The 55118-nt window shown below is 65.8% G+C and carries 57 protein-coding genes (2 of these 57 running past the window's edge); 21 read left to right on the top strand and 36 right to left on the bottom strand.

What is annotated here, in order from left to right:
* Together QYL93_RS18325 and QYL93_RS18330 are read left to right on the top strand one after the other, a co-directional pair.
* Positions 1-795, top strand: the 3' portion of a protein-coding gene (locus QYL93_RS18325; protein ID WP_305744985.1) for an oxidoreductase. Its footprint begins 102 nt before the window's first position; 795 of the gene's 897 nt are visible here — the last part of the coding sequence; its start codon lies off the left edge, out of view; its stop codon occupies positions 793-795.
* Between the two features lie 679 nt (positions 796-1474).
* Complete coding sequence (locus QYL93_RS18330; RefSeq protein WP_305744986.1) at positions 1475-2932, top strand: NAD(P)H-hydrate dehydratase; 1458 nt, start codon at positions 1475-1477, stop codon at positions 2930-2932.
* Positions 2933-3082: 150 nt separating this feature from the next.
* On the opposite strand, the gene QYL93_RS18335 is transcribed toward QYL93_RS18330, so the two are convergent.
* The 3 genes from QYL93_RS18335 to QYL93_RS18345 all read right to left on the bottom strand — a co-directional run bounded on the left by QYL93_RS18335 (position 3083) and on the right by QYL93_RS18345 (position 5069).
* The gene (locus tag QYL93_RS18335) at positions 3083-3736 is read right to left on the bottom strand and encodes a BON domain-containing protein (protein WP_305744987.1); all 654 of its coding nucleotides are present in this window, start codon (positions 3734-3736) and stop codon (positions 3083-3085) included.
* 160 nt (positions 3737-3896) lie between these two features.
* Positions 3897-4400, bottom strand: a complete 504-nt coding sequence (locus QYL93_RS18340; protein ID WP_305744988.1) for a DUF1269 domain-containing protein — start codon at positions 4398-4400, stop codon at positions 3897-3899.
* 12 nt (positions 4401-4412) lie between these two features.
* Entirely contained in the window at positions 4413-5069 is a 657-nt protein-coding gene (locus tag QYL93_RS18345; protein WP_305744989.1) for a BON domain-containing protein, read from the bottom strand.
* 350 nt (positions 5070-5419) lie between these two features.
* Between QYL93_RS18345 and QYL93_RS18350 the strand changes: the two genes are divergently transcribed.
* Together QYL93_RS18350 and dnaK are read left to right on the top strand one after the other, a co-directional pair.
* Entirely contained in the window at positions 5420-5857 is a 438-nt protein-coding gene (locus tag QYL93_RS18350; protein ID WP_305744990.1) for a hypothetical protein, read from the top strand.
* A gap of 163 nt (positions 5858-6020) precedes the next feature.
* On the top strand, positions 6021-7967 hold the full coding sequence (gene dnaK / locus QYL93_RS18355) for a molecular chaperone DnaK (RefSeq protein WP_305744991.1): 1947 nt from the start codon (positions 6021-6023) through the stop codon (positions 7965-7967).
* Between the two features lie 156 nt (positions 7968-8123).
* On the opposite strand, the gene QYL93_RS18360 is transcribed toward dnaK, so the two are convergent.
* From QYL93_RS18360 to QYL93_RS18385, 6 genes are all read right to left on the bottom strand, one after another.
* Positions 8124-8750 carry an HAD family hydrolase gene (locus tag QYL93_RS18360; protein WP_305744992.1) on the bottom strand — a complete coding sequence of 209 codons (627 nt, stop codon included), beginning with the start codon at positions 8748-8750 and terminating at the stop codon, positions 8124-8126.
* Between the two features lie 382 nt (positions 8751-9132).
* Complete coding sequence (locus QYL93_RS18365) at positions 9133-9474, bottom strand: hypothetical protein (RefSeq protein WP_305744993.1); 342 nt, start codon at positions 9472-9474, stop codon at positions 9133-9135.
* A gap of 202 nt (positions 9475-9676) precedes the next feature.
* The gene (gene tnpB, locus QYL93_RS18370; RefSeq protein WP_305744994.1) at positions 9677-9865 is read right to left on the bottom strand and encodes an IS66 family insertion sequence element accessory protein TnpB; all 189 of its coding nucleotides are present in this window, start codon (positions 9863-9865) and stop codon (positions 9677-9679) included.
* A complete protein-coding gene (locus QYL93_RS18375) occupies positions 9862-10365 on the bottom strand; it encodes a transposase (protein WP_305744995.1) in 504 nt (167 codons plus the stop codon). Before QYL93_RS18375 ends, tnpB begins: the two co-directional genes overlap by 4 nt.
* 630 nt (positions 10366-10995) lie before the next feature.
* Positions 10996-11373, bottom strand: coding sequence for a dihydroneopterin aldolase (locus QYL93_RS18380; protein ID WP_305744996.1), 378 nt, complete (start codon positions 11371-11373; stop codon positions 10996-10998).
* A gap of 26 nt (positions 11374-11399) precedes the next feature.
* The gene (locus QYL93_RS18385) at positions 11400-12188 is read right to left on the bottom strand and encodes an SDR family oxidoreductase (RefSeq protein ID WP_305744997.1); all 789 of its coding nucleotides are present in this window, start codon (positions 12186-12188) and stop codon (positions 11400-11402) included.
* An 8-nt stretch (positions 12189-12196) separates the two neighbouring features.
* On the opposite strand from QYL93_RS18385, the gene QYL93_RS18390 reads away from it, so the two are divergent.
* Positions 12197-13312 carry a class I SAM-dependent methyltransferase gene (locus tag QYL93_RS18390; protein ID WP_305744998.1) on the top strand — a complete coding sequence of 372 codons (1116 nt, stop codon included), beginning with the start codon at positions 12197-12199 and terminating at the stop codon, positions 13310-13312.
* Between the two features lie 3 nt (positions 13313-13315).
* Here the strand turns inward: QYL93_RS18390 and eutC are convergent, their stop codons facing one another.
* Positions 13316-14134 carry an ethanolamine ammonia-lyase subunit EutC gene (eutC, locus tag QYL93_RS18395; RefSeq protein ID WP_305744999.1) on the bottom strand — a complete coding sequence of 273 codons (819 nt, stop codon included), beginning with the start codon at positions 14132-14134 and terminating at the stop codon, positions 13316-13318.
* On the bottom strand, positions 14131-15525 hold the full coding sequence (locus tag QYL93_RS18400; protein ID WP_305745000.1) for an ethanolamine ammonia-lyase subunit EutB: 1395 nt from the start codon (positions 15523-15525) through the stop codon (positions 14131-14133). The genes eutC and QYL93_RS18400 overlap by 4 nt, the downstream gene beginning before the upstream one ends.
* Positions 15526-15715: 190 nt before the next feature.
* Here QYL93_RS18400 and QYL93_RS18405 point away from each other — a divergent pair, with 190 nt between their 5' ends.
* The 5 genes from QYL93_RS18405 to QYL93_RS18425 are packed head-to-tail and all read left to right on the top strand — an operon-like array spanning position 15716 to position 19878.
* Positions 15716-16651 carry a TauD/TfdA family dioxygenase gene (locus tag QYL93_RS18405; RefSeq protein ID WP_305745001.1) on the top strand — a complete coding sequence of 312 codons (936 nt, stop codon included), beginning with the start codon at positions 15716-15718 and terminating at the stop codon, positions 16649-16651.
* 58 nt (positions 16652-16709) lie between these two features.
* Entirely contained in the window at positions 16710-17750 is a 1041-nt protein-coding gene (locus QYL93_RS18410; protein WP_305745002.1) for an ABC transporter substrate-binding protein, read from the top strand.
* A gap of 8 nt (positions 17751-17758) precedes the next feature.
* Entirely contained in the window at positions 17759-18781 is a 1023-nt protein-coding gene (locus QYL93_RS18415) for an ABC transporter ATP-binding protein (RefSeq protein WP_305745003.1), read from the top strand.
* A complete protein-coding gene (locus tag QYL93_RS18420) occupies positions 18778-19653 on the top strand; it encodes an ABC transporter permease (protein ID WP_305745004.1) in 876 nt (291 codons plus the stop codon). The genes QYL93_RS18415 and QYL93_RS18420 overlap by 4 nt, the downstream gene beginning before the upstream one ends.
* A gap of 30 nt (positions 19654-19683) precedes the next feature.
* On the top strand, positions 19684-19878 hold the full coding sequence (locus QYL93_RS18425) for a DUF2905 domain-containing protein (protein WP_305745005.1): 195 nt from the start codon (positions 19684-19686) through the stop codon (positions 19876-19878).
* Between the two features lie 6 nt (positions 19879-19884).
* On the opposite strand, the gene otsA is transcribed toward QYL93_RS18425, so the two are convergent.
* From otsA to otsB, 3 genes are all read right to left on the bottom strand, one after another.
* Entirely contained in the window at positions 19885-21264 is a 1380-nt protein-coding gene (gene otsA, locus QYL93_RS18430) for an alpha,alpha-trehalose-phosphate synthase (UDP-forming) (protein ID WP_305745006.1), read from the bottom strand.
* 61 nt (positions 21265-21325) lie between these two features.
* Positions 21326-23146, bottom strand: a complete 1821-nt coding sequence (locus QYL93_RS18435) for a glycoside hydrolase family 15 protein (protein WP_305745007.1) — start codon at positions 23144-23146, stop codon at positions 21326-21328.
* Entirely contained in the window at positions 23143-23880 is a 738-nt protein-coding gene (gene otsB, locus QYL93_RS18440; protein ID WP_305745008.1) for a trehalose-phosphatase, read from the bottom strand. Before otsB ends, QYL93_RS18435 begins: the two co-directional genes overlap by 4 nt.
* A 236-nt stretch (positions 23881-24116) precedes the next feature.
* Between otsB and trxC the strand changes: the two genes are divergently transcribed.
* Entirely contained in the window at positions 24117-24554 is a 438-nt protein-coding gene (gene trxC, locus QYL93_RS18445) for a thioredoxin TrxC (protein ID WP_305745009.1), read from the top strand.
* Between the two features lie 24 nt (positions 24555-24578).
* On the opposite strand, the gene QYL93_RS18450 is transcribed toward trxC, so the two are convergent.
* Genes QYL93_RS18450 through QYL93_RS18465 form a run of 4 tightly spaced genes read right to left on the bottom strand, consistent with a single transcriptional unit; the run spans position 24579 to position 26984 of the window.
* Positions 24579-25061: a DoxX family protein gene (locus tag QYL93_RS18450; protein WP_370876998.1), complete on the bottom strand. Its 483-nt coding sequence runs from the start codon at positions 25059-25061 to the stop codon at positions 24579-24581.
* Positions 25058-25840 (bottom strand): DNA-binding domain-containing protein, encoded by a 783-nt coding sequence (locus QYL93_RS18455; protein ID WP_305745010.1) that lies wholly within the window; start codon positions 25838-25840, stop codon positions 25058-25060. The genes QYL93_RS18450 and QYL93_RS18455 overlap by 4 nt, the downstream gene beginning before the upstream one ends.
* Positions 25831-26670 carry a DUF692 domain-containing protein gene (locus tag QYL93_RS18460; protein ID WP_305745011.1) on the bottom strand — a complete coding sequence of 280 codons (840 nt, stop codon included), beginning with the start codon at positions 26668-26670 and terminating at the stop codon, positions 25831-25833. The genes QYL93_RS18455 and QYL93_RS18460 overlap by 10 nt, the downstream gene beginning before the upstream one ends.
* A 26-nt stretch (positions 26671-26696) precedes the next feature.
* Positions 26697-26984 (bottom strand): DUF2282 domain-containing protein, encoded by a 288-nt coding sequence (locus tag QYL93_RS18465; RefSeq protein ID WP_057199983.1) that lies wholly within the window; start codon positions 26982-26984, stop codon positions 26697-26699.
* Between the two features lie 205 nt (positions 26985-27189).
* On the opposite strand from QYL93_RS18465, the gene QYL93_RS18470 reads away from it, so the two are divergent.
* Both QYL93_RS18470 and QYL93_RS18475 read left to right on the top strand, forming a co-directional pair.
* On the top strand, positions 27190-27735 hold the full coding sequence (locus QYL93_RS18470; RefSeq protein WP_305745012.1) for a sigma-70 family RNA polymerase sigma factor: 546 nt from the start codon (positions 27190-27192) through the stop codon (positions 27733-27735).
* Positions 27732-28373, top strand: a complete 642-nt coding sequence (locus tag QYL93_RS18475) for a DUF1109 domain-containing protein (protein WP_305745013.1) — start codon at positions 27732-27734, stop codon at positions 28371-28373. The genes QYL93_RS18470 and QYL93_RS18475 overlap by 4 nt, the downstream gene beginning before the upstream one ends.
* Before the next feature lie 4 nt (positions 28374-28377).
* Here the strand turns inward: QYL93_RS18475 and QYL93_RS18480 are convergent, their stop codons facing one another.
* Entirely contained in the window at positions 28378-29619 is a 1242-nt protein-coding gene (locus QYL93_RS18480) for a multifunctional CCA addition/repair protein (protein ID WP_305745014.1), read from the bottom strand.
* Between the two features lie 81 nt (positions 29620-29700).
* Between QYL93_RS18480 and QYL93_RS18485 the strand changes: the two genes are divergently transcribed.
* On the top strand, positions 29701-30156 hold the full coding sequence (locus QYL93_RS18485) for a hypothetical protein (RefSeq protein ID WP_305745015.1): 456 nt from the start codon (positions 29701-29703) through the stop codon (positions 30154-30156).
* Here QYL93_RS18485 and QYL93_RS18490 read toward each other — a convergent pair.
* The 3 genes from QYL93_RS18490 to QYL93_RS18500 form a co-directional block, all read right to left on the bottom strand.
* A complete protein-coding gene (locus QYL93_RS18490) occupies positions 30153-30461 on the bottom strand; it encodes an NIPSNAP family protein (protein WP_305745016.1) in 309 nt (102 codons plus the stop codon). The two genes, QYL93_RS18485 and QYL93_RS18490, sit on opposite strands and share 4 nt — an antisense overlap.
* Positions 30462-30471: 10 nt before the next feature.
* Positions 30472-31158 carry a glutathione S-transferase family protein gene (locus QYL93_RS18495; RefSeq protein ID WP_305745017.1) on the bottom strand — a complete coding sequence of 229 codons (687 nt, stop codon included), beginning with the start codon at positions 31156-31158 and terminating at the stop codon, positions 30472-30474.
* A 280-nt stretch (positions 31159-31438) separates the two neighbouring features.
* Positions 31439-32011, bottom strand: coding sequence for a 5-formyltetrahydrofolate cyclo-ligase (locus tag QYL93_RS18500; RefSeq protein WP_305745018.1), 573 nt, complete (start codon positions 32009-32011; stop codon positions 31439-31441).
* Positions 32012-32025: 14 nt separating this feature from the next.
* On the opposite strand from QYL93_RS18500, the gene QYL93_RS18505 reads away from it, so the two are divergent.
* Positions 32026-34008, top strand: a complete 1983-nt coding sequence (locus tag QYL93_RS18505; protein ID WP_305745019.1) for a lytic transglycosylase domain-containing protein — start codon at positions 32026-32028, stop codon at positions 34006-34008.
* Between the two features lie 30 nt (positions 34009-34038).
* Here QYL93_RS18505 and QYL93_RS18510 read toward each other — a convergent pair whose 3' ends face one another.
* The 11 genes from QYL93_RS18510 to QYL93_RS18560 form a co-directional block, all read right to left on the bottom strand.
* Positions 34039-34716 carry a Fe2+-dependent dioxygenase gene (locus QYL93_RS18510; protein ID WP_305745020.1) on the bottom strand — a complete coding sequence of 226 codons (678 nt, stop codon included), beginning with the start codon at positions 34714-34716 and terminating at the stop codon, positions 34039-34041.
* Positions 34717-34803: 87 nt separating this feature from the next.
* Positions 34804-37143, bottom strand: a complete 2340-nt coding sequence (locus QYL93_RS18515) for a catecholate siderophore receptor Fiu (protein ID WP_305745021.1) — start codon at positions 37141-37143, stop codon at positions 34804-34806.
* A gap of 330 nt (positions 37144-37473) precedes the next feature.
* The gene (locus tag QYL93_RS18520; RefSeq protein ID WP_305745022.1) at positions 37474-38409 is read right to left on the bottom strand and encodes an MBL fold metallo-hydrolase; all 936 of its coding nucleotides are present in this window, start codon (positions 38407-38409) and stop codon (positions 37474-37476) included.
* Between the two features lie 121 nt (positions 38410-38530).
* The gene (gene rbsD, locus QYL93_RS18525; RefSeq protein ID WP_305745023.1) at positions 38531-38920 is read right to left on the bottom strand and encodes a D-ribose pyranase; all 390 of its coding nucleotides are present in this window, start codon (positions 38918-38920) and stop codon (positions 38531-38533) included.
* Positions 38917-39870, bottom strand: coding sequence for a ribokinase (gene rbsK / locus QYL93_RS18530; RefSeq protein ID WP_305745024.1), 954 nt, complete (start codon positions 39868-39870; stop codon positions 38917-38919). The genes rbsD and rbsK overlap by 4 nt, the downstream gene beginning before the upstream one ends.
* Positions 39867-40880, bottom strand: a complete 1014-nt coding sequence (locus tag QYL93_RS18535) for a LacI family DNA-binding transcriptional regulator (RefSeq protein ID WP_305745025.1) — start codon at positions 40878-40880, stop codon at positions 39867-39869. Before QYL93_RS18535 ends, rbsK begins: the two co-directional genes overlap by 4 nt.
* A 43-nt stretch (positions 40881-40923) precedes the next feature.
* A complete protein-coding gene (locus QYL93_RS18540) occupies positions 40924-41913 on the bottom strand; it encodes an ABC transporter permease (protein WP_305745026.1) in 990 nt (329 codons plus the stop codon).
* Positions 41910-43508, bottom strand: coding sequence for a sugar ABC transporter ATP-binding protein (locus QYL93_RS18545; RefSeq protein ID WP_305745027.1), 1599 nt, complete (start codon positions 43506-43508; stop codon positions 41910-41912). The genes QYL93_RS18540 and QYL93_RS18545 overlap by 4 nt, the downstream gene beginning before the upstream one ends.
* Positions 43509-43533: 25 nt before the next feature.
* Positions 43534-44487 carry a sugar ABC transporter substrate-binding protein gene (locus tag QYL93_RS18550; protein ID WP_305745028.1) on the bottom strand — a complete coding sequence of 318 codons (954 nt, stop codon included), beginning with the start codon at positions 44485-44487 and terminating at the stop codon, positions 43534-43536.
* Between the two features lie 283 nt (positions 44488-44770).
* Entirely contained in the window at positions 44771-46459 is a 1689-nt protein-coding gene (locus QYL93_RS18555) for an AMP-binding protein (protein WP_305745029.1), read from the bottom strand.
* 64 nt (positions 46460-46523) lie between these two features.
* A complete protein-coding gene (locus tag QYL93_RS18560) occupies positions 46524-47264 on the bottom strand; it encodes a hypothetical protein (RefSeq protein ID WP_305745030.1) in 741 nt (246 codons plus the stop codon).
* Between the two features lie 100 nt (positions 47265-47364).
* Between QYL93_RS18560 and QYL93_RS18565 the strand changes: the two genes are divergently transcribed.
* Entirely contained in the window at positions 47365-48261 is an 897-nt protein-coding gene (locus QYL93_RS18565) for a triacylglycerol lipase (protein WP_305745031.1), read from the top strand.
* Here QYL93_RS18565 and QYL93_RS18570 read toward each other — a convergent pair whose 3' ends face one another.
* From QYL93_RS18570 to QYL93_RS18580, 3 genes are all read right to left on the bottom strand, one after another.
* Entirely contained in the window at positions 48262-49230 is a 969-nt protein-coding gene (locus tag QYL93_RS18570) for a tripartite tricarboxylate transporter substrate binding protein (RefSeq protein ID WP_305745032.1), read from the bottom strand.
* 106 nt (positions 49231-49336) lie between these two features.
* On the bottom strand, positions 49337-50332 hold the full coding sequence (locus tag QYL93_RS18575) for a lipase secretion chaperone (protein ID WP_305745033.1): 996 nt from the start codon (positions 50330-50332) through the stop codon (positions 49337-49339).
* A gap of 19 nt (positions 50333-50351) precedes the next feature.
* Complete coding sequence (locus QYL93_RS18580) at positions 50352-51293, bottom strand: triacylglycerol lipase (protein WP_305745034.1); 942 nt, start codon at positions 51291-51293, stop codon at positions 50352-50354.
* A 166-nt stretch (positions 51294-51459) separates the two neighbouring features.
* Here QYL93_RS18580 and QYL93_RS18585 point away from each other — a divergent pair, with 166 nt between their 5' ends.
* From QYL93_RS18585 to QYL93_RS18605, 5 genes are all read left to right on the top strand, one after another.
* Positions 51460-51942: an Lrp/AsnC family transcriptional regulator gene (locus QYL93_RS18585; protein WP_057200007.1), complete on the top strand. Its 483-nt coding sequence runs from the start codon at positions 51460-51462 to the stop codon at positions 51940-51942.
* A 49-nt stretch (positions 51943-51991) separates the two neighbouring features.
* Positions 51992-52882 carry an ABC transporter ATP-binding protein gene (locus QYL93_RS18590; RefSeq protein WP_305745035.1) on the top strand — a complete coding sequence of 297 codons (891 nt, stop codon included), beginning with the start codon at positions 51992-51994 and terminating at the stop codon, positions 52880-52882.
* Positions 52879-53721, top strand: a complete 843-nt coding sequence (locus tag QYL93_RS18595) for a hypothetical protein (RefSeq protein ID WP_305745036.1) — start codon at positions 52879-52881, stop codon at positions 53719-53721. Before QYL93_RS18590 ends, QYL93_RS18595 begins: the two co-directional genes overlap by 4 nt.
* Positions 53718-54653 (top strand): hypothetical protein, encoded by a 936-nt coding sequence (locus QYL93_RS18600; RefSeq protein WP_305745037.1) that lies wholly within the window; start codon positions 53718-53720, stop codon positions 54651-54653. Before QYL93_RS18595 ends, QYL93_RS18600 begins: the two co-directional genes overlap by 4 nt.
* Before the next feature lie 279 nt (positions 54654-54932).
* A protein-coding gene (locus tag QYL93_RS18605; protein ID WP_305745038.1) for a GNAT family N-acetyltransferase crosses the window boundary here: on the top strand, positions 54933-55118 show its 5' end (the start). The gene runs 546 nt beyond the window's last position; only the first 186 of its 732 coding nucleotides appear in the window; the start codon lies at positions 54933-54935; the stop codon falls past the right edge of the window.

Below are 55118 nucleotides of genomic sequence, written 5' to 3' on the forward strand. Positions count from 1 at the left end.
GCACAAGGTCATCGCACCGTCATCACTGCACGCGATCCCAGTCAACTGCAGGGCTACGCCTCGGACGACTCCCTCGTGCTACCGCTTGATGTCACTAAGCCGGACCAGGTCGCTGCTGCAATTGCCGCGACTTATGCGCGATTCGGTGAAATTGACGTTCTTGTGAACAACGCTGGTATTGGCTACTTCGCTGCCATCGAGGAAAGCGAGGAGATCGAAGTTCGAAAGATGTTCGACGTCAACGTCTTCGGTCTTGGTCGGATGATCCACGCCGCGCTGCCCGGGATGCGCGCCCGTCGAAGGGGCGTCATCGTGAATTTCTCATCGATCGGAGGGCTGCGGTCATTTCCCGCGCTGGGATACTACAACGCGACGAAATACGCAGTGGAAGGACTTTCGGAAGCACTCTGGCAGGAAGTCGAGCCTCTCGGCATTCGGGTGATGTTGGTCGAACCCAGTGGATTTCGAACCGACTGGGCCGGGCGGTCCGCCAATGAGAGCAAGAAGCACATCGATGACTACGCGGGGACGGCGGGACAGGCAAGAGCGCAATTGCGGGCGATTTCCGGGCGGCAGGCGGGAGACCCTGTCCGGGCTGCAAGGGCCGTTTTCGACGCGGTGACGTCAGGCAAAGCGCCGCATCATCTTTTGCTGGGCAACGATGCCTTTGAAGGTGCAATGGCAAAGCTGGACGAGTTACGCATAGAATTTTCGGCAGGCGAGACTGTCGCCCGCGGAGCGGACTTTCCAATCGCCACTGCGCAGCAAAAGCCGATCCTCACCCAGGTCGAATGAATCTCCTGTCTGGAAAACCGCCATGTACATCAGCATCGCGATTTCACCGAGGCACAGCAGCGTCAGCACCGTGTGGCAATCGTGCCAGCCGGGTTCCCAAGTTGCCGAGCCTCGGCACGCGCTTGCGCATGCGGGCGGGCGGCGGAGGGCGAGGGCACCTGGGTGTGCAGTATGCCAATGCAGTGTGCATGCTCGTCGCCGCTTTTTGGTATTGACGATATCAAGTTGTACCAGGCCATGCTCCTAGGCGTCGACGTCGCATTCAGCGCCCCGCAAGACAAGTCTGAGGACTCAGTTGCTACTGCCACCCATGGAGGCCCGCGCTGCATGCGTGTGGCAGCGCCGGCACTGTCTGCCTTCAAGCAGCCGAGCGGGTATGACATGAACGAAGGGTGCGTGTGTGCTTGTGCGTATTCCTCCGTTGCACTACCCGACTCTACTGTTCAATGTGCTGGGCAACTGTGCTTCCATTCGGAGATCTGTCGCCTGCAACCGGCGCGATGTGGCTGAAGCGCTGGCATTTGGAGTCGGCGGCCAAGTTATGCACCACATCGAACTGGATTCGCTCTCAACCATCACTGAGATTTTTTGACCTTCGGGCCAAAGACGAGGTGCCTATGCGCACAATCCTCGACTTCTGGCTCCGCTGAATGCCCAACATATGTCATTAGACCCAAGTATGGCGCTGCTCACCTCAGCGCAGATGGCGCAAGCCGACAAGCTCACGGTGGCCTCGGGAATCTCCAGTATCGCGTTGATGGAGAATGCGGGCCACCCAGTTGCACTCGCCATATTTCAGCGATGGACGCCGCGGCCCGTGCTTGTTCTGTGCGGTCCGGGTAGCAATGGCGGGGACGGTTTTGTTGTGGCGCGTCTACTGGTTGAGGCTGGCTGGCCGGTACGCGTGGCTTTGCTTGTACCGCTCGACCAGCTTCGCGGTAGCGCTGCATACCACGCGGGGCTGTGGAACGGTCCTGTCGAGGTAATGTCGCCAGCAGTGCTCGACGGTGCGCAATTGGTGGTTGATGCGATCTTCGGTGCCGGCTTGAGCCGCGCGCTCGAAGGAGCAGCGGCACAAACCTTGGGCGCAGCATCTGTTCGTAGGATGACCGTCGTAGCGGTCGACGTGCCCAGCGGTCTGATGGGTGATACCGGTGTTGACCTGGGCGCCATACAAGCCGCTCTCACGGTGACCTGCTTCCGCAAAAAGCCTTGTCATTTGCTACAGCCTGGCCGCGTGCTATGTGGCGAGGTGGTTGTCGCTGACATTGGCACGCCGGCGTCGGTTTTCGAAATGGTCGCACCCGACACATTCGAGAACAATCCTGCGTTGTGGCTTGATGAGTTGCCTGCGATACAGCCGGACAGCAACAAATACACTCGCGGCCATGCGCTGGTCTATGGCGGGTATCCAACCACAGGGGCGGCTCGGATGGCAGCGCGTGCTTCGGCGCGGGCCGGTGCCGGACTCGTCACTATAGCGGTGATACCTGCCGCGCTTCTGGCCTATGCCGCAGCGCTGACTAGTGTGATGGTGACGCCTGTTGCCGATCAATGGGATTTCGAGCGCCTTTTGGATGATTTGCGCTACACAGGGCTGTTGATCGGGCCTGGAAGCGGCTTGGGTGACCCAACACGGGAGCGCGTGCTGGCCATGTTGAAGACTGGTCGCGCCACGGTGCTGGATGCCGATGCGCTCTCTGTCTTCGAGCACGACCCTGCAGTGTTGTTCCACGCCATTGCCGGACCTTGTGTGATGACCCCTCATGAGGGGGAGTTCAAGCGCCTTTTCGATGAAGGAGGCGATAAGCTAGCCCGTGCCCGCGCGGCGGCACGGATCAGCGGTGCGGTAATTGTCCTGAAAGGCAGCGACACCGTGATCGCAGCGCCTGATGGGCGCGCCATTATTAACGCCAATGCTCCACCCACGCTGGCGACGGCCGGCGCTGGCGATGTTCTCGCTGGCATTGTCCTGGGCTTGCTGGCACAAGGTATGGATCCATTCCTGGCGTCAGCCGCTGCTGTGTGGATGCATGGCGCGGCTGCCGCTGTTTTTGGTCCGGGCCTCATTGCGGAGGACTTGCCGGACATGCTGCCTGGGGTGCTGCGAGGACTGCAGATGGTCGGCAAGAGCTGATGCCGCAGGCCCATTGTGCCCGCGGCCGTACCTACAGAGGGAGTAGCCGCACGGGGCAACAACAGGGTCTTGGGTCAGACCCGTCGCCTCGCCCTTGCTGAGCAAAGCCCGTGGCCGGTCGACTGGCGTCAACCGGCCAATGTTGCAGATTCAGTAGGTGACCACGATGTTATCCACCACGCTCTGCACCCCTGGCGCACTCCAGGCAGCATGGCTAGCCATGTCTCGCTCTGCCCAAGTGTGGGCTGTTCCAGACAGGAACACTTCGGAGCCCTTGACATCGACAGTAATCAACTCCGCGTCGCTTTGGGCACGCCTTTTCAAGGCGGCCTCAATGTCGGACTTGACCACTGTTGCAGAAACTCCAGGTTTGATCGTGATTTGATCGCTGACACCAGTGACCCCCATCAGCTTGCGAATGCTGGAGGTCACATCACGTCTTTCGAAGTCCCAGCGAACTTGGCCTGTCAATGTGACCCAGCCCTTTTCAACCATGACCTTTATGCTGTCCTTCGGAAGGAACGACGACCACGTCAACAAGTCCTCCGCAGAACGGGCAATGTCCGCGTCATCTCTCTGGCTTGTTCCAGGGAGCAGGACTTCCATCGCTATCGCAAGTCCAGTAACCCCCGCGACTCGTTGCGCTGCCCGCTCAGCGTTCCACTTCTCGGTGTAGCTGTCGACGTGACCTGCGAGAGTCACAATGCCATCCTTCACTTCGACGCCGATTTGGGAAGCGTTGACTGCGGGCTCCCAATGAAGTTCAGCGGTGACATCCTGTTTGAGTTGAGAGTCGCTTTTCATGGAGTAATTCCTGAGTGAGTTGGAAGTTCAGTGTGATGCTCTCGCGTCCTTCAATCTGTGCGGTGTCGCGCTTTATGGTCAATTCGTTAGACTACAGCGTGACTCAGGAATGTAAGAGTTCGGCGCCGCCTAGCCTGGCTGCCTGGCGGAACTGAACAGCTCAAACAACGATCTCTGACTTCATCTGTCCCAGGACTGTCTGTGCGATCGCTTGGGCAGAGGCGTCGCCGTGAACCAGCAGCAAGTATTTGTCCACCTTCAGGGCCGCCTCGTACTTGATCGCCTGATCTTTCGGCATTCCAATCTGAGTGAGCGCTGCGCCAAGTGCAGAGACCCCGCCGACCACAACGGCACCCTCAAGTGCTGCGATGAGCGCGGCTGCGAAAGGGCCTGCCATGGCAACGACCCCCAAGCCCGGCAGCAGGAATACAGCAGGCGCTAGCAGCATTCCCCAAATGCTTCCCCAGAATGCCCCCGTGCTACCCCAAGATTTGATGCGGTCTCCAACGGTGTAAAAGCCTGTAGGCTTCTCTTCGCTGTGGTACCCCTTTCCGACAAGCGATAGTTGTCTCAGATCGAACCCCGATTTGGCCAATGCACGAATTGCGTCTTCGGCTGCGGCATGCGTGTCGAACAAAAAAACGTTAGGTTTCGGATTGGTCATGATCGAGTCCTATCAATGGATGATGGTTATGTTGTTAATGACACTGCGCACGCCAGGTGCGGCCCAAGCTGTTTCGCTCGCTATCTCACGTTCGGACAAAGAATGTGTTGTTCCAGTGAGCGTTACGTTGGCTCCCTTGACCTCTACCGCGATTGTCTTTGAGCTAGTAGAGGCAATCCGGCTAAGTGCCGAATCGATGTCCGACTTCACCAAAACGGTGAATACGGCGGGTTTGATGGTGATCTTGTTGATTAGTCCCATGACGCCCGGCAAATGTCGTACGCTGTTGGCCGCTGCTTGCCGCTGGAACTGCCATTGAACCTCCCCCGACAGGGTGATCCAGCTGTTTTCAACCATCACCTTGACTGCGTCGGTCGGAATCAAAGTCGTCCAGCGCAAGACATTCGACGCTGAGAAGGCGATATCTGCATCTGTACGCTGACCAAGTTCCGAAATTTTGACGCTCAGATCATTCAGTATCGCAGTGACTCCTTTGACCCGCTCAGTTGCACGCTCGGCGTTCCATTTCTCGAATTGGCTACTAACCTCTCCAACGATTGTCACCAAGCCATCCTTCGCTTCCACCCCGATTTGGGTCGCATGCACTGAAGGTTCCCAGTTCAATTCCGCGATCACATCCTGCTGCAACTCTGAGTCAGTCTTGCGCATTTAGCTCATCCTGTTTGGGGGTGGAGGTGACCACAGAGTGTCTGAGCGTTGAGACTTTGTCTGTGCGGAGCCGAACGAACGATGCTTCTTCGATCACGCCGTTAGTTGCGAGCAGATCGGCACTTGTCGGCAGTAATTGCGGCCCTTGAGTTCTTCAATTTTTGCCTACGCCGCTTCCAAATTGGGGAGTGTGCGCTGGCCCACAGACTGCGGCCGCACCGCCGCGCAGACTGTTGTCTTTCGATGCAGGCAAAGGAATCACAGTGACTCAACCTACGGAAATGATCAGTGGCGTTTTCCGACAGTTTCTATTTGGTCCCAAAGGGGGGGTTGAAGGCGTACTACTGAGCGTGAAGCGAAAGATCGTCCAGGTGTCGATGTCTCCCAAAGAGGGAGTAGCTGTGTCGCACAGTTGCAAGGCTGGAAAGACCTTGCGAATGCTCGGGGCGCGCGACAACTCTCGCAGGACGGCAGCAGTAAGCACACATCCAGTTTATGAATTTGAATCATTGGCTGATGCTTCGGGCGAGCGCATTGAATCGAGGGACGCCGACGCGAATCAGGAAACTATCGTCGGTTCAGTCGCAGCGCTGCATTATGCGAAGCATGGGCAGCCGAATGGAGTTGTGCTTGACACTGGCGAGTTCATTCATATGGGACCTGAGGGAATGGCTCTGGCCGGACTGTGCATTGGCTCGGCGGTAAAAGCGACCGGCCGCCTGGGGCTAACGGTCATAAACACACGCTGGCTAGATGCAGTTCAGATTAACGGCATCGAACTTCGCTGAACACCTGCTGTAGTCAGCGCAGCTCCACGTCGGCGTATCCAAGGTATCGACTACATCTACGCGTTGGGGAGTCAGCTTCACGCCATCTGAAATGCAGTGGACCTGCTCGCATGGTCCACCTGTTCACTGTTACTCAATCATTTATCTTCAGGAGCGATCACTCATGTCCAAAATAATCGGCATCGACCTCGGCACCACCAACTCGTGTGTTTCGGTCATGGAAGGGAACACCACGCGCGTGATCGAGAATTCCGAAGGTGCGCGTACCACACCTTCGATCGTCGCTTATCTCGAAGGTGGCGAAGTCTTGGTGGGCGCTTCTGCTAAGCGGCAAGCTGTCACCAACCCCAAGAACACGATTTACGCCGTGAAGCGCCTGATCGGGCGCAAGTACGACGAGAAGGAAGTGCAGAAGGACATCGCCCTGATGCCTTACAGCATCTGCAAGGCGGACAACGGCGACGCCTGGGTGGATGTGCGTGGCCAGAAGATGGCGCCCCAGCAAGTCAGCGCAGAAATCCTGCGCAAGATGAAGAAGACTGCCGAAGACTACTTGGGCGAGCCCGTGACCGAAGCCGTTATTACGGTACCAGCCTACTTCAATGACAGCCAGCGCCAGGCGACCAAGGACGCTGGCCGGATTGCTGGGTTGGACGTCAAGCGCATCATCAACGAGCCCACCGCCGCGGCACTGGCCTTCGGCCTCGACAAGCAAGACAAGACCGATCGTAAGATCGCCGTGTACGACTTGGGCGGCGGCACTTTCGATGTGTCCATCATCGAAATATCGAATGTTGATAGTGAAAAGCAGTTTGAGGTATTGTCGACCAACGGAGATACCTTCTTGGGAGGCGAAGATTTCGATCAACGCATCATCGACTACATCATTGCCGAGTTCAAGAAAGAGCAAGCCGTCGATCTCGGCAAGGATGCGCTGGCGCTGCAGCGGCTCAAGGATGCTGCGGAAAAGGCCAAGATCGAATTGTCGAGCGCTGCTGCAACCGACATCAACCTTCCGTACGTGACAGCCGACGCGTCGGGCCCCAAGCACCTGAACATCAAGCTCACCCGTGCCAAGCTGGAAAGCCTAGTCGACGAGCTGATCGAACGCACCATTGCTCCGTGCCGTCTGGCCATCACGGATGCTGGCATCAACGTGAGTGACATCAGTGACGTGATTCTCGTCGGCGGCATGACACGCATGCCCAAGGTGCAAGACAAAGTTAAGGAATTTTTCGGCAAGGAGCCGCGCAAGGACGTGAACCCCGATGAGGCAGTTGCCGCTGGTGCCGCTATTCAGGGGCAGGTGCTTTCGGGCGATCGCAAAGACGTGCTGCTGCTCGATGTCACCCCGCTGTCGCTTGGTATCGAGACTATGGGCGGCGTGATGAACAAGATGATTGCCAAGAACACCACGATCCCGACAAAGTTCGCACAGACGTTCTCAACGGCAGAAGACAACCAGCCGGCCGTAACCATCAAGGTGTTCCAGGGCGAGCGCGAGATTGCTGCAGGCAACAAGGCGCTTGGCGAATTCAACCTCGAAGGAATAGCGGCCGCAGCAGGCGGCACGCCGCAGATAGAGGTGTCGTTTGACATTGATGCCAACGGCATACTTCATGTCGGGGCCAAGGACAAGGGCACAGGCAAGGAAAACAAGATTACTATCAAAGCGAACTCGGGCTTGAGCGAAAGCGACATTCAGAGAATGGTTAAGGATGCCGAGCTAAATTCGGCCGACGACAAAAAGAAGGTTGCGACCGCGCAAGCGCGCAATCAAGGCGAAGCTCTAGTCCACAGCGTCAGAAAATTTCTTGTTGAGCATGATGCAAGCTTTGAAGCTGTCGAGAAAGACGCAACCGAAGTTGCAATCAAAGAGCTGGAACACTCTCTCACCGGCGAAGATACGGCCGCTATCGAGGAACGTACCAAGGCGCTGAAGACCGCTAGCCAGAAGCTCCGCGAGAAGACGCATGCCAAAATGCAGCCCGAACATGCTGCGACTAATGACTCTTCCGCCAGCGGTCCGGGTGGGCCGCAAGGTGCCGCGCATGTGCCTGCCGACGACAGTGTGGTCGACGCAGAAGTGAAGGAAGTCAAGCGCGCTTGAGATCGCTGCACATTGCTGAACGCTGTGGTAGTTGACACCTGAACCTGTGCGGTGGCGCATCGTCAATGTCAGCGGGTACAGCGATGCCAGCATATTCTTCTCAATCGCCCAGAGGCTTCTAGAAAGCCCGGGGCGATTCACTCTCGAAAAAGATTATTAATCCCGCGACCCCAGCGTGCGACCTGGATCAAGCATCCACCCGCTGAACTGCCACAGATCACCGTGAGAGGAATGAATCTCATCGAGTTCCGGCCCGACGTTTGGCGTCCCATTGAGGCCCCTGCAGATCAGTGCGCGATGAACATTTGGCGCGATCCCTCGGAAGTACGGCAGGAAATCGTCAACGAAAACCAGTGGCGCAAGCTGCTCAATGGCGTCGGCCTTCGGGCTTCGTCGCTCTGCTGAGCGTCCTGTCGCGATCACACGCTCGATAGGAAACCCCTCATCCCTCAGATTCCTGAGGCGGGCCCCTTCAAATTGCCGAGCAAGCGCAGAGACGCAGACTAGTTCATACCCCGCGTCGTGAAGCCGATGGCATGCTTCAACTGCCAAATTCAGAGGTTGAATAGAGGACCAGAATTGCTCGTCCATGCAGGCCCGCAGAGCGGCCAGGCGCTCACCTTCAAGAAATTCGACGGCCCACCGATCAAGGGGAGAGTAAGCATCCTTGTCCCGCTCCAGAGGTCGACGACCAAACGCGCGCTCCCAGACAGAGGCATAGGCCAAGCTGTAGTCGAGGAGCACTCCATCCGCATCCAGGGCGATGATTGGTTTGACGCTCATATCAGTGCTCCTGTAGGAAGTCTGGGAATTGGAACCGTGTCACTTCCGGGTGTTCCTCAACCGACCAATCATGGCCATGTTTGCAAACACGCCCATGTTACGAGCTGGGCAAGGCTAGCGCCAACGGTTGGTCTTTCTCCTCGCACGAAGAAACGAGGTGGTGGCGCTCATTGATCTGCCTTGGGCGGAATTGACCCCGTGGCACGCCCTGGCGCCATGACTGCACATCCAGGACACGCGCTCGCAGCCGGTGCAGCGCAGCCGCTGCGTTGTGCGCTTTCCACCGTTGGCATCGCGTTCGATCACCTTGCGGTAGTTGGTCGCGCTGCAGATGCCGCAGCAGTTCCGGGGTGATAGGGAAACGGGTTCCATGCCTGCAGTACTACCCACGATCATCCACGACGTTGAACTCGAACCTGAAATTGACCGCGACCGTATCGGGTAGGGTCAACACCAGCCGGGTTTCCTGGGGATGGAAGATGGTCTCGCCATCGCTATCAACAGCGCCTTGGCTGACGGAGAGAGTCTCGATCTTGCTGGTCAGGGTCTTGCGGGTTGCATCCCAACCGAACTGACCGGGGCGCAGCTTCTGGCGCTGTAGCCAGGTCCAGATTTCTACAAGCTCGGCTTCGACCTCTGGCTGCTGGCCGCGGCTGGTTTGGGCGAGGGCAGAAAACTCGTACTGCTGGTCGCGCAGGACCCATTTGAATTGGAAGTGTTTCATCGTTGGGCGGCAAGAATGAAGGGATTGTCCTAAATGCGCCAGATAGGCCGCGCACCAAAAACAATGGGCCCGCCATCTCCGGGACTGCCTAAGGGTCTTCGGCCTTGAGCGTGGAGAGGTCGATCATTGGTGTCAATTCTGGCGGCGACATCGACGCTCGCCATCGGAACATCCTCGACTTGCCCGGGGAGGCTGCCCTGCATCAGACGTATGCGATGCGCTGCATCTCCTGAAGCCGGGCCCATAGCAGCCCGACGACGAGCGTGTCGAACTGCTGCCGCGTGAGCGCGATACCGCGATCGGTCGCAAGTGTCGTCCTGAGGAAGCTGCCCTCATGCAGACGGCGCGTCGCGTACCACACGCCGAAGCCGTCGTTGACGAGCAGCTTCAACCGGGTGCCACGTACGTTGGTGAACACATAGCCGTGATGCGCCGAGCGGCGCCGAAGACAGCAACGACCAGGGCAAGCAGACGGTCCGGCCCGACACGCATCTCCACGGGTTCAGTGGCGAGCCACATGGCATCGATGCGGATCACCGCAGAAGCTCGCATCCAAGCGGCCAGCTCGGCCGCGGTGCCGATCGGCCACGTCACGCTGATGTTCAACGGCCCGCGCTTGACGTCGATGCGGATGCCCTCGATCGGAGGGATAGCGGCCGGCTCGGGGCGCGTCGGGGCTGGCAGCGACAGCGCGACTAACCCAGGCACTGCCTCGACCGCCCGCTGGATCGACGACCCGCGACCGCGCCGCCATTGATGCACCAGGTTGTCTTTGAGCTCGAACGACCTCGCTACTGCGGCGAAAGAGGCACCAGGCTGCGCGCAGGCGGCCATCACCTGCTGCTTGAATTCCCTGCTGTGACGCCGACGCGGCTTGCCATTGCTATGCATAGATGTCCATCAAAGATTGGATGGACGTGAAAATCAACAGTGAGGTACGGACCTTCAAGATGGAATGGCTGGCCGCCTACCAACTATCTGAGGGATCAGCAAGAGGTCTTCAAAAGTGTACGGGCGGTGCGCACTTGCTGACAGCCGCTACTCGCCAGTTTCCGATCAATGTCAACCCTTTATAGGCGTACAGTGTCAACGCAACTCGCTTGGCAGCCACGAGAAGTAGTTGACCCCATGTGCGCGGCAGGCGTCGCGTTTCTGTCTCTGTGGCGGCCGCGAACGCGCTGAACCAGTGCTTTGCCTATCTAGAATTGCTAAAATGCAAGCCACGCGCCGACAAGCCCACCCAGCAATGGGCGCTCCGGTGTACAGAGTGTGAAGGCCTCCGCAAGGAGGCTTTCCGCTTTCTGACGGCAGCAAATCTCTGCACTGCACGTCCAGGGGCGCTTGGAGCTCGCCATGGTTGGCGCGCACAGGCCTGCTACTCACGTAAACCTGAGCAAGCCAAGTGGAAACCTTGAAATTTCAACTCCCAAATGACAATCACCGTAAGTGGTTGATTTTATTGGGCGCAATTTTCAAGTTCAATTGTTGGGGTTCAAGCTCAATTGTTCCCCACAGCCGCAGTTACCAATGCCCCGTCTCGATCCGGATCGCCACTTCGCAGTCCTCGAAGATCTCCAGCTTGGCGATCTTCACGCGCACGCCCAGCACGCCGGGCAGCTGCATCAGCCGGTTGGCGAGCTTGCCGATCAGGCTTTCGAGCAGGTTCACGTGCTCGGCGCGGCACTCGTCGATGATGATCTGGCGCACCTTGCGGTAGTCCAGAACGTGCAGGATGTCGTCGTCGCGCGGCGACAGCGGCTGGGCGCCCAGGCTCAGTTCAGCGTCCACCTGGATGGGCTGGGGGTCGGTTTTCTCGTGTGAGAGGATGCCCAGGTTGGCGTCGAAGCGCAAACCGCTGAGCGTGAGGATCTGGGTGCCTGTGGCATGGGTGGTCGTCATGGGTGTTCCTGCATGAGCGGGGGCGCTCACATCAACGAGAAGTCGCGCTCGAATTTCATCAGGTGCTGGCCGCCGTCCACCATCAGCGTGGTGCCGGTGATGGAGCGGTTCTCCAGCGCAAAGCGCACAGTGGCGGCCACGTCTTCGGGGGTGGAAGAGCGGCCCAGCGGGCTCAGGGCGTGCAGCTGGGCGAACTTTTCGTCACTGAGCATGTGGCTCGTGAGCGTGAGACCCGGGGCCACGCCCACCACCCGCACGCGCGGCGCCAGCGCCAGCGCCAGCATGGTGCCGGCGGCCTCCAGCGCCGCCTTGGACAGCGTGTAGCTCATGAAGTCGGGGTTCTGGTTCCACAGCTTCTGGTCGAGCAGGTTGACCACCGCGCCCTGGGCGTCGGCCTCGCCGGCCGCTTCGCGTGCCTGCAGGTGCTCGTGCAGGGCCTGGGCCAGCAGCACCGGGGCACCGGCATTACTGCGCAGGTGCTTCTCCAGGCTGGCAAAGCCCAGCGTGGCGGCATTGTCGTGCTCGAACAGCGAGGCGTTGTTGACCACGGCATCCAACGTGCCGAAGTGGTCCACCACCCGCGGTACCAGGCCACGCACGGCGGCTTCGTCATCGAAGTCGCCGTCGAAATGCGCGCTCTGGCCCGAGGACAGGCGTGCGCACTCTGCCACCGTGTCGATGGCGTCCTGCTCGGAGCTGCGGTAGTGCACGGCCACCTGCCAGCCGCCGGCCGCCAGCGCCAGCGCAATGCTGCGGCCTAGGCGCCTGGCGGCGCCGGTGACAAGCACAGTACGTGGGCGGGGGGTAGAGGGCATGGAGGACAATGCGGGCCGTGAAGAAAACACCCGACAGTTTAACGACCGCCCTCACGGCGCACATTGCCGATGCCATTGCCGCCGCTGGCGGCTGGATCGGCTTCGACCAGTTCATGGCGCTGGCCCTGTACACGCCCGGCCTGGGCTACTACGCCAACGACTCCGCCAAGTTCGGCCTGCTGCCCGAATCGGGCAGCGATTTCGTGACCGCGCCCGAGCTCACGCCGCTGTTCGGCCAGACCCTGGCCGTGCAGGTGGGAGAGGCCTTCGAGCGCACCGGCACCAGCGAGGTCTGGGAGTTCGGCGCCGGATCTGGCGCGCTGGCGCTGCAGCTGCTCGACGCCCTGGGCGAGCGGGTGCAGCGCTACACCATCGTCGACCTTTCGGGCAGCCTGCGCGCGCGCCAGCAGACGCTGCTGGCAGCGCACGCGCACAAGGTGCAGTGGGTCGATGCGCTGCCCGAGCGCTTCGAAGGCGTGGTGGTGGGCAACGAGGTGCTCGACGCCATGCCCGTCAAGCTGCTGGCCCGCCATGGTGGCCAGCACGGGGGCGTGTGGCATGAGCGCGGCGTGGCGCTGCACGATGGCGCCTTTACCTGGGCCGACCAGGCCACCCACCTGCGCCCACCGGTGGAGGTGGAGGGCCCGCAGGACTACCTGACCGAAATCCACCCCCAGGGCGAGGGCTTCATCCGCATGCTGGCCGACCGACTGCAGCGCGGCGCGGCCTTTCTGCTGGACTATGGTTTTGGCGAGAGTGAGTACTACCACCCCCAGCGCCACATGGGCACCGTGATGTGCCACCAGGGCCATCTGTCCGACAGCGACCCGCTGGTGGAGGTGGGCCGCAAGGACATCACCGCCCACGTCAACTTCACCGCCATGGCACTGGCCGCGCAGGACGCGGGCCTGCAGGTGCTGGGTTACACCACGCAGGCGCACTTCCTCATCAATTGCGGGCTGGCGCAGCGCATGGTGGAGCTGCCTCCGCTGGAACGCGCCACCGCTGCCAAGCTGATCATGGAGCACGAGATGGGCGAGCTGTTCAAGGTGCTGGCTCTGGGCGCGGGCGAGCCCTGGGAGCCCGTGGGTTTTGCCCAGGGCGACCGCTCGCACCGGCTGTAGCGGTCAGCCGCCGGGCAGCGCGCCGCCCGGCGCCGGCCCGGCATTCATGGTCAGCGCATCGCTGCGGTCCTTGAGGCCTATGCCCGTGAGCGCGAGGCGCCGGGCCTCGGTGCACAGCCACGACAGGCGCGCGGCGGCCGCCGCTGGTGCCAGCCCCTCGGGCCGCACATTGGAGATGCAGTTGCGCTGTGCGTCGCTGCAGCCCACCTGCGGGTGCCAGGTGAGGTAGATGCCCAGGCTGTCGGGCGAGCTCAGGCCCGGGCGTTCGCCGATCAGCACCGCCACCATGCGTGCACCCAGCAGGGCACCCACCTCGTCGCCCAGGGCCACGCGCGCCTGCGTGGCAACGACCACCGGGCCGATGCGCCAGCCCGGCGGTGCCGTCTGCACGATGGCCTGCGCCAGCGGCACGGCATGGCGTTCGATGGCCAGGGACGAGAGCCCGTCGGCCACCACCAGCAGCAGGTCGCAGCCGGCATCCGGCGCATCTGCATCCCCCAGGCTGCGCAGCCGCGCGGCATCGGCATCGCACAGGCGCCGGCCCAAGTCGGGGCGCAGCAGGTAGGTGGCGCGGTCGGGCGCCGCGCTGGCCACCCGCAAGGTGGTGCAGCCCAGGTCCGTGAGCTGCGCGGCCAGTGCATCGGCATCGAGCTGCAGGTGCACGGCATCGCGCGCCTGGGCATGGGCCAGGCCAAAGTCCAGCAGCGCGCGCGTGGGGATGGCCGTGCCCGCACGGCCCAGGGCCAGCCGGGCGGCGGTGTGGGCGCGCAGGTCGTCCCAGGGGTCGGGGGCCGGGCCGTTGAACGAAGCTGGATCGGTCATGCCCGCATGCCGATCTGCCGCAGTTGCGCAATCGCTGCCTGCTGTTGCGCGGCGGGCAGCAGGCGGCCCGCGCCATCGGCCAGGTGCATGCCTTGCAGCCAGGCCTCGAACTCGGGGGCGCGCTTGAGGCCCAGCACCTCGCGCAGGTACAGCGCGTCATGGAAGGAGGTACTCTGGTAGTTGAGCATGATGTCGTCGGCCCCCGGCACGCCCATGATGAAGGTCAGGCCTGCCACGCCCAGCAGCGTCATCAGCGTGTCCATGTCGTCCGAATCGGCCTCGGCATGGTTGGTGTAGCAGACGTCGCAGCCCAGCGGCACGCCCAGCAGCTTGCCGCAGAAATGGTCTTCCAGGCCTGCGCGGATGATCTGCTTGCCGTCGTACAGGTACTCCGGCCCGATGAAACCGACCACCGTGTTGGTGAGCAGCGGCGAGAACGCGCGCGCCACGCCGTAGGCCCGCGCCTCGCAGGTCTGCTGGTCCACGCCGTGGTGGGCGTTGGCCGACAGGGCGCTGCCCTGGCCGGTCTCGAAGTACATCACGTTGTCGCCCAGCGTGCCGCGCTTGAGGGACAGGGCCGCCTCGCGCGCCTCGCGCAGCAGCGCCAGGCTGACGCCGAAGCCGGCGTTGGCCTTCTCGGTGCCCGCGATGGACTGGAACACCAGGTCCACCGGCGCACCCTGCTCGATCATCTGCACGGTGTTGGTCAAATGCGTGAGCACACACGATTGCGTGGGGATCTGCAGCTTGGTGATGACTTCGTCCAGCATGTGCACCAGGCCGGTGAGGGCGGCGATGCTGTCCGTGGCCGGGTTGATGCCGATCACCGCGTCCCCGGCGCCATAGAGCAGGCCGTCGACCATGGAAGCCGCGATGCCGCGCAGATCGTCGGTCGGGTGGTTGGGCTGCAGGCGCACGGCCAGGTGGCCCGGCAGGCCGATGGTGTTGCGAAAGCGCGTGGTCACCTGGCATTTGCGGGCCACGGCCACCAGGTCCTGGTTGCGCATGAGCTTGCTCACGGCGGCGGCCATCTCGGGGGTGAGGCCGCGCGCCACGGCGACAAGCGCTGCCGTATCGGTCGCCAGCAGCCAGTCGCGCAGGCCGCCCACGGTGAGGTGGGCGATTGGCGCAAACGCCGCCGCGTCGTGCGTGTCGATGATCAGGCGAGTGACCTCGTCGCTCTCATAGGGCACCAGCGTTTCGTTCAGGAAGCGTGTCAGCGGCAGATCCGCCAAGCACATGCGCGCGGCCATGCGCTCCACAGCCGAGCCGGCCGCGATGCCGGCCAGCGTGTCTCCGGATCGCGCAGGCGTGGCCTTGGCCATCACCTTGCGCAGATCGTCGAACAGCCAGCGGTGGCCATGGATGGTGTGGTGGTAGGTCGCCGACATCGGTAAGGAGGTGGATGGGCCGTGGGCAATGATGGCATGCCCTTGCAAGCGATGTGCCACCCGTGAAAAACACGGCCTTAGCTGTTTTTGTTGTTAATAACTGAGAAAACATTCGTTCCCAGAATAAGCTGCGCAACCTAGAGTGAAGGCATCAGGGCATATGGCCCCAAAAGATTCCCACGAGGACCCTATGTCGGCTGTTCTGTCACCTGCTTCCATTCCCCCGTCCGCACTAGCCTCTGGCGACGCACCGCCTCAAGGCCTGGTGATCCGCCCCGTGGCAGGCGCCGCCGGCCCGCTGGGCGCTGAGGTGCTGGGCCTGGACCTGGACCTGGCGCGCCCGCTGGGCCGCGAGGACTTCGCTCGCATCCACCGCGCGCACCTCGACCACCACGTGCTGGTGTTCCGCGACCAGCGCATCACGCCGCGCCAGCACATCGATTTCAGCCGCCTGTTCGGGCCGCTGCAGATCCACGTGCTCAAGAACTTCCAGCTCGCGGACCATCCCGAAATCCTGATCGTCTCCAACATCAAGGACGCCGCTGGCCAGCCCATTGGCCTGGGCGATGCGGGCCACTACTGGCATTCGGACCTGTCGTACAAGGACAAGCCCAGCCTGGGCTCGCTGCTGCACGCGCAGGAACTGCCAGGCGAGGGCGGCGACACCCTGTTCGCCGATCAGCATGCCGCCTACGACGCACTGCCCGAGGCGCTCAAGGCGCGTATCGCGCCGCTCAAGGCCGAGCACAGCTACCTGGCCAAGTACGAGGAACTGCGCGCCCGCAGCCCCTGGCGCCCGAAGCTCACGCAGGCGCAGATCGACGAGGTGGCGCCTTCCATCCACCCCGTGGTGCGCACCCACCCCGAAACGGGCCGCAAGGCACTGTTCGTGAGCGAGCACTTCACCACGCGCATCGTCGGCCTGCCCGAGGACGAGAGCCAGGCCCTGCTGGCCGAGCTGTTCGCCGCCAGCGTGCGCCCCGAGTTCACCTTGCGCCACCAGTGGCAGCCGCACGACCTGGTGTTCTGGGACAACCGCTCGGTCACGCACCTGGCTGCGGGGACGCCGGATACCGAGCGCCGCAAGCTGTATCGGACAACGATCGAGGGTGATCGCCCGTTCTGATCGGCCCCTCTCAGTTTTGTCCCCTTCCTTTTTCTTGACCGCACAGGACTCCTTGACCATGTTCCAGACCAACCGCCGCCGCATCGTGCGCAAAACCATCGCCGCCCTGGCCACCGCCGGGCTGCTGGCTGGAGGGCTGGGCTTGACCACCAGCGTTCACGCAGCCGAGGGCCAACTGCGCATTGCGCAGCAGTTCGGCATCGTCTACCTGCTGCTCAACGTGGCGCAGGAGAACAAGCTCATCGAGAAGCACGGCAAGGCCGCGGGCGTGGACATCAAGGTCGAGTTTCTGCAGCTCTCGGGTGGCTCGGCCGTCAACGATGCGCTGCTGTCGGGCAACATCGACATCGCCGGTGCCGGCGTGGGGCCGCTGTTCACGCTGTGGGACCGCACCAAGGGCCGCCAGAACGTCAAGGGCGTGGCCTCGCTGGGCAACTTCCCGTACTACCTGGTGAGCAACAACCCGGCTGTGAAGACCATTGCCGACTTCACCGACAAGGACCGCATCGCGCTGCCAGCCGTCGGTGTGTCGGTGCAGTCGCGCGTACTGCAGATGGCCTCGGCCAAGCTCTGGGGCGAAAAGGAGTTCAACCGCCTGGACAAGAACCAGGTGGCCCTGCCGCACCCCGATGCGGCGGCGGCCATCATCAAGGGCGGCACCGAGATCACGGGCCACTTCGGCAACCCGCCCTTCCAGGAGCAGGAACTGGCCGGCAACCCCAAGGCGAAGATCGTGCTCAACTCGTATGACGTGCTGGGCGGCCCGGCATCGGCCACCGTGCTCTATGCCACCGAGAAATACCGCAGCGAGAGCCCCAAGACCTACAAGGCCTTCGTCGATGCACTCGACGAAGCCGCGAAATTCGTTGCCGCCAACCCCGAGAAGGCGGCCGACATCTACCTCAAGGTGACTGGTGGCAACACCGACCGCGCGCTGCTGCTCAAGATCATCCAGAACCCCGAGGTGCAGTTCAAGGTGCGCCCGGAGAACACGTTGGGCATGGGCCAGTTCCTGCACCGCGTGGGCGCCATCAAGAACCAGCCGACCGCGCTCAAGGACTATTTCTTTGAAGACGCCCTCACGGCGTCGGGCAACTGAGCTTCGGCATGAGCGAGCACATCATCCGGATGGGCCCCTTCTCGCCGCCGCTGCAGAGCGAGCGTGCGGCGCTGCAGGACGACGAGGCGCGGGCCCTGGGTGCTCCAGCCGCTGGTGGTGACACTTCTGCGGTGCCAGCCAATCATGCTGCCGCCATGCTGCAGGTGCAGGGCGTGAGCATCGACTACCGCACGCGCGAGCGCGTGGTGCGCGCCACGCACCGCGTGGGCTTCGACGTGCATGCGGGCGACCGCTTCGTGCTGCTCGGTGCCTCGGGCTGCGGCAAGTCCACCTTGCTCAAGTCGATTGCCGGTTTCATCGCACCGAGCGAAGGGCAGATCCTGCTGAACGGCCGCGCCGTCACGCGGCCCGGGCCCGACCGGGTGGTGGTGTTCCAGGAGTTCGACCAGTTGCCGCCCTGGAAGACGGTGCGCGACAACGTGATGTTCCCGCTCCTGGCCTCACGCAGCGTGGGCCGCAGTGAGGCCGCCGAGCGCGCGGCGCTCTACATCGACAAGGTGGGGCTGACAAAGTTTGCCGATGTGCACCCGCACCAGCTGTCGGGTGGCATGAAGCAGCGCGTGGCCATTGCGCGTGCGCTGGCCATGCAGCCCCAGGTGCTGCTGATGGACGAGCCCTTTGCCGCGCTCGACGCCCTCACGCGCCGGCGCATGCAGGAGGAGTTGCTTTCGCTGTGGGACGAGTTTCGCTTCACGCTGATCTTCGTCACCCACTCCATCGAAGAGGCGCTGGTGGTGGGCAACCGCATCGCCATCCTCTCGCCGCATCCGGGGCGGCTGCGCGCCGAGCTCAACAGCCACCAGTTCGGGCTGCACAGCCTGGGCGGTGCTGAGTTCCAGGCCACGGCGCAGCGCATCCACCGCCTGCTGTTCGACGAACCCGCCGCCGGTGCCGTGCCGGGCTCGGTGCAGGCCGACGCCGAAGCCCTGGCGCCAGGCCGCCGCAATGGCGTGCCGCTCATCTTCCCACCGCGGCCTGCGGGTTCGCTGCCTTTCCAGATTTCCGTATGAGCGCCTCCCTGCTGACCCCTCCCGTGCGCCCCGAGTTCGAGCGCAGCCTGGAGCCGCTGGGCGGCATCGCGCCAGTGCAACCCTTGCCGCTGGCCGCTCGCATCTGGCAACAGGCATGGCTGCGCAAGCTCGTGATCCTGGCGGTGCTGGCCGTGCTGTGGGAGGTGGTGGCCCGTTGGCAGGACAACGACCTGCTGCTGCCCACCTTTTTGCAGACCGCCAAGGCGCTGGTGGAGGGGCTGGCCTCGGGCGAGCTGGTCGCCAAGACGGCGATTTCGCTGTCGGTGCTGCTCAAGGGTTACCTTGCCGGCATCTTCGGGGCCTTCGTGCTCACCACGCTGGCCGTGTCCACCCAGTTCGGACGCGACCTGCTGTCCACGCTGACCTCCATGTTCAACCCGCTGCCGGCCATCGCGCTGCTGCCGCTGGCGCTGCTGTGGTTTGGCCTGGGCCAGGGCAGCCTGGTTTTCGTGCTGATCCATTCGGTGCTGTGGCCGCTGGCGCTCAACACCTACGCGGGCTTTCAGTCGGTGCCCGAGACGCTGCGCATGGCCGGGCGCAACTATGGCCTCACCGGCATCCGCTACGTGCTGCAGATTCTGGTGCCCGCCGCGTTGCCGTCCATCCTGTCGGGCCTGAAGATCGGCTGGGCCTTTGCCTGGCGCACGCTGATCGCGGCCGAACTGGTGTTCGGCGCGTCGTCGGGCAAGGGAGGGCTGGGCTGGTACATCTTCCAGAACCGCAACGAGCTCTATACCGACAAGGTGTTTGCGGGGCTGGTGCTGGTGATCCTGATCGGCCTGGCGGTGGAGAGCCTGGGCTTTCATACGCTCGAACGCCTGACCGTGCGCCGCTGGGGTGTACAGCGCTGAAGTTAGCGCCGGCCACCCTACACTCGGGGCATGATCCGCTGGTTCCTCGTCGTCTTTCTTGCGCTGATGTTCATCAGCTGGCTGTCGCCCATGCTGCGGCGCATAGGCTTCGGCAAGCTGCCTGGCGACCTGCGTTTCCGGTGGCGGGGACGTGAGTGGGACATACCCCTTGCATCCACCCTGCTGCTGAGCTTTGTTGCCAGCATGATTGCCAAATTCGTTTGAGCGCAGTCACTCCCCTGCCTCCTGCAGGGCTTGCAGGAAGGCCTTGCGCCACCAGTGCACGTCGTGCTCGCGGATGCGGGCCATGAGCTTCTGGTGCCGTGCCTGCCGCTCGGGCAACGGCATCTGCAGGGCATGCTGGATGCTGTCGGCCGTGCCCTGGGTGTCGTAGGGGTTCACCAGCAGGGCTTCCTTGAGCTGTTCGGCCGCGCCCGCAAAGCGCGAGAGCACCAGCACGCCGGGGTTCTCGGGGTCCTGCGCGACCACGTATTCCTTGGCCACGAGGTTCATGCCGTCGCGCAGCGGCGTCACCAGGCCCACGGCTGCGGCGCGGCACAAGCCGGGCACGCGCTTGCGCGCTACCGTGCGGTGGATGTAGCGCACCGGCATCCAGTCGAGCTCGCCGTAGTCGCCATTGACCGAGCCGCACAGGCCTTCGAGCTCCTGGCGCAAGTCCGAATAGGCGTGCACGTCGTCGCGCGAAGGCGAGGCGATCATGATCATCGTGGCGCTGTTGCGGTTCTCGGGGTAGCGGTCCAGCAGTTCGCGGTAGGCGCGAACGCGGTGCGGTATGCCCTTGGAGTAGTCGAGCCGGTCGATGCCCAGAAGCAGCCGCCGGCGCGAGTATTCGTCGCGTATGTTCTCGTAGGTTTCCACGGCGTCGGGTGCCTGCGCGAGGCGCGTGAACTCATCCACATCGATGCCGATGGGGAAGGCCTTGACCTGCACCGTGGCGCCAAAGGCGCGCAGGCGCTGGGCATCCACCTCCTCGGCGCTGCCCTCGCTGCGCACGTAGCGCGTGAAGTGCGACACGTCGGCCTCGCTCTGCAGTCCCACCAGGTCGTAGGCGAACAGCGAACGCATCAACCACTCGTGCTGCGGTATCGCCGCCATGATCAGCGGCGGCGGCATGGGGATGTGCAGGAAGAAGCCGATGCGCTGGCGGCAACCCATGGCGCGCAACTCCGCTGCCAGCGGGATCAGGTGGTAGTCGTGCACCCAGATGATGTCGTCGTCGCGCAATAGCGGCAGCAGCTTGCGCGCGAACATCTGGTTCACGCGGCGGTAGCCCGCGATGTAGCTGGCGTTGAAGTCGGCCAGGTCCAACCGGTAGTGGAACACCGGCCACAGCACGCTGTTGCTGTAGCCCTGGTAGTAGGCATCGTGGTCTTCGCGGCACAGGTCCACGGTGGCCAGGGTCACGGCACCGGCGCTGCGGGTGTGCATCTCGCCCTCGCCAGGCGTGCCCCCCTCGACCACGGTCCCGCTCCAGCCGAACCAGAGCCCTCCGGTCTGGTTCAGCGCTTCGCCCAGGGCGACGGCCAGCCCTCCGGCGGCGGGTTTGCGGGGATCGGCAAGGCGGTTGGAAATGACAACAAGACGGCTCATCACCCGATGATCCGTGCAGATCGTCGGCGGACCCTGTCGGACAGGGCCGCGAACTGGTGCGTCAAATCACGCTGTCCCATGGGGCCGACAGGCGCACGGCGGCGTTGATCACGCCCACCATCGAGTAGGTCTGCGGGAAGTTGCCCCACATCTCCTGGGTCTCGGGGTGGGTGTCTTCCGAGAGCAGGCCCAGCGGGTTGCGCGCTGCCAGCATGGTCTCGAAGATGGCACGCGCCTCGTCCTTGCGGCCGATGCGCGCGAGCGCATCGATGCGCCAGAAGGTGCAGATGTTGAACGCCGTTTCGGGCTTGCCGAAGTCGTCGGCCGCTTCGTAGCGGCGCATGTAAGGACCATCGCACAGGCTCTTTTCCATGGCCTCCACCGTGCTCACGAAGCGCGGGTCCCTGGGGTCGATCAGGCCGACCTCGGCCATCAGCAGCACGCTGGCGTCGAGCTCGTTGCCGCCAAAGCTCTCGGCAAAGGCCTGGCGCGATTCGCTCCACGACTTGGCGAGGATCTCCTCGCGCATGCGTTGGGCATGGCCGTGCCAGTAGGCGGCCCGGTCGGGCAGGCTGAGCGTGGTGGCGATCTTGGCCAGGCGGTCGCAGGCGGCCCAGCTCATGAGGGCCGAGGAGGTGTGCACCCGCGCCCGCGTGCGCAGCTCCCACATGCCGGCGTCGGGCTGGCCGTAGACGCGCACCGCGTTCTCGCCCACCTGTTCAAGCCGGGTGAATTCTCCCAGGCCCGCGCGGTGCAGCAGCCGGTGGTCGTGGAAGGCCTGGGCCGCACCCAGCACGATGTTGCCGTACACGTCGTGCTGGAAATGCTCGGCCGCCTGGTTGCCCACGCGCACCGGGCCCATGCCCCGGTAGCCGGCCAGCTGCGGCATCATCGATTCGGGCAGCTCGCGCTCCAGGCCGATGCCGTACAGCGGCTGGATGTGGCCGCTGCCCGCATCCACCACCACGTTGCTTAGCCAGCGCAGGTAGTCCTCCATCGTGCCGACTTCGGAGATGCTGTTGAGCGCGCGCACCACGAAGAAGGCATCGCGCAGCCAGCAGTAGCGGTAGTCCCAGTTGCGCCCGCTGTGGGCCGATTCAGGGATGCTGGTGGTCATGGCAGCCACAATGGCGCCCGTGTCTTCGTACAGCGAGAGCTTGAGGGTAATGGCCGCGCGGATCACCGCGTCCTGCCACTCCAGCGGCACGGCCAGGGCCCGGCTCCAGCCGCGCCAGTAGGCGGTGGTCTCCTGCTCGAACAGGCGCGCCGTGTCGGCAATGCCATCGAGCAGGCTCTCGTCGGCACCCAGGATGAAGTTGTGCTCGCGCGTGAGTACGAAGGGCTGGCCCGAGAGCACATGCGACACCGGTGCGTCGGTGGACAGGCGCAGCGCCATGCTGCCGCCCACGTAGCGGATGTGGTTGCTGCCGCGCGTGATGTGCGGCTCGGTCTGCCCCCAGTCGTACTTCACCTTCACGGCCACGCGGATGCGCGGTGAGCCCTGGATGGGCCGCACCCGGCGCACCAGCGTCATGGGCCTGAAGTAGCGCGAGCGGCTGTAAAAGCGCGGTGCGAAGTCGGTGATCTCCACCCCATGCCCCGACTTGTCGAACAGCTGCGTGCGCAGGATGGCGGTGTTGGGTTCGTACCACTGGTGGGCCGAGGCCATGTCCTCGATCTCGATGGCGAAGTGGCTGCCTTCGTCACCCGGCTGCAGCAGGGCGTTGAAGACCGGGTCGCCGTCAAAGCGCGGCAGGCAGCACCATACCATGCGCGCATGGTTGTCGATGAGGGCGCTGATGGCGCAATTGCCGATCATGCCCAGGTTGAGTGAGCCCTGCTGCGGGTCCACGGCGGAGGTGTTGGGGTGTTCGGTGGTCATCGTGCGCGTTCCCAGGAGGTTCGTGCCGCCGACAGCCAGCCACGCAATGCGGCCGGTGTCATGCAGCGGTGTTGTGCCAGCGTCGGGCCCTCGCCCACCTTGATGCCCCAGCCGCCCAGGGCGGTCACGGCGGCAAAGCCGGATTCGTCGGTCACGTCGTCGCCGGCGAATACCGGGATGCGCCCTGCGAACGGCGGCAGCGTCATGAAATCGGTGATGGCCTGGCCCTTGTGCACCCCGCGCGGTTTGACCTCGAGCACGAACTTGCCGTCCATCAGCTCCACGCCGTGCACGTGCTGCATGGCCGCCAGCAAGGTGCTGCGGCACAGGTCCTCCAGGTGCGGGGCCAGGCGGTAGTGCAGTGCCACGCTGGCGCGCTTGGGCTCCACCAGCAGGCCTGCGTGCTGCACGGCCAGTTGGGTGGCTGCCTGCAGCACGGGCGCCAGATCCGGCGGCACCACGGCGGGGCGCGAGCCATCGGCCAGGCGGTACTGCGAGCCATGCTCGGATGCCAGGGGCAGGACCAGAGGGTCGAGAAAGTGGTCGATGTCGGTCTCGCGCCGCCCCGTCACGATGGCCAATGCGCCATCCAGGTGGGTGCTCAGGGCAGCGAGGGTGGGAACCAGCCCCGCAGAGATGCGCACGGCCTCGGGCCGGGGCGCCATCTCGGTGAGCGTGCCGTCGAAATCCAGAAAGAGCGCATGGGCCGTTGTCAAAAAGGGAAGCAGCTGCATGTGGCGGCACCTTAGCAGACAGCTGGGTGGCCTGCCAGCGCGTGGGGGTGGCGTGTGCAGGGGCCTGCTGGCCTGGGAGAGTGCCCGAAAACCCGCGCCAGCATTGGGGTGTTCAGCTGCCAGGGGCTTGCAAAGAGCGCTTTCGGGCCCCATTGTCACAAGATGAAAAGGGTGTTTGTCTTACAAGCAAGTGCCCCGTTGCCAGCACACGCTCAGCGTACCCATGGAGATCTTGCGTGACCGAAGAAGCCCCCCACATCGTCTGCCCCCACTGCCACACCACCAACCGCGTCCAGCGCGCCGATTTGGGGCAAGCCCCCGATTGCGGCAGCTGCCACCAGCCCCTTTTTGCTGGGGCGCCCGTGGCGCTGGATGCGGCCTCGTTCGACAAGCACGTGGGCCGCAGCCACCTGCCCGTGGTGGTGGATTTCTGGGCCCCCTGGTGCGGCCCTTGCCTGCAGATGGCACCAGCCTTTGCCCAGGCGGCGCGTGACCTGGAGCCCCAGGTGCAACTGGCCAAGCTTGACACCGAGGCCCACCAGGCGATTGCAGGCCGCTTCGGCATCCGCAGCATTCCCACCATGATCGTGTTCAAGGAGGGCCGCGAGGCGGCACGCATTTCCGGCGCGATGAACGCCAGCGACATTGCGCGCTGGGTGCGCAGCGTCAGCTGACCCTGCCCTGCCCGAGGGGCGGCATCAGCGGATGCCGAGAACCCGGTCCAGCGAGAGGTTGCCCGCGCCACGCCCTGCGATGTACAGCAGCAGCCCCGCCCACGACAGGTGGGTAGGCCAGGCATCGGGGTAGACAAAGATCTGGATCACCAGCGTCATGCCCAGCAGCGCCAGGGCCGACAGCCGCGTGCACAGCCCCAGCACCAGCAGCACGGGGAACACATGTTCGGCCACCGTGGCCATCTGCGCCGCCAGTTCGGGCGGCAGCAGGGGCAGCTTGTACTCCTCGCGAAACAGCAGGTAGGCGCTGTCCGAAATGGTGAACCAGCCCTCGACCTTGGTGCGTGCCGACATCCAGAAGATCGCTGCGATGCCCACCCGGTTCACCAGGGCCAGCAGGCTGTGGGGCGTGAGCCAGACCAGGGCATCGGCCAGCCGGCCCATCCAATGGCGTGGCCCGGTGGCGGATACGGTGGGCGTGACCTGGGGGAAGGGGGTGGTGTTCATGGGTTGTCCTCGTCAAGATGGGGTGGGGCGCACAGCGCGCCGGCCTGCAGCAACTGCGCCATCAGCGCGCCCAGGTCGGCGCCGGGTTCTGCCTGCTGGGCATGGGCTGCAGCCGGCTCCAGGGGCAGTGCCGCAGCGCAGGCGTCCAGGAAGGCGATGCCCGCGCGTGCCAGCGGCATCCACTGCACGCCCCCCTCGGGGCGGGTGAGCAGGGCGCCGTCGCCCTGCCACTGCAGCTCGGCATCCAGAGGTGTGCCCTCGCGCTGGCGTTGCCAGAGGGTGCTGGCCGGGTGCTCCTCGCTCCAGGCCCAGCGCGCGGCGGGGTGCGGTGCCAGGCGCAGGCCGGACAGCGCTTCGGGCGATTGCCGGGCCAGCCAGGCAGCGTCCAGCAGGGGGGCATCGGCCGCCAGGTGGCTTTCGGTCCAGCAGCGGTCCAGCCGCGCCACGGCAGGCAGGTAGGGCAGGCCGGCGGCCGCTTCGAAGCCTTGCAGAAAGTGTGCAAAGCCTTCGCCATAGGCCATGAGCCGGCCATCCGTCGGCGGCCGGGCCTGAACGAACAGGCCTGCGGCCGCGCGGAACCATTCTTCGCCCACCAGCGCGCAGACGGTGGGGTAGTTGGCCTGCAGCGCATTGATGCAGGCCTTGTGCACGGTATTGCGGTACACGGCGAAGCCGGGCTGGGACCGCAGGGCGGACAGCCAGGGTGCGGTGTCCGCTGGGTGGGCGCCCTGGGGCATCAGTGCGGCGGCCAGGCCATCCTGGAAGGTGCTCAGCTGCATGGCAGGGCCTCGGTGAGCGCCGCGTGGGCGCGGCCGCGCTCGGCGAGCAGCACCTCGAGCGCTGGCAACTGGTCGTCGCGCTCGATCAGGGTGGGCAGCGGGCCGGTGGCGGCAATCACGCGCTGGTACAGGGCCCACACGGCATCGGCCACCGGGGCATCGTGGCTGTCGATCAACAGGGCCTCGCCCAACTCGGGGTCGGCATGGTGGCCGGCCAGGTGGATCTCGGCCACGGCGTGCAGGGGAAAGGCGCCGAGGTAATCCTCGGCACGGGTGCCCAGGTTGTGCGCGCTGATGTAGACGTTGTTCACGTCCAGCAGCAACTGGCAGCCGGTGCGCTGCACCAGCTCGGCCAGAAAGTCGGTCTCGGCCCAGTCATGGCCATCGATGTGCAGGTAGTGCGTGGGGTTCTCGACGGCGATGGGGCGCTGCAGCACGTCCTGCGTGCGGGCGATGTTGGCGGCAATGCGCGCCAGCGCCGCATGGGTGCGCGGAAACGGCAGCAGGTCTGGCAGGTAGTGCCCGCGCCACGTGGACCAGGCCAGGTGCTCGGAGACTATGGCCGGCTCTATGCGCCGCGCCAGGGCGGCCAGCCGTGCCAGGTGCGCTTCGTCGGGCGGCGCATCGGCTGCCAGCGACAGCGACACCCCGTGCAGCGCCACCGGGTGCTGCGCACGGATCGCATCGAGCCAGGCCAGGCGCGGCCCGCCCTCGGCCAGGTAGTTCTCGGGGTGCACCTCCCACCACAGCCCCGGGTCCGTGCACTGCACGGCCTGCGCGTAGTGCTGGGGCTTGAGCCCCAGGCCGGCGGTGAGGTGTGCGGCTGCCATGGCGCGGGTCTGGTGGTGAACGAAGATCAGCTCTTCATGGGCGTCAGCGTGCCCATGCCCTTGGGCGTCTTGATCGAGGCGCAGGTGCCTGCGGGCACGAACTTCCAGGCATTGGCCTGGTAGTCCACCTTGGAGGTGCCGGCACAGGTGGTGCCGGCGCCGGCGGCGCAATCGTTCTTGCCGGCCATGGACACGCCATAGCACTTTTCCATGGCGGGCTTGGCAGCTTCTGCGGGCTTGGTCTGTGCAATGGCTGCGCCGGATGCGAGTGCGGCAAGGGCCAGGGCGCCGAGGCTGAGAGTGCGTGAGGTCATGTCGGAATCTCCGTAAAGCTGAAGGGTTTGTGGAACAGACCGGATGGATCGCCGGGTGCGGATGCGCCGTGGCTACCGATCTGCGTTGTAATTCGCGCTGTCTGGCGGCCGGGTTACACCAGCTCCATCAGAAATCAAAAAAAGTTTTTTTGCACCCGCTGTAACCCGCAGGGCTGGCACTGCGAATACCTGTGAGGGAGAAAACATGGAGATAGAAGAGAGGCTGCGTGGGTTGCTGCTGCTGGGCCTGGATGCCGACGCGGTCGCCTACCAGCGGTTTTTGAAGGAGCTGAGCGCGCACCTGCGGGCTTTTCTGCGCAGGCGGCTGTCGCAGCGGCCCGACGAGGTGGAAGACCTGGTGCAGGAGACCTTGCTGGCCGTGCACAACCAGCGCCATACCTACCGGCCCGACATGCCGGTGACGGCCTGGGCGCATGCAATCGCGCGCTACAAGCTCATCGACTGGCTGCGCTCGCACCGGGTGAAGGGAGCGTTGAATGACACGCTGGACGAGGAGGCGGGCGAACTCTTCTCCACCAGCGACAGCGAGGCGGCCGAAGCCCGGCGCGACCTGGGGAAACTGCTGGAGACGCTGCCCGACCGCCAGCGCCTGCCCATCGTGCATGTGAAGCTCGAAGGGCTGTCGGTGGTGGAGACGGCACAACTCACGGGGCTGTCGGAATCGGCAGTCAAAATCGGCGTACACCGGGGGCTCAAGGCCCTGGCCGCCAAGATCAGGGGAATGGCATGAGAACCGAAGAATTGATCCAGTTGCTGGCCACGGATGCCGGCCCTGTGCCTGCACGGGACATAGAGCAGCGCTTTGCCATGGCTTCGGTGGCAGGCATCGCAGGCGCGGGCGTGCTCATGGTCGCATTGTTTGGCGTGCGCCAAGACCTGGTGCAGACCATGGGCCTGCCCATGTTCTGGGGCAAGATGGTGTTTGCGGCTGCGCTGGCCGCCGCCGGCGTGGCGCTGCTGCGCCGCATGGCGCGGCCGGGCATGGCCGTGGGCCATGCGGCCGCGTTGCTGGCCGTACCTCCTTTGGTGCTGTGGGCCATGGCGGCGGGCACCCTGTCGCAGGCCGAGCCGGCCGAGCGCATGGCACTCATCCTGGGCAGCACCTGGCGCAGTTGCCCGTTCAACATCGCACTGCTGTCGGTGCCGGCTTTCATCGCCAGCTTCTGGGCCCTGAAAGGGGCGGCCCCAACGCGCCTGGCCTGGGCCGGTGCGGGGGCCGGCCTGCTGTCCGGGGCGCTCGGGGCGCTGGTCTATGCATTGCACTGCCCCGAGATGGCCAGCCCCTTCCTCGCCGTGTGGTACCTCGCCGGCATGGCCCTGCCCACGGCGCTGGGCGCCGTGCTCGGCCCTCGCCTGCTGCGCTGGTAAGGCCTCAGGCGGGGTTGGCTCCAAGCCACTGCGCCACGGCTTGTACCCGGGCTTGGTGGATCAGGTCGCCGACCTGCGGGCCGGCCAGGCCTTTCGCTGCGGCTTTCGCTGCAATGTCGCGCGTGACCACCGACTGCGCTGCGGCCAGCACGGCCAGCAGGCGTGGGCGCTGGGGGTAGGCGTTCTCTTCCATGCCCAGCCGGCCGCGCGCATCGCACTCGCAGGCCAGCAAAATGTCGGGCAGCCGGCCCGGCTTGCGCAGCGCGTCGCAGCGCTCCAGCAGGCGCACCAGCGGTGCCGCGCCCAGCTCGCCGCTGCGGTGGATGTTGCCGTGCTCGCGCGCCACCACGTCGGCGATCTCGCGGCAGTCCACGGGCACGCGCAGGCGCTCGGCCACATCGTGCAGCAGCTCGGCGCTGCGCCGCTCGTGGTCGATGTGGCGCGGCAGCATATCGGCCGGTGTCGTGCCCTTGCCCAGGTCGTGCGCCAGGCAGGCAAAGCGCACGGTGAGCGGGGCATCAAGCCGCGCCGCCATGTCCAGCACCATCATCAGGTGGACGCCGGTGTCCACCTCGGGATGGTGCTCGGCGCGCTGGGGCACGCCCCACAGGCGCGCCACCTCGGGCAGCAGCACCTGCAAGGCGCCGCAGTCGCGCAGCACCTCGAACATGCGCGAGGGCTTGGCCTCCATCAGCCCGCGCGCCAGCTCCTGCCACACGCGCTCGGGCACCAGGTGGTCCGCCTCGCCCTCGTTCACCATCTGGCGCATCAGCTCCAATGTCTCGGGCGCCACTGTGAAGTCGGTGAAGCGCGCCGCAAAACGCGCCAGCCGCAGGATACGCACCGGGTCTTCCCGAAAGGCCTCGGTCACATGGCGCAGTAGGCGCGCCTGCAGGTCCTTGCGTCCGCCGTACGGGTCGATCAGGGTGGCCGGATCTTCGGGGTTCTGGGCGATGGCATTGATGGTCAGGTCGCGGCGCGAGAGGTCTTCCTCCAGCGTCACCTCGGGCGAGCTTTCCACCACGAAGCCGCGGTAGCCGCGCCCGCTCTTGCGCTCGGTGCGGGCGAGCGCATACTCCTCGCGCGTCTCGGGGTGCAGGAAGACCGGGAAATCGCGGCCCACGGCTAGGTAGCCACCTGCCAGCATCTGTTCGGGCGTGGCGCCCACCACCACCCAGTCGTGGTCGTTCACGGGGCGCCCGAGCAGCGCATCGCGCACGGCGCCCCCTACCATGTAGATTTGCATGATCCGAGTTTAGCGAAGCCTGCCATGGCGGTGACCGCCTCGCCGCCGTATAGTGCGCCCTCACTCGCCCACGCCCGCACCATGTCCATCTCCTCCTCCCTCACCATCGCCCAGCTCAATCCCGACGGCAGCGTGCCGGTGCCCACCCCTTCCGATGCGGCTGCCAATGCGGCTGCGGAGGCCTTGCAGCGCGAAGTGCAGTTCGAGGCCCTGCAGGCCAAGGTGGAGGAGCTGCAGGAGATCCTGGCAAAGCCGCTTACCGAAATCCTGGCCGACCGCGAGAAATTCAAGGAGGCCGCAGCCGCCTGGGATTCCTTCGGGGCCATGTGGATGCTGTCCCAGCGCGCGATGAAGCGTGTGGCGCTGGACCTGGCTGCACAGCAGGGCGTGAGCGAGGAGGAGGTGGTCGCCCGCGCCATGCGCCATGCCACCGATGTGCTCAATGGCGATGGCGAGAACCTGGGCGGCACCATCGCCGAGGCCCAGTTGGCGCATATTGCGCGGCACCGGCCCCTGTTGCGCAAGCAGTTTCGCTAGGAAAACACCGGCCGGAAAAAGCTGCGCTCGTAGCTCACGATGCAACCCGTCTCTTCCGCATAGCGGAACGCGGCCTGGCATTCGGCATCTTCCATCGACCGGTTGCGGTAGACCTCGTACGAGGCCAGGCTGTCGAAGGTGAACAGCGCCAGCGCAATGTTGTTTGCGCCCTCGCTGGGCATGAAATAGCCATGGTGCTGGCCGCCGAATTTCTCGACCAGCGGGATCCACAGCTTGCCGTAGTGCTCGAATTCCTTGAGCTTTCGGGTGTCGAGCACGTAGCGCAGGTAGATGGTGACGGCCATGCGCTTCTCCTCAAACGTGGCGCAGGCGGTAGGGCTCCTCGAAGTCGAGGAAATCCTTCTCGGCCAGGGCGTCGTCGATCCAGGCCTTGACGCCGGGCAGATTGCGCACGCGTTCTACATAGGCGGCGATCTGCGGCGGCAAGGGCAGGGCGTAGCTGTGCAGGCGCATGCACACCGGGGCGAAGTAGGCGTCGGCAATGGTGAATTCGCCGAACAACAGCGGGCCGCCGTGCTCCTTCAGCAGGGCGCTCCACATCTCGACCAGGCGCGCTACGTCAGCGCGCACGCCGGCCTTGTCGCGCCAGATCAGGGCGCCGGTTTCGGCCAGGTCGGCCTCGATGTTCATGGGGCAGTTGCCGCGCAGGGCAGTGAAGCCGCTGTGCATCTCGGCGCATACGCTGCGCGCGCGGGCACGCGCCTTGGCGTCGGCAGGCCAGAGCTTCTTGTCGGGATGGGTTTCGGCCAAGTACTCGGCGATGGCCAGGGTGTCCCAGACGACCAGGTCGGCATCCACCAGCACCGGCACCTTGCCGGTGGGGCTCACGGGGCCCATGACCCGCTTGAACTCCGAATCGGCTTCGAAACTGTCGAAGCGCACGCGGATTTCTTCAAAGTCTATGCCGGCCTGGCGCAGCAGCACCCAGGGGCGCATGGACCACGAGGAATAGTTCTTGTTGCCGATGTAGAGCTGGGGCATGGGATACCTGTTGAAAAGACCGGAAGGGAAGCCCGCCATGCTAGCGCGGGTCGCGGCAACCGGCGATGCGAAAACGGGGCCCCAATGATGCGCAACGCGCATCATTGGGGCTAGTAGCTGCGCGGCAGAAGGAACATCGGCTGCAACGCCCGATAAACCGGTCTCGGCGCGTATCAACTCCAGCGCCCAGGGTTCTACCCTTGGCTTGTCGGTACTACCCAGCGATCATCGGTGTCGAGCGTATCGCTTCGATGCCTTCTGCCGCGCAGCCTCCTGGGCATCATGCTGGCCAGACCGCCCCGTTGTCATTCAGGATCGCATCCAGTGGCAGGTCATACGATTCCGGCTCGAAATCGTCCAGGTAGCCGTTGGTGAACCCCAGGCCCACGGTAAAGGGCTTCGGCTGCAGCGTGGCCAGGGTACGGTCGTAGAAGCCGCCGCCATAGCCCAGCCGGTAGCCGCCGGGCGCATAGCCCACGCAGGGCACGAACAGCAGGGTGGGTACGATGACCTCGGTGTCCTTGGGCTTGGGGATGCTGTAGGCATCCTCTTCCATGGGGCAGCCGGGGTACCAGGCGTGAAAGGTCAGGGTCTTGTGCTGCTTGTTGACCACCGGCAGGCCGATGCGGCGCAACTGGGGCTCGTCCAGCAGTTCGCCGTCTTCCTTCCAGCGGTGCAGGGCGGGCAGCGGGTCGAATTCGCCCTTGATGGGCCAGTAAGCGCCTATCACCGTGTCGGGCCGGTTCACGAGCCAGATCCGCATCACCTGTTGTAACAGGTCGGCCCGCTGTAGGCGATCTGGCAGGTTCAGACGTTCTTCTATCAATGCGCGCCGCAGGGCTGCTTTGTCCATCAGATAATTCCCCCATGCAATTGCTTCAGATTTTGACACCGCTGCTGGTCAGTGCCGTGCTGGCCACCGCCGCGCCCCTGGTCCAGGCGCAAACCAAGGCCGACGATACCCTGTTGGAGATGCAGCAGGCGTTCAAGCGCGGCGACCGCAAGAAATTGGAGCAATTGTTGCCCGCCGCGCGCGGCCACGTGCTGGAACCCTGGGCCGCCTACTGGGAGCTCAGGCTGCGCCTGGCCGAGGCTTCGCCCTCGGAAATCCAGTCCTTCATGCAGCGCTATGCCGGCAGTTACCAGGAGGACCGCATGCGCAACGACTGGCTGCTGCTGCTGGGCCAGCGGCGCGACTGGGCCCAGTTTGCCGAGCAGCACCCCAGTTACCGCATGTCCGACGACCGCGAGGTGCGCTGCTACGCCCTCTTGATCGACGACATCAAGGGCAGCGCGCCGGCGGCTGCGGCCGAGGACGTCAAGCGCAACTGGTATGCCCTGCGCGATAACGACGACGGCTGCACCCACGCTGCCAGCCAGCTGTACGCCAACAAGAAGCTCAGCGCCCTTGACGTCTGGCGCAAGGCCCGCTTCGCGGTGGACGCCAACCGGCCCCGCGTGGTGCGCAACGCGGTGGAGATCGTCGCCCCCGATGCCGTGGCCCAGGTCAAGGAGCTGATGGACGCCTCCACCAAGTACCTCACGGGCCGTGCCACGGCCCGTGGCCAGGTGCGCCAGGAACTGGTGACGCTGGCCCTCATCAAGCTGGCCTCGGGCGACCCGGAAAATGCCGCCGCCCAGCTCGACAACAAATGGAGCGTGCACCTCTCGCCCGAGGAGCGCAATTGGGTCTGGGGGGTGATCGGCAAGCAACTGGCCCAGAAGCTGTCGTCCGACGCCAATGGCCACTTCGCCAAGATCACCCGGGACGCCGATCTCAACGACGACCTGCTCGGCTGGAAGGTGCGCGCGGCCCTGCGTGCCGGCCAGTGGAAGGTGGTGCGCAAGGCCATCGACGCCATGAGCGAGGAAGGCCGCCAGGACAGCACCTGGGTGTACTGGAAGGCCCGCTCCCTGCTGGCCGGCAAACCGAGCGATGCCGAGCGCGCCGAAGCCCGCCAGCTGCTCGAAGGCATCGCCAGCACGCGCGGTTTCTACGAGCAACTGGCCACCGAAGAACTGGGCCAGCGCATCACCATGCCGCCAGCACCTGCGCCGCTCACGGCCGAGGAAAAGGCGGCTGCGCGCGCCAACCCCGGGCTCAACCGGGGGCTGTATGCGATCTTCATGGGGCTGCGCACCGAGGGCGTGCGCGAGTGGAACTACGCCACCAACCTGCACATCCCTGGCGGCATGCCGGACCGCGAGCTGCTGGCCGCCGCCGATTTCGCCTGCGCCCGCGAGGTCTGGGACCGCTGCATCAACACCAGCGAGCGCACGCGCAGCCTGATCGAGACCAGCCAGCGCTTTCCCACGCCGTTTCGCAACGCCGTGGTGGAGCGCGCCAATGGCATCGGCCTGGACCCGGCCTATGTGTACGGCCTGATCCGCCAGGAAAGCCGCTTCATCATGGATGCGCGCTCGCACGTGGGCGCCTCGGGCCTGATGCAGGTGATGCCCGCCACTGCACGCTGGACGGCCAAGAAGATCGGCATGACCAACTTCACCGCCGACCAGATCAACGATCGCGACACCAACATCGCCATCGGCACCGCCTACCTCAAGCTGGCGCTCGACGATTTTGCGGGCTCCATGCCCATGGCTGCCGCCGCCTACAACGCCGGCCCAGGCCGCCCGCGCAGCTGGCGCAACGGCCCCGTGCTCGATGCCGCCATCTGGGCCGAGAACGTGCCCTTCGGCGAAACCCGTGACTACGTGAAGAAGGTGCTGGCCAACACCACCAACTACGCCGCCATGCTCACCGGCCAGCCGCAGTCGCTCAAGGGCCGGCTGGGCACCATCGGCCCGCGCGATGCAGCGACCCCCGAAGTGAACAAGGACCTGCCCTGACCGAAACAGCCCCGAAGGGGCTGTTTCACTTCATACCTCCGACCACATGCGCAGCAGGTTGTGGTACTGCCCGGTGAGGGACACGGTCTCCTCGGTCTCGCCCAGGCGTGCACGCAGCTTCTGGATGGTCTGGTCCATTTCGAACAGCATGGCGCGGCGCGCATCGTCGCGCACCAGGCTTTGCACCCAGAAGAACGAGCACACGCGCTCACCGCGCGTGACCGGCTCTACGCGGTGCAGGCTGGTGGAAGGGTAGAGGACCATGTCGCCCGCAGGCAGCTTGACCTCGTGCGTGCCATAGGTGTCCACCACCACCAGCTCGCCGCCCTCGTAGTCATCGGGCTCGCACAGGAACAGGGTGCACGACAGGTCGGTGCGCAGCGCCGCCCCGTGGGGCAGGGGGCGCACGGCGCCATCGATGTGCAGGCCGTAGGTTTCACCGCCCGCGTAGCGGTTGAACAGCGGTGGCACGGTGCGCAGCGGCAGCGCCGCACCGAAATACATCGGATGCACGGCCAGCGCCTGCAGCACGGCGCGCCCCTGCTCCAGCGCAACGGGGGAGTTTTCGGGCAACTGCCGGTTGTTTTTGACCTGCGCCCCTTGCGCGCCCACGGTGCCCCGGCCGTCCACCCAGTCGGCGGCATCGATGGCCGCGCGCATGGCGCGCACCTGCTCGGGCGTGAGGACGTTGGGGATGTGCAGCATCATCGCGATAGGTCTCCAAAAATGGGAAGGCCCCAGGATTGCCGGGGCCTTGATGGTAGGCAGCTTTTCAGGCTGCCATCTTGCGTTCGATCAGAACGTGAAGTTGGCCGTCAGGCGTGCCGAGCGGGGGATGCCCGGCGTGTAGCGGTAGCCGCTCTTGTTGATGGCCGCCACATAGTCCTTGTCGGCCAGGTTGTACACGTTGAGTTGGACGTCCAGGTTCTTGTTGATGCGGTAGGAGGCCATGGCATCGAACACCCAGTAGGCCTCGGTGTAGGCGGGAGTGCCCACGGCGCCGTCGGTGCCGCGCAGCAGCTTGCCGGCATAGCGCGCGCCGCCGCCCACCGTCAGGCCGAAGGGCAGGCGGTAGGTGGACCACAGCGTGAAGGCGTTCTTGGGCGTGTAGGCCAGGGCCGTGCTCCCGTCGGCCGTTTTGGGCACACCGCTGAGCACCTTGGTGTCCATGGTGGTGTAGCCCGCGCTCAGGGACCAGTCGTTGGTGATCGCGCCGATGGCGGTCAACTCGATGCCCTGCACGCGCTTCTTGCCGGTCTGCACGAAGTTGGCGGCGTTGGTGGGGTCCGTTTCGATGTCGTTGGTGACATCGGTGCGGTACAGCGCGCCGGCCAGGGCGAGACGACCGCCCAGCACGTCCCACTTGGTGCCGACCTCGATGGTCTTGGCCTTCTGCGGGTCGAACTTGGGGTTGGCCGCGTTGTTGGCCGCTGCGCTCAGCTGGTTGTTGGTGCCGCCCGGGGGTTGTGCCGACGTGGCGTACAGCGCATACACGCTGCCGTTCGTGGCTGGCTTGTAGACCACGCCGACCTTGGCGCCGATCAGCGTGTCGGACAGGCTGATCGACGACGGTGTGAGCACGCCGGCCGGCAGCGCGCCTTGCGTCACGGCGTCGAAGTCGGTCTTGAACCGGTCCACGCGCAGGCCGCCCGTGATCTGCCACTGCGGCGACAGCTTGGCCGTGTCGAACAGGTAGGCCGCCACGGTGTTGGTCACGCCCTTGGACCACGCGCCGTTGGCGATGCGGTTGAAGCCGGTCACGTTCGGATTGGGGTTGTACAGGTTGGCCGCTGGCATGGAGCCTGCGGGCGCGTACGTGGTGCCCACACTGGCAAAGCCCTGGCCGTAGTAGCCCAGGTTGCTCTGCTCTTCGCGCGAGAGTTCCAGGCCTGCTGCGAGGTCGTGCTGCACCGAACCGGTGTTGACCGTGGTGGTCAGGCTGGTCTGGTTGATGGCGATCTTGTTGGTCTGGTTGACGTTGGTCGGCAGGTTGCGCGTCACAGTCCAGGTGGAGGGATCGTTCGGGTTGGGCGTGGCCAGCAGGGCCGAGGCCGCCGTGAGCGCCCCCGTGGCAGGGAAGCCGCCGCCCATGAAGGCCGTCAGGCGGTAGTCGTTGTGCGTGCGGCCGAAGCGCGTGGTGTTGCGCAGTTTCGTGCCCGAGGCAAAGTCATGCTCGATGCGCGCCGTGACCATGTCCATCTCCACCTTCGCGAAGTCCGAGGTGGTGCCGTAGAAGTTGCTCGAATCCACGCGCCCTGCAGTGTTCAGAAAGGTGCGGCGGTTGGCCAGTGCCAGGGCGTCCGGCGAGGTGTAGCCGGGCAGGCCGATGGTGGGCACCCCGCCGTCGGGCACGTTGTCCTGGTTGACGTGCAGGTAGTTCAGGAACACGCGCGTGGGCGAGTTCAGGCCCAGGGCCAGCGACGGCGCAATGCCCCAGCGCTTGTTCTTGACCAGGTCGCGCCCGGCAACGCCGGAGTCCTCGCTCATCACGTTCAGGCGGAAGGCGGCACCCGGGTAGGCCTCCAGGGCCTTGTTCCAGTCCACCGTGCCACGCTTGTACGAGGCGCTGCCTGCGCCCAGCGATGCGCCGAAGCTGTTTTCCAGCGTGGGCTGCTTGCTCACCAGGTTGATGGCACCGGTGGGGGAGGTGCGGCCGGTGTCTGTGCCGGCCGGGCCCTTGACCACTTCGACCTGCTGGATGTTGAACACGTCGCGCGAGACCGATCCCAGGTCGCGCACGCCGTCCACGAAGATGCTGCTGGAGCTGTCGAAGCCGCGCATGTAGATCGCGTCGCCGATGCTGGTGTTGCCGTTCTCTCCGAGATAGAAGGTGCCGGCGCCGGGGGTGTTGCGCAGGGCTTCGGTCAGGGTCGAGGCGGCCTGCTCGCGCAGCACCTGCTCCTTGACCACCGAGATGGTCTGGGGCGTGTCCAGCAGCGGCTGGGTGAACTTGGGCGAGGAGACGGCATTGGCCTTGTAGTTGTCGGCGGCCGATTCGACCTTGACTTCCTGCAGCGTGCCGCTGCTGGCAGCGGTCTGTGCCTGGGCGGGCATGCCCAGGGCCACGAGGGCGGCCGTAGCTGCCATGCCGACGGGGTGTTTGCGGCTCTTGATGTAGGTGGTGTTATGCGCCATGAAAGTATCCGTAGGAGTGAGAAACCGGAACTTGGCTGGCTGCAGGAACAACAGGCACGCGGAGAATGCGGCGTGGCAATGTCGGTCGACGGTGGCTGGCTGAGAACCCGCGCAGCCGAACGTACCGATGGCTTGCAGGAATATCAAATGATAACAATTATCATTTGATGGCGGTTACACATGGCTGCATCCAGCCTTGACGGCACCTGAAGATGGCCGAAAAATGTGGCGATGCAGCAACAGCGTGACGCGCAGGGGGCCCAGAAGGGGTTGAAAATCCGCTTCCTCTGGCAAAGGCAACGGGGTGCGACGTGACCCAGGGCGTCTATTTCAGGCGTTGTGCAGCAACTCGCCCCGGCGCACGGCTGCGCCTGAGCGCACCAGGTCGTCCATCAGGCCCTGCAGCCAGTCGTCCTGGCCCTGGTCGCCAAAATGGCGCGCATGCAGCATGCCGAAGTACGGCGTGGCCAGCGTCCAGGCCGTGAGGTCGGCCAGGCTGATCTGCTGCCACTCGAGCAGCTTGTACTTGAGCAGCACCTTGGCGGCGTAGAGCGCATGCTTGTGCGGGTTGCGCACGAAACCATCCAGGCGGCGGCGTGCGCCCTCGATGGCGCGCGGTGCATCGGCAAACACCGGGCCGTGGCCCGGAATCACCGTGCGCGGCTCCAGGCGCTCGATCAGGTCCAGCGTGGCACCCACCTGGGCGAAGGCATCCTCGCCTTCGAGTTCGGGGAAGACCACGCCGAAGCCGTTCTCCCACAGCGCGTCGGCCGAGATCAGGATCGCATCGCGTGGTTCGAACAGCACGACGGAATGCGTGTCGTGCCCCGGTGCCGCATGCACTTGCCAGGTGCGGTCGCCCAGCAGCACGCAGGAGCCGGGATCCAGCAGTGTGTCGGCACGGAACGGCGGGCATTGCTGGCCGGTGGGCGTGTAGCTCAGCGCGTAGGCGTCCCACTGGCGCACGTGGCGGGCCTGCCCGGGGGGGATGGACGTGAGCACCCGCGGCCAGGTTTTTTGCAGTGCGGCGTTGCCGCCGCAGTGATCGCTGTGCAGGTGGGTGTTGAGCACCCGGTCCAGCGGCCTGCCGCCCAGGGCCGCCTGCACCAGTGCCACGGTCTGCTCGGCATGGCTGCAGTAGCCGGTGTCCACCACGGCGGTGTCGTAGTGGCCGATGAACAGGATGTTGTTGGCCGATAGCCAGCCGCGTTCCAGCACGGCGATTTCAGGGGGCAGAAAGGGCGCGGCAGAGGCTGGCGTGGGCATCAGGAGGGGACTGGCAGATGGCGTGGCGCAGCGGGTGGCCCGCTGCTGCGATCTGTCAGCCTAACCCAGCGCAAGCGTCTGCCGGGTTATCCAAAACCCGTGCGTTACCGGGCAGATTGCATCAGAACGTCACACCGGCGCACAGGATCACGTTCGCATAGGGCGTGCATTCCCCTGTGCGCACCATCACGCGGGCCTCGCGGCACAGGCGCTTGAATTCTTCGTGCGGCACTGCCTCGGGCGCCACAGGCAAGTTGCACCAGCCGGGCAGTGCCCCTGCGGCACGCTCCACGGCCTCACTGGCGATCAAGGCGCGTTCGACCTGCATTTCGGACAGCACAGCCTGCAACACGTCGGCCACCGCCGGGATGCCCGGCGTCAGCGCCAGATCGATGCGCCGGGGGCCGGGCGGGATCGGCAGGCCCACGTCGCCGATCACCAGCATGTCGCCATGGCCCAGGCAGGCGATGGCGTGGGAGAGTTCGGCGTGCAGCAAGGTGGTGCGTTTCACAGCGGGATCCAGTCGGGTGGTTGCGGGCTTGCCGCCACGGCGGCCCGGGTGGGGATGGAGGGCTGGGCCCCCGCCTGCGTCACGCACAGTGCGGCCGCGCGAATGCCATCCCGCACGGCGGCGTTCAGCGGCTCGCCGCGCGCCAGTGCAACGGCCAGTGCGCCAAGGAAGGTGTCGCCTGCGGCGGTGGTGTCCACGGCCTTCACGGCCATTCCGGGGTGGTGCGTGCTGCCCAGGGTGTCGGCGGCCACGGCGCCGGCGGCACCGAGCGTGACCACCACCTGCGCCGGCCCCAGGCCGCGCAGCGTCTGTGCGGCCATGGCGGCGTCGGCCACGGTTTCCACGGCAGTGCCTGCCAAAGCCGCTGCTTCCACCTCATTGACCACCAGCGTGTGCACCAGAGGCCACAGGCCCTCGGGCAGGCGCTGGATGGGCGAGGGGTTGAGCAACACGCGGCAGCCGGCGGCAAACGCCTGCTGCGCGGCGGCCATTACCTGGGTCAGGGGGGTCTCGAACTGCAGCACCAGGCTGTGGGCCTGGGCCAGCACGGCACCGAGGGCCTGCGTGTCGAGTTCGAAGCGGCCGTTGGCGCCGGGTACCACGACGATGCGGTTCTGCCCGGTGGCTTCCACGGTGATGGCCGCCACACCTGTGGTCTCTGTGGGGTCGGTCTGCACGCCGCTGTGATCGATGCCGTCCTGTGCCAGGCTGGTGCGCAGCGTATGCCCGTAGGCATCGCCGCCCACGCGGCCGAACAGATGCACCCTGGCGCCCTGGCGTGCGCAGGCCACGGCCTGGTTGCCGCCCTTGCCGCCGGGCACCAGGTGCAGTGCCTGGGCCAGCACCGTCTCGCCGGGGCCGGGGGCGGCGGCGACCTGCAGGACCAGGTCCATGTTGAGGCTGCCCACCACGGCGATGGTGGGCGCGCCGTGCCTTGTCGCGGCCGTCATGGCTGGACCTGTGCTGTGGAGGCACGTACGCGCAGTTCCGGCTGCAGCATGACCTTGCGCGCATCCTGGCGCTTGCCGTCGATGCGCTCGAGCAGCATGTCCACCGCCAGCGCGCCGATGCGCTGCTTGGGCTGGGCCACAGTGGTCAGCGGCGGGCTGGTGAACGCGGCGAGCTCGATGTCGTCGAAGCCCACGATGGACAGGGCCTCGGGCACGCGCAGGTCGCGCTCGTGCGCTGCGCACAGCGCGCCCATGGCCATCAGGTCGTTGCAGACGAACACGGCGGTGGGCGGCTGCTGTGCGCGCAGCACGGCATGCATTGCCTCGTAGCCTCCCTGGCTGGTGAAGTTGCCTTGCCACAGCAGGCCTTCGCCCGTGCCGCAGCCGGCATCGGCCAGCGCGGCGCGCCAGCCGGCGATGCGCTGCTCGCTGGGCGCAATGCCCTCGGGCCCGCCGATGCAGGCGATGCGCCGGTGGCCCAGCGACAGCAGGTGGCGCGTGGCCAGCAGGCCGCCCTGCATGTGGGCGGTTTCCACCAGGTCGCAGGGCTGCTGCTCGGCCAGTTCGATCTCGCGGTCCACCAGCACGGTGGGGATGGACAGGCCAGCCAGCTGCGTGGGCAGCGTGGCGTCGTGCCCGGTGGAGACGACGATCAGCCCGTCGATGCGCCGCTCGGCCAGCACCTGCAGGTAGCTGCCCTGGCGGTGCGCCTCGTCATTGGTGTTGCACAGGATGAGGTTGTAGCCCGCGCCGAAGCACCGGTCTTCCACCGCGTGCACGATCTCGGCGAAGTAGGGGTTGGAACTGTTGGGGATCAGCATGCCCAGCGTGCGCGTGTTGTTGCTCTTGAGGCTGCGGGCGATGGCGCTGGGCACGTAGCCCAGGGCGCGGATGGCTTTTTCAACGCGCTCGCGCCCCTCGGGGCTCACGTGGCGCGTGCCGTTGACCACGTGGGACACCGTGGTGACCGATACGTCGGCATGCCGCGCAACGTCCTTGATAGTAGCCATGGAGAAAATGGTGGGACAGGGAATTCGTGGGGGGATGGATGGTTCAGGCCGCCGCGCGCCGCTGGCGCAAGGTGTCCACGATGACCGCCGCGACGATCACCACCCCCGTGATGATGCGCTTGCTCGGCTCGCTGGCTCCCACCTGCGCCAGGCCGGCCTCCAGCACCGCAATGATCAGCACGCCGAAGGCGGTGTTCACCACCGAGCCGCGCCCGCCCATCAGGCTGGTGCCGCCGATCACCACGGCGGCGATCACCTGCAGCTCCATGCCCGTGCCGGCATTCGGGTCGGCCGCCTCCAGGCGTGCCGACTGCATCAGCCCGGCCAGGCCCGCGAGCAGGCCGGTCACGGCAAACACGATGACGCGGATGGGCCGAGGGTCCACCCCGGCCAGGCGCATGGCCTCTTCATTGGTGCCGATGCCGACGACACAGCGGCCGAACACCGTGCGCGTGAGCACCAGCTGCGCCACCACCACCAGCGCCAGCGCGATCAGAAAGGCCACCGAGATGCCGCCCAACATCGGCGCGGACAGCCATGAGATCGCATCGCCCACGTACTGCGTGCGCGAATCGGTCACCACGTAGGCACCGCCGCGCACGGCTTCGAGCATGCCCAGCGAGACGATGAAGGACGGCAGGCGCCAGGCCACCGAGACAGCCCCGGTGACCGTGCCGCAGATCAGCCCCGTGGCCAGCGCCAGCAGGGCGGCGGCAGGCACGCTCCACTTCCACTGCACGATGGCGGCGGCCGAGGTGGCGGCAGCCAGCGCCATCACCGAGCCCACCGACAGGTCAATGCCGGCGATGATCAGCACGAAGGTCATGCCCACGGCCATCACGGCCAGCGCCGGGATCTCGTTGGCGATGGTGACGAAGGTCTCCACGCTCCAGAAGTAGTCGGAAAGGGTGGAGAACAGCGCCACCATGCCCGCCAGCACGGCCAGCAGCCCGAGGTAGGTGCCCAGCTGGCTGCGCCAGGCGGGCGTGGGACGGGGCGCTGCAACAGCGGCAGGGGATGCGGGGGCGTTCATGCGGTGGCGGGAGTGGAAGGGGAAGAATGGCCAGGGGCTTGGCGGCCACCGGGCTCGGAGAAGGCAGCGGCCAGCAGCGATTGCTCGGACCACTGCCCGCGCTCGAACACGGCCACCAGGCGGCCGGCGCTCATCACGCCGATGCGGTCGGCCATGGCCATCAGCTCGCGCAGGTCGGACGAGACCACGAGCAGGGCGCGCCCATTGGCGGCCATGCGGTCCAGCTCGCCATAGAGTTCGGCGCGCGCGCCCACGTCCACGCCGCGCGTGGGTTCGTCGAGCAGCAGCACCCGGCCTTCGCGGTGCAGCCAGCGTGCGAACACCACCTTCTGCTGGTTGCCGCCCGAGAGCGTGCCCACGGGTTGTTCGGGGCTGCGGCAGCGGATGCCCAGCGTCTGGACGAAGCCCTGCACCAGGCGGTTTTCCCTGGCGCGCTGCAGCCAGCCCGCGCGGGAGATGGTGGACAGATCGGACAGCGTGGCGTTGATGCGGATGGACTGGCCGAGCAGCAGGCCCTGGGACTTGCGGTCCTCGGTGACCAGGCCCACGCCGGCCGCAATGGCCTGCATCGGTGAGGCAAAGCCGCGTTGCAGTACGCGCGGCGCGGCGCCTGCCGCGGTGTCGGGATCAGGGTGCAGGGTGACGCTGCCCCGGTCGGCACGGTCTGCGCCGAACAGCAGCCGCACGAGCTCGGTGCGGCCCGAGCCCACCAGGCCCGCAATGCCTAACACCTCGCCAGCGCGCAGCTCCAGGCTTACGTCCTGCACTGCCGTGCCCCGGCCGATGGCCTGGGCGCTCAGCACCACGGGCCCCGCCGTGCGGCGCGGGCGGTGCTCCAGGTCGCTGACGGAGCGGCCCACCATGCGCTGCACCAGGTCGTCCTCGCTCATGCCGGCCATGGGGCGCGCGTCCACCAGGCGGCCGTCGCGCAGCACGGCCACGCGGTCGGCAATGCGGCGCAGCTCTTCCAGGCGGTGCGATACGTAGACGATGGCCACACCGCGCGCCGTCAGCCGTGCGATCTGGTCGAACAGGTAGGTGGTCTCGCGCGGGGTGAGCATGGCTGTGGGCTCGTCGAGCACCAGGATGCGCGTGTCGTCCTGCAGGTTGCGCGCGATCTCCACCATCTGCTGCTGGCCTATGCCCAGCTGCGACACGGGCGTGGCGGGGTCGATACTGTCCAGGCCGATCTTGGCCAGTTGCGCGCGCGCCGCCGTGTGCAGCGCATCGCGCCGCAGCCAGCCCGCGCGGTGCGGCAGGCGGCCCATGAGCAGGTTCTCGGCCACGGTGAGCGTGGGCACCAGGCCCAGCTCCTGCATCACCATGCGCACGCCCAGGCGCTCGGCCTCGCGGCGCGAGGCGGGGGCGTAGGTCTCGCCGGCCAGGCGCATGCCGCCGCGCGTGGCCGATTCCAGCCCGCAGACGATCTTGGACAGGGTGCTCTTGCCCGCACCGTTCTCCCCCGTGAGCGCCAGCACCTCGCCGGCGTTGAGCGCGAGCGTGATGCCGTCGAGCACGGTGGCGGTGTAGTCCTTGCCCACTGCGTCGATGCACAGCAGCGGCGCGGCAGGGGCTTGGGAGGCAGGTCTGTTCATATCGTCAGCGGCTGGTAAGGGCCGTTTACTTGCTGCCCTTGGTGACCAGCACCACGTCGGTCTTCACCTCGGCGGGCAACTGGGACTGGGGGGTCTTGGCGGCAATCGCCTTTTGCGCCAGCTCGATGCCGAACACGGCCTGCTTGGCGGCGTACTGGTCGGCAGTGGCCAGCACGCGGCCATCGGCCAGCATGGGCTTGATGGCGCCGATGTTGTCGTAGCCCACCACCTGCACCTTGCCGGCCTTGCCGGCGGCCTTGACGGCCGCCACCACGCCCAGCGCCATGCTGTCGTTGCCGGCCAAGAGGGCCTTGAGGTCAGGGTGCTCGCGCAGCATGCCGGCGGCCACGGTGTTGCCCTTCTCGATCTCCCACTGGCCCGATTGCACGCCCACCACGGTGATGCCGGCGGCCTGCATGGCGTCCTTGTAGCCCAGGGTGCGCTGCTGCGCGTTGAAGGTGGTCGACACGCCTTCGATGATGCCCACCTTGTCGCCCGACTTGAGCGACTTGGCCAGGTGCTCGCCCACCAGCCTGGCGCCGGCGCGGTTGTCCGGGCCGACGAAGGGCACGGTGAGGTTCTTTTCCTTCAAGGCATCGCCGTCCAGGCGGTTGTCGATGTTGACCACGATGATGCCCTTGTCCACGGCGGCCTTGACGGCTGGCACCAGGGCCTTGGAGTCGGCCGGGGCGAGCACGATGGCGCTGACCTTCTGGGCCACGGCCTGCTCGATCATCTTGATCTGGGCAGCCGTGTCGGTCTCGTTCTTGATGCCGTTGGCCACCAGCATGTACTCGCTGGCGTGGGCCTTCTGGTGCGCCTTGGCACCGTCTTCCATGGTGCGGAAGAACTCGTTGGCCAGCGACTTCATGACCAGGGCGATCTTGGGCTTGTCCTGCGCCCAGACGGGGCTGGCAAGCATGCCGCCGAGCACGGCGATGGCGGCGGCGGTCTGAACGGAACGGCGGGTGAACTGCATGGTGTCTCCTGTTGGAATGGTGGGCAAGGCACGGCCACCGAAAAGCCGCGCGAAATTGCGCGAGAGCCCCGGTGGCGTACCAAGCCAGTGCTGTGTCGCCCGGCGATCATAGCGTCCGCAATCGTTTGCGCAAACGATTGCTAATCGGGGATTACCCTAAATGGTGCGATGCGCTCAGCGCAGCCGAGGTGCCTCGGGACGCATCCACTGGGCATACCGGGGAGCAGAAAAAAAGGGCGCCGAAGCGCCCTGGAAAATGGGGTGGCCAGCGCCGGCCGAGGTGCTATGCCGTGGGGGCGCGCAGCTCGCGCCGCAGGATCTTGCCCACATTGCTCTTGGGCAGTTCGTCGCGGAACTCGATGTACTTGGGGCGCTTGTAGCCGGTCAGGTTCTCCTGGCAGAAGCGGGCCACGTCTTCCTCGCTCAGCGCCGGGTCGCTCTTGATCACGAAGATCTTGATCGCCTCGCCCTGCTTCTCGTCGGGGATTCCGATGGCTGCGCACTCCACCACGCCGGGGCACAGCGAGACGACCTGCTCCAGCTCATTGGGAAAGACGTTGAAGCCGCTGACCAGGATCATGTCCTTCTTGCGGTCGATGATGCGCGTGTAGCCGCGCTCGTCCATGATGCCGATGTCGCCCGTGCGCATGAAGCCGTCGGCCGTGAAGGCCTTGGCGTTCTCCTCGGGCTGGTTGTAGTAGCCGGTCATCACATTGGGGCCGCGGATGCAGATTTCGCCCGACTCACCCTGCGCCAGGCTGTTGCCCGCGTCGTCCTTGATGGCGATGTCGATGCCCGGCAGCGGCAAGCCGATGCTGCCGCTGAACTCGGTGTTGGTCACCGGGTTGTTGGTGCCGATGGCGCAGGTCTCGCTCATGCCCCAGCCTTCGATCATGGTGCTGCCCGTGAGCTTTTGCCACTGCTTGGCCGTGCCTTCCGATGCGGCCATGCCCCCCGCCTGCGACACGCACAGGTGCGAGAAGTCGAGTGTGCGGAACTGCGGGTTCTGCAGCAGCGCGTTGAACAGGGTGTTCACGGCAGGCAGCATGTGGAAGGGGCGCTTTTTGAGTTCGGCCACGAACTTGGGGATGTCGCGCGGGTTCGGGATCAGCGTCAGGCTGGAGCCCTGGCGGATGGCCAGCAGGCACAGCGTGAGCGCGAAGATATGGTACAGCGGCAGCGCGGCAATGCTGTTGGCGCGGCTGAGGTCGCCCACCTTGGACAGGGCCGGGGTGAACCAGGCCTCGGCCTGTAGCGTGGCGGCGACGATGCAGCGGTGGGTGAGCACCGCGCCCTTGGACAGCCCGGTGGTGCCGCCCGTGTACTGCAGGAAGGCGATGGAGTCGAGCGTGGCCTGGCTGGGCGCCAGCGTGCGGCGCTCGCCCAGGGCGAGTGCCTTTTTGAACGGGACCACCTTGCGGCCGTTGGTCAGCGGCAGCTCGTAGGCCGGCACCATCTTGGCCAGGTGGCGCACGGCAAAAGTGATCCAGCGGCCGAACCACAGGCCGAGCAGGTCGCCCATGGAGGCCATGACCACATGCTTCACGGCCGTGTTGTCGATCACCTCGGCCAGCGTGTGGGCAAAATTCTCCAGGATCACGATGGCTGTGGCGCCCGAGTCCTTGAGCTGGTGCTGCAGCTCGCGCGCCGTGTACAGGGGATTCACGTTCACGCAGGTGTAGCCGGCGCGCAGCACGGCGGCCATGGTCACGCCGAACTGGGGCACGTTGGGCAGCATGATGGCCACACGGGCCCCGGGCTCAAGCCCCAGGCCCTGCAGGTAGGCGCCCATGGCGCCGGACAGGCGATCGAGCTCGCCGTAGGACATCCACTGGTCCATGCAGACCGAGAAGGGGCTCGATGCGTTCTTGCGGAAGGACTCCTCCAGCATATGGGCCACAGAGCGGTATTGCTCGGGCTTCACGTCATGCGGGACGCCCGGGGGGTAGCTCTTGAGCCAGATCTTTTCCATGCGCTTTTCCTTGCTCGCCAGTAAGTGTTGGGCACAGATTGTCAAAGCGCGAGGGGACAATCAGCTACCGGGCTTGTCCTAGGGTGCGGGCCAGTTCGGTCCCCGAGGTGACAGCATCACCGTCGAACAGCAGGTGCATCAGTGCCTGCTCGCGCTGCTCTATGGTGGCCAGGAACTGCTCGACCGCGCCGCGCTGGCGTGCCAGCTGGCCGAAGGTGTCGAACCCGGCTTCCAGGAACTGCTGCAAGGCGCCCATGCCGGCTGCCGTGGCAGGCCCGCGCATCATGCGCAGCATGGTGCGAAGGCCGGGCGTGCGGGTCAGGCGCGCCAGGTCGCGCCCCATGGCCAGCACCCGCGCCAGTTGCTGCTGGCGTCCGGTGCGCTGGCCCACGGCGCGCCATGCGGCGGCATAGCGGGGGGCTTCGGGCGCGGCCGCATCGGCCTGCAGCCAGGCGCGGCCCATGTCCTGGTCCAGGTTCTCGGTCTGGGCATGCAGCACGGCCAGCGCCACGGCGGTGTCCACCACGGGGCGGGGAAACATGGTCTGCAGCGTCCCCGCGATGCGGGCAAACTGCTGGTCGCGGGCCGTGTAGTCCTTGTCGCTGTAGAGCTCCTCCAGAAAGAAGCGCGCTGCGGGGCCGAAGGCGGGCGAGGCCATCAGGTCGGCATAGGTGCCGGCAAAGCGGCGCGCCTGCAGCGTTTTGACGGTGGCCACCACCGCACCCAGGGGGGCATCCCCCGTGCGGTGCAGGCGCAGCGCGTTGACATCGGCAATGCTGTCGCGGATGGTCTGGGCCGCGTCCATAGGTCCGTCTCCTGAGGCCGCACAATGCAGCGATGCCATTAGAACCTGTTCAAAATGGTCTTGCACAGCGTCGTTGACGGGAAACAACTCCATTCAAATCATGATTGCGCACGGGCAAAAAATCCTCCTTCTGATTCTTGCGCTGGCTGAAGCCGCCTGGTTGGCCTGGCAGTGGCCACAATCCCCCGTGCGGGCGCTGGCCGGTGCGCTGTTGCCCCTGGCCTTGTTCTGGCTGGTGATGGCCATCGAGTTCGTGCTCATGCACCGGCTCAACCGGCACGACGCCGCGCCACGGGCGCGCCTGTCCCAGGTGGTCGGCGCCTGGTGGGCCGAGATATGGGTGTCTCTGGTGGTGTTCTGCTGGCGTCAGCCGTTTCTCCACCAGGCGGTGGGGGACTGGCTGCCCGAGCGGCCTACAGGCCGCCGCGGCGTGGTGCTGGTGCATGGTTTCATGTGCAACCGGGGACTGTGGCTGCCCTGGCACGCGCCGCTTCGGGCACAGGGCCATGCCCATGTGGCGGTGAACCTGGAGCCGGTGATGGGTTCCATCGACGAGTATGCCGCGATCATCGAGGACGCCGTGCTGCGCGTGACGGCTGCCACCGGCATGGCGCCGGTGCTGCTGTGCCACAGCATGGGTGGGCTCGCCGTGCGTGCCTGGCTGCGTGCGCATGCGGCCGATGCGCGCGTGCACCGCATCCTGACCCTGGGTACGCCACACGGCGGCACCTGGCTTGGGCGCTTCAGCCGCGCTGTCAATGGCCGCCAGATGAGCCTGGCGGGCGACTGGGTGAAGGGCCTGCTGAGCGTGGAGCCGCAGGGGCGGGCGCAGCGCTTCACCTGCTGGTACTCCAACTGCGACAACATCGTCTTCCCGGCCAGCACTGCGGCCCTGGTGGGGGCGGACAACCGCTTCCTCAATGGCCTGGCGCATGTGCAACTGGCATTGCACCCCGAGGTGATGGCCGCCTGCCTGGCCGAGATCGGCAAGGACTGACTATTCGATCTTGATCTTCGCGGCCCGGATCAGGAACTCGTACTTGCTGTTTTCCGAGCGCACGAACTGCGCGAACCCGTCCAGCGTGAGTTCCTCGGGGGTGATGCCCATCTGCTTGAACTTCTCCTTGCCGGCCGCCGACTGCATGGCGGCCGTGAAGGCCGCCGCGTAGCGCTGCGCATCCGCCTGCGGCAGCGATGCCGGTGCGAACAGCCCGAACCAGGTCGAGACGTTGAAGCCCTGCACGGCATCGTTGATGCTGGGCACCTGCGGCAGTGCGTCGCTGCGGCTCAGGGTGGTCACGCCCAGCGCGTGCAGCTTGCCCGAGCGGATGTGCGGCAGCGCCGACGCGAGGTTGTCGAACACCATCAACACCTGGCCAGACTGCAGCGCTGCCAGCGCCGGGTTTGACCCCTGGAAGGGCGTGTGGCCCATCTTGGTGTTGGTGAGCGACTTGAACATCTCGGCCGAGATGTGGCCGATGCTGCCGTTGCCGCCCGAACCGTACTTGGCCTGGTCGGGGTTCTTTTTGAGGTATTGCACCAGGTCGGGCGTGGTCTTGATGCCCAGCTTGGCTGCCTGCTCCGCGTTCACGACCAGCACGTTGGGTGTGCGGGCCACAAGTGCGATGGGCTTGAAGTCCTTGATAGCGTTGTACGGGAAGTTCTTGTACAGCCAGGGGTTCACTGCGTGGGTGGCCACGGCGCCCATCAGCAACTGGTTGCTGCCGGCCGGTGACTTGGCCACCAGGTCGGCGCCGGTACCGCCGCCGGCGCCGGGCTTGTTCTCCACCTTGATGGCGCCCAGTTGCGCAGCGGCGCCTTCCGCGATGATGCGGGCCGAGGTGTCAAGAGGGCCGCCCGCAGGGTAGGGCACCACGATGGTCATCGGGGCGGAAGGGGTCTGGGCCAGGGCAGCGGTGGCCGCCGTGGCCAGGGCCACACTGAACAAGGTGCTACGGAGCGACATCGGGATCCTCTTGATTTCCGGGAGTGCGCAGTATATGCATCTGTACAGGGTTTACCCTTTGTTGCTTACCGAATGGTCAAACCGTCTGTATGGGAGGTGTGCCGCTTCAGCGGACGGGAATTCCGGCCTGGAGGGCACGCAACGCCAGGGCTGCATCCACGCGCTGCAGTTCCTCCGGCGTGAACAGCTGCTGGCGCAGGGCTTGCGCTGCGGCCTCGCCCTGTCCGGCGCGCGCCTGGCTGAGTTCGTCGAGCCGGCTTTGCCACTGCTGCTCCTCGCGGTCCAGTTGCGCCAGGGCATGGGCGGCCTGCTCCCCGAACTGTGCGCTGCGCGCCGTGTGGCGCTGGAAATCGCCCACGCCCTGGGCATTGAAGGCGGCCGTCTGCGCGGCGGCGTCCATGTGGGCCGTGGCCGCAGCGCGCTCGGCACGGCGCTCGGGGGCGAGTTCGGATTCGGTGGCGCGCAGCGCGCTGTCGCGCTGCTGCGGCGTGAGCTGGGTATTGCGCGCGATCTCCAGGCGCGCCAGGGTGTAGCGGTCGAGTTCGGCCTCCTGTGCAAACAGGGCGTCGTACTCTTCGTCCTGGAAGTGCTGTTGCCGGATCTTCTGGCGCGCCTCCATGGCCTCGCGCAGCGCGCGTGGATCGCCGGGGTCGCGGGGGGCCGACAAGGCGCCCAGCGCCACGCGGTAGTCCACATACCGCTCGGCCAGGGCCAGGGCGCGCGTGGCCAGTTCGGCGGGGAAATGCTTGCCCACCAGTTGCGCCAGGCGCTGCTTGAGCGCTTCGGGGTTGTTGGCTTCGCCGGCTTCGAAGAGGAGGGCCTCCAGCGTGTTGCGCAGGCCGGGCACCAGCAAGGGGTCGGCGCCTGTGGCCGTCGAAGAGGCGGCCGAGGCAGCGGCGAGGGCTGCGGAAGCAGGTGTGAGCGCTGCCGATGCCGTGCGGCCAGCGGGCGCCGCCGCGCCTGCCGCAGGCAAAGCCGCGCTGGCGCCAGGACCGGTGTCCTGGCTCGCCTCGGCCCGCCAGGCACGCCACCCGAGCACGGCCGCGACCAGCAATGCCAGGGCAATGGCGACGGTCACGGCGGGGCGGGGGAGGCGGTCCATGGCGGAGATCATCGCAAAATTACAGGCCGGCAGCTTTGAGGCGGTTGGCCTGCTGGCGGTACAGCGTCACCGGGTCGGTCGAGAACCAGTCGCGCAGCCCCACGAGCTGGTTCACTTCATCGAGGTGGTTCTGGCGGTAGTCGCCCAGGTGGGTGCCCAGGCGCGAAGAGCAGGCCGACACCAGGCCGTCGTTGGCTTCGCCGAAGACCAGGCCCAACACGCCGAGCAGGGCGTCGCTGGCGTCCAGCACATTGGTCAGGGTCTTGGTACCCGTCCAGGAGTAGTAGCGCACACCGTTGACCAGCTCGGCGCCATTGCCGCAGCCTGCGGTGGGCACGCCTTGCGGGAAGCGGCGGTTGAAGGCAGCCGAGCCTGCCGTGGTCAACGAATCGAGCGCAGCCGTGGGCATCTGCGGCAGGCCCGAGCCGCCCGAGGTCAGGTTGATCAGCGCCACCAGGGCCGATGCCGCGCCGCTGGCGACGGTTTCGGACACCGAACCCGCCGGCGCCACGCCGCGCAGGATGTCGGCCACGCGCGAGCCGCGGTTTACGCCGCCGACCGAGGTCACCGAAGCGATCTTGCCCGGGGCCACGCCGGCCACGTAGCGCGCAGTGGGGCCGCCATGCGAGTGCCCCACCAGGTTCACCTTGGCCGCGCCGGTGATGGCCAGGATGTTCTTCACCTGGGCCAGCAATTGCTCGCCGCGCACTTCGGTGCTGTTGGCTGCCGAGACCTGGGCCACGTAGACCTTGGCGCCGCCCTGGCGCAGCGCATCGGGAATGCCGTAGAAATAGTCCACGCCCAGCGCCGAGTCGAAGCCGAAGAGGCCGTGCACCAGCACGATGGGGTAGCGCGTCTGCGTGTACCCGGCCTGTGCGTGGGCACCGGCCCCGAGGAGCAGTGTCGATGCCGTGGCGGCGAGCGCCAGTCGCCGCAGAAGGCGGCCAAAGAAACCTGTCATGTGCTTGTCTCCGTTGATGGATATTTTTGGTTTTCACAAAAAAGAACGACCGTTCGTTTTTGCGGTATTCATTGTTCTTTGGCAGCCCCCGGTGTCACTATCGGGACATACCCGAGTTTGGCGAAGGGCCATCGAGGTCGGCGCCAATTTCGTAGAATCCTGCGCCATGACTGCTTTCAACGCACTTGACAAGCTGGATCGAGCAATCCTGCGCCGCTTGCAGGAAAACGGCAGGGAAACCTACGACGTGATCGGCGAACAGGTCGGCCTGTCGCCCAGCGCCGTGCTGCGCCGGGTCAAGCGGCTCGAAGACAGCGGCGTGATCGCGCGCTACGTGGCGCTGGTGCCGCCCGAGGCCGTGGGCCTGGGGCTCACCGCCTACCTCAACGTGCGCCTGGAAAAGCACACCGAAAGCCACAAGCGCAACCCCATGGACGTGTTCCGCGCGAGCGTGCAGACCTGGCCCGAGGTGGTCGAATGCGCGTCCCTCACGGGCGAGATGGACTACCTGCTGCGCGTGGTGGTGGCCGACATGGCGCATTACAGCCGTTTCATCATGGACACGCTGCTCAAGCACCCCAGCGTGCAGGACTGCAAGACCAGCTTCGTGCTGGACCGCGTGAAGGCGACCACGGCTGTGCCCGTGTGAGAATCCGCAGGCCTGCTCCCATGCCGGGGGAGGTGTTTCACGGATGCCCATGATCGCCATCGACGACCTGCACTTCGGCTACGGCCGCAACGCGCTCTACCAGGGCTTTTTTGCGCAGGTGCGCCAGCCCGGCATCTACGGCATCTTCGGGCGTAACGGCAGTGGCAAGTCCACCTTGCTCAAGCTCCTGTGCGGGCTGCTCACGCCCTGGGGCGGGCAGGTGCAGGTGATGGGCCAGGTGCCCCGCCAGCGAGCGGCGGACTTCCTGGCCAGTGTCTACATCGTTCCCGAGGAATTCCACCTGCCCAACCTGACCACGGGCCAGCTGGCAGACACGCAAGGCGTGTTCTACCCGCGCTTTTCCACAGCATTGTTCGGCGAATACCTGGCCGAGCTGGAGGTGCCCAGCACGAGCCGCTTCGAGGCCATGAGCCTGGGGCAGAAGAAAAAGGCGGCCATCGCCTTCGCGCTGGCCACGGGTACGCCGCTGTTGCTGATGGACGAGCCCACCAACGGCCTGGACATCGTCGGCCGCGGCCAGTTCCGCCGCCTGATGCAGCGCCCCGAGCATGCCGGGCGCGCCGTGCTCATCAGTACCCACCAGGCCCATGACCTCGAAAGCATCCTGAGCCACATCTGGTTCATCGACCAGGGGCAACTGGCCCTGTCGGCGCGCATGGCCGATCTCGCCGGGGTGCTGCGCACCGGCGTGGCCAATGATGGGCTCGATCTGCCGAGGCCGGAGGACCTGCTTTACCAGGAGCGCATAGGCCAGCAGGTTGCCTACGTGGCGCTGCGCGCGGGGGCCGGTTCGCAGGCACCGGCGGACAGTGCCGTGCAACTGGAGCTTCTCTACAAGGCGCTGAGCCTCAACCGCGATGGCATGCTGGCAGCGCTGGCACCGCTGCAGCAACAGACCCTGCCGCTGGAGCATGCATGAGTGACGCCTTCCCGATTTTTGCGACGCCCCGGGCGCCGGAATCGCCCGGCTTCTCCTGGCCGCGCTTCATGCGGCTGGTGCTCGCGCATTGGGCCGAGCAGCGTTCGCAGCATCTGGCGCACCTGCTGGTATGCGGCATGCTCTACATCGTGCTGCTGCTGTTCCTGTTGGGCGTGTCCAGCTTTGGCGCGTTCCGCACCGGCATGCAGTCGGCGCTGTACTTCGGTGGGCTGTACCTCACGGGATTCGTGTTCGCGGGGCGTTATTTCAATGCCATGGCGCAGCGCGAGTCCGCTTTGCTGGCGTTGATGCGGCCCGCCTCGGTGCTGGAGAAATGGCTGCTGTGCCTGGTGGTGGTGGCCATCGCCTACCCGGTGGCCTATAGCCTGCTGTACCTGGTGATCACCTGGCCGGTGCAGCAGATGGCGGTCGCGGTCCTCGCCGCCCTGGAGCCGCAGACGTTCAAGCCCCAGGACTTCGCGCTTTTCCTGCCCCTGGCCCCGCCCTCGGACTGGCGTGAACTGAGCCTGCGGCAGCAACTGGCCTTCCTGGTCGCGCTGTGGGCCGTGCAGGCATTCGCGGTGTCTGGATCGCTGTATTTCTCGCGTGTGGCACTGCTCAAGACCTTGGCCCTGGGGTTCGGCTTGTTCGCGCTCACCTCCCTGCTGGCTTCGCTGGCGGGCATGCGCGGGGAGGTGCTGGTCGCCTGGTGGACCTCGCGCCGCTCGGTGCGCCTGGATGTCTGGGTGCACGCCCTCAACGCCGCGCTCTGGATCGGGCTGCCTATACTGCTGTGGCTGCAGGCCTATGTGCACCTGAAAGAAAAGGAGCTGCTGTGAGTACGGCCCCCCGCAGGCGTGCCCCGCCCCGGCGCGGGCGTTGGCTGTTTCTGGCGACCCTGTTGCTGTTCTGGGCGCTGCTGGCCCTGAGCGGAATGGACCGTTTCAAGAAGCCCGAACCCGTCGCGCTCGCCTACGCCATCCCGGCCGACGCGCTGGCAGGGGTGACCGGGCTGAGACTGGAGGAGGGTGGCGGCAATGCCCCCCGGCTGGCGGTGCGCGTGGCCCTGGACGATGTGCCCGATGTGCGCATCACCCTGCAATCGCGCCACGGTGAGAGCGAAGACCCGGATGCGCCGCACGGTGAACCCGGGCTGACAGCCACCCGCGAGGCGGACACCTTGGTCCTGCGCTGGAAGGCCGCCCCCGCAACGGCGGCCATGGGGCGGCATGGCAAAGCTGCGGCGTGGATGCATGAGATCGTGCTGCCCACCCAGTTCCGGCACCTGGCGCTCGCACGCGCCCATGTTGAAGCACGCACCCCCGTGGAGCGGCTGGAGGTGGCCGGGCAGTCGATCGCCGTGCGCGGCGCCATCGGGCAGTTGGACCTGTGGTCCACCCAGTGCCGGCCCTGCGGTGCCGGAACGGTGCCGGCCTTGGCCGAGGACCTTGCCCAGTGCGCGGAGCGCACGCGCCGGGGTACGGCATCACTGGAGGTGAACGCCGCCCGCATGCGCTCCGTGCGGGTGGATGCCCGCGCGGGGCAACTGGATTTGTCGGAGACCCAGGGCCTGGAGCGCGCCAGCCTGCAATTGGGTGACTCGGTGGCCCTGTCCGTGGACCGGGCGGCCGTGCTGCAGAAGGCGCGCGGTGTTGCTGCGGGTGGTGCCTTGCAGGCGCCGGCCGCCTGCGACGTGTCCGTCGTGGCACCTGTACCGGTGCAACTTCTGCCGGCCAGGACCTCCCAGGCAGAAGTTGCTTCCGGGCCGTGAGCGCACGCCGCTGGCAGCCCATCCCTGCCGTGTCAGGGGTGTTGCTGTTGCATCCAGTGCGTAGCAGGCTTAATGTGGGGCTGAAGGGCCTTGAAAAGCGCCGACTCGGCGATTCCGTGCCCGGTGGGTCCGGTGGTTTGCTTTGAAATTGAGAGCAATTGATTGTTGTGCGTCATGGAATGGAGTGCATTTTTGAGGTAATTCGATGCACTTCCCTATTTTGCTGCGATGCAGCAAAAACCACTGGAAATTCCTAGGGAAAACCCTTATATTTACAGCATGACCGCTACCAAAAACTGGCTCAAGGCATCCTGGGACGCAGGCAGGGGAATGCTGCGCCCGGTCACGGGGCGTCCGCATGAGAGCGAGGACAAAATGTCTGCACCGGTGATGGTCCCCATCCGTTCGCTCGGCCCCTCTTACCGCGAGCGCATCACGGCCCACCTGCTGCGCCTGGAACCCGCC

It is taken from the genome of Acidovorax sp. A1169 (genome assembly GCF_030704685.1).
Taxonomy (GTDB): Bacteria; Pseudomonadota; Gammaproteobacteria; order Burkholderiales; family Burkholderiaceae_C; genus Acidovorax.

Bases quoted from the DNA above. Each gene is read 5' to 3' on its own strand.
- QYL93_RS18330 (WP_305744986.1), top strand. From the start codon at position 1,475: ATGGCGCTGCTCACCTCAGCGCAGATGGCGCAAGCCGACAAGCTCACG.
- QYL93_RS18335 (WP_305744987.1), bottom strand. From the start codon at position 3,736: ATGAAAAGCGACTCTCAACTCAAACAGGATGTCACCGCTGAACTTCAT.
- QYL93_RS18340 (WP_305744988.1), bottom strand. From the start codon at position 4,400: ATGACCAATCCGAAACCTAACGTTTTTTTGTTCGACACGCATGCCGCA.
- QYL93_RS18345 (WP_305744989.1), bottom strand. From the start codon at position 5,069: ATGCGCAAGACTGACTCAGAGTTGCAGCAGGATGTGATCGCGGAATTG.
- dnaK (WP_305744991.1), top strand. From the start codon at position 6,021: ATGTCCAAAATAATCGGCATCGACCTCGGCACCACCAACTCGTGTGTT.
- QYL93_RS18360 (WP_305744992.1), bottom strand. From the start codon at position 8,750: ATGAGCGTCAAACCAATCATCGCCCTGGATGCGGATGGAGTGCTCCTC.
- QYL93_RS18365 (WP_305744993.1), bottom strand. From the start codon at position 9,474: ATGAAACACTTCCAATTCAAATGGGTCCTGCGCGACCAGCAGTACGAG.
- QYL93_RS18375 (WP_305744995.1), bottom strand. From the start codon at position 10,365: ATGCATAGCAATGGCAAGCCGCGTCGGCGTCACAGCAGGGAATTCAAG.
- QYL93_RS18380 (WP_305744996.1), bottom strand. From the start codon at position 11,373: ATGACGACCACCCATGCCACAGGCACCCAGATCCTCACGCTCAGCGGT.
- QYL93_RS18385 (WP_305744997.1), bottom strand. From the start codon at position 12,188: ATGCCCTCTACCCCCCGCCCACGTACTGTGCTTGTCACCGGCGCCGCC.
- QYL93_RS18390 (WP_305744998.1), top strand. From the start codon at position 12,197: ATGCGGGCCGTGAAGAAAACACCCGACAGTTTAACGACCGCCCTCACG.
- eutC (WP_305744999.1), bottom strand. From the start codon at position 14,134: ATGACCGATCCAGCTTCGTTCAACGGCCCGGCCCCCGACCCCTGGGAC.
- QYL93_RS18400 (WP_305745000.1), bottom strand. From the start codon at position 15,525: ATGTCGGCGACCTACCACCACACCATCCATGGCCACCGCTGGCTGTTC.
- QYL93_RS18405 (WP_305745001.1), top strand. From the start codon at position 15,716: ATGTCGGCTGTTCTGTCACCTGCTTCCATTCCCCCGTCCGCACTAGCC.
- QYL93_RS18410 (WP_305745002.1), top strand. From the start codon at position 16,710: ATGTTCCAGACCAACCGCCGCCGCATCGTGCGCAAAACCATCGCCGCC.
- QYL93_RS18415 (WP_305745003.1), top strand. From the start codon at position 17,759: ATGAGCGAGCACATCATCCGGATGGGCCCCTTCTCGCCGCCGCTGCAG.
- QYL93_RS18420 (WP_305745004.1), top strand. From the start codon at position 18,778: ATGAGCGCCTCCCTGCTGACCCCTCCCGTGCGCCCCGAGTTCGAGCGC.
- QYL93_RS18425 (WP_305745005.1), top strand. From the start codon at position 19,684: ATGATCCGCTGGTTCCTCGTCGTCTTTCTTGCGCTGATGTTCATCAGC.
- otsA (WP_305745006.1), bottom strand. From the start codon at position 21,264: ATGAGCCGTCTTGTTGTCATTTCCAACCGCCTTGCCGATCCCCGCAAA.
- QYL93_RS18435 (WP_305745007.1), bottom strand. From the start codon at position 23,146: ATGACCACCGAACACCCCAACACCTCCGCCGTGGACCCGCAGCAGGGC.
- otsB (WP_305745008.1), bottom strand. From the start codon at position 23,880: ATGCAGCTGCTTCCCTTTTTGACAACGGCCCATGCGCTCTTTCTGGAT.
- QYL93_RS18450 (WP_370876998.1), bottom strand. From the start codon at position 25,061: ATGAACACCACCCCCTTCCCCCAGGTCACGCCCACCGTATCCGCCACC.
- QYL93_RS18455 (WP_305745010.1), bottom strand. From the start codon at position 25,840: ATGCAGCTGAGCACCTTCCAGGATGGCCTGGCCGCCGCACTGATGCCC.
- QYL93_RS18460 (WP_305745011.1), bottom strand. From the start codon at position 26,670: ATGGCAGCCGCACACCTCACCGCCGGCCTGGGGCTCAAGCCCCAGCAC.
- QYL93_RS18465 (WP_057199983.1), bottom strand. From the start codon at position 26,984: ATGACCTCACGCACTCTCAGCCTCGGCGCCCTGGCCCTTGCCGCACTC.
- QYL93_RS18470 (WP_305745012.1), top strand. From the start codon at position 27,190: ATGGAGATAGAAGAGAGGCTGCGTGGGTTGCTGCTGCTGGGCCTGGAT.
- QYL93_RS18475 (WP_305745013.1), top strand. From the start codon at position 27,732: ATGAGAACCGAAGAATTGATCCAGTTGCTGGCCACGGATGCCGGCCCT.
- QYL93_RS18480 (WP_305745014.1), bottom strand. From the start codon at position 29,619: ATGCAAATCTACATGGTAGGGGGCGCCGTGCGCGATGCGCTGCTCGGG.
- QYL93_RS18485 (WP_305745015.1), top strand. From the start codon at position 29,701: ATGTCCATCTCCTCCTCCCTCACCATCGCCCAGCTCAATCCCGACGGC.
- QYL93_RS18490 (WP_305745016.1), bottom strand. From the start codon at position 30,461: ATGGCCGTCACCATCTACCTGCGCTACGTGCTCGACACCCGAAAGCTC.
- QYL93_RS18495 (WP_305745017.1), bottom strand. From the start codon at position 31,158: ATGCCCCAGCTCTACATCGGCAACAAGAACTATTCCTCGTGGTCCATG.
- QYL93_RS18500 (WP_305745018.1), bottom strand. From the start codon at position 32,011: ATGGACAAAGCAGCCCTGCGGCGCGCATTGATAGAAGAACGTCTGAAC.
- QYL93_RS18505 (WP_305745019.1), top strand. From the start codon at position 32,026: ATGCAATTGCTTCAGATTTTGACACCGCTGCTGGTCAGTGCCGTGCTG.
- QYL93_RS18510 (WP_305745020.1), bottom strand. From the start codon at position 34,716: ATGATGCTGCACATCCCCAACGTCCTCACGCCCGAGCAGGTGCGCGCC.
- QYL93_RS18515 (WP_305745021.1), bottom strand. From the start codon at position 37,143: ATGGCGCATAACACCACCTACATCAAGAGCCGCAAACACCCCGTCGGC.
- QYL93_RS18520 (WP_305745022.1), bottom strand. From the start codon at position 38,409: ATGCCCACGCCAGCCTCTGCCGCGCCCTTTCTGCCCCCTGAAATCGCC.
- rbsK (WP_305745024.1), bottom strand. From the start codon at position 39,870: ATGACGGCCGCGACAAGGCACGGCGCGCCCACCATCGCCGTGGTGGGC.
- QYL93_RS18535 (WP_305745025.1), bottom strand. From the start codon at position 40,880: ATGGCTACTATCAAGGACGTTGCGCGGCATGCCGACGTATCGGTCACC.
- QYL93_RS18540 (WP_305745026.1), bottom strand. From the start codon at position 41,913: ATGAACGCCCCCGCATCCCCTGCCGCTGTTGCAGCGCCCCGTCCCACG.
- QYL93_RS18545 (WP_305745027.1), bottom strand. From the start codon at position 43,508: ATGAACAGACCTGCCTCCCAAGCCCCTGCCGCGCCGCTGCTGTGCATC.
- QYL93_RS18550 (WP_305745028.1), bottom strand. From the start codon at position 44,487: ATGCAGTTCACCCGCCGTTCCGTTCAGACCGCCGCCGCCATCGCCGTG.
- QYL93_RS18555 (WP_305745029.1), bottom strand. From the start codon at position 46,459: ATGGAAAAGATCTGGCTCAAGAGCTACCCCCCGGGCGTCCCGCATGAC.
- QYL93_RS18560 (WP_305745030.1), bottom strand. From the start codon at position 47,264: ATGGACGCGGCCCAGACCATCCGCGACAGCATTGCCGATGTCAACGCG.
- QYL93_RS18565 (WP_305745031.1), top strand. From the start codon at position 47,365: ATGATTGCGCACGGGCAAAAAATCCTCCTTCTGATTCTTGCGCTGGCT.
- QYL93_RS18570 (WP_305745032.1), bottom strand. From the start codon at position 49,230: ATGTCGCTCCGTAGCACCTTGTTCAGTGTGGCCCTGGCCACGGCGGCC.
- QYL93_RS18575 (WP_305745033.1), bottom strand. From the start codon at position 50,332: ATGGACCGCCTCCCCCGCCCCGCCGTGACCGTCGCCATTGCCCTGGCA.
- QYL93_RS18580 (WP_305745034.1), bottom strand. From the start codon at position 51,293: ATGACAGGTTTCTTTGGCCGCCTTCTGCGGCGACTGGCGCTCGCCGCC.
- QYL93_RS18585 (WP_057200007.1), top strand. From the start codon at position 51,460: ATGACTGCTTTCAACGCACTTGACAAGCTGGATCGAGCAATCCTGCGC.
- QYL93_RS18590 (WP_305745035.1), top strand. From the start codon at position 51,992: ATGATCGCCATCGACGACCTGCACTTCGGCTACGGCCGCAACGCGCTC.
- QYL93_RS18595 (WP_305745036.1), top strand. From the start codon at position 52,879: ATGAGTGACGCCTTCCCGATTTTTGCGACGCCCCGGGCGCCGGAATCG.